Source organism: Variovorax sp. KBW07 (assembly GCF_003852515.1).
Classification (GTDB): Bacteria; Pseudomonadota; Gammaproteobacteria; order Burkholderiales; family Burkholderiaceae_C; genus Variovorax.
The window spans coordinates 1-51,245 of record NZ_QAJK01000135.1 but is presented as its reverse complement, the minus strand read 5'-3'; the positions used below and the strand labels follow the sequence as shown (position 1 = coordinate 51,245).

Here is a 51,245-nt window from a genome sequence, read left to right as displayed (position 1 = left end):
CGGCGTGGGCGCCGCCCTGAAGACAGCGCCCAAACGGCCACGGCGTGACGGCAAGAACTAACCGACCATCTTGCTGGTGCGAGCAGCGTCGAGTGCTTCCGGCTCCTGCGCCTCGACCCACGTTTCGTTGTCCAGACCGGCCTGCAACCGGTCCATGTCCAGCTCGTTCGTCCACTTGGCCACCACGATCGTCGCCACCCCGTTGCCGATCAGGTTCGTCAGCGCGCGGGCCTCGGACATGAAGCGGTCGATGCCCAGGATCAGCGCCAGCCCCGCCACCGGCACATGCCCCACCGCCGACAGCGTCGCCGCCAGCACGATGAAGCCGCTGCCCGTCACGCCCGCCGCGCCCTTCGACGTCAGCAGCAACACCGCCAGCAGCGTGATCTCCTGCACCAGCGTCATCGGCGTGTTGGTTGCCTGCGCAATGAACACCGCCGCCATCGTCAGGTAGATCGACGTGCCGTCCAGGTTGAACGAATAGCCGGTGGGAATGACAAGGCCCACGCAGGTCTTGTTTGCGCCCAGGTTCTCCATTTTTTCCATCATCCGCGGCAGCACCGATTCGCTCGACGACGTGCCCAGCACGATCAGCAGTTCTTCCTTGATGTACTTGATGAACTTCCAGATGCTGAAGCCGTGGAAGCGCGCGATGAGCCCCAGCACCACGAAGATGAACAGCAGGCAGGTCAGGTAGAACGTGCCCATCAGCTTGCCCAGCGAGAACAGGCTGCCCACGCCGTACTTGCCGATGGTGAAGGCCATGGCGCCGAACGCGCCGATGGGCGCCAGCTTCATGATGTAGTTGACGATGCCGAAGAGCACGTGCGAGCCCTTCTCGATCACGTCGAACACCAGCGTGCCGCGGCCGCCGAACCTGTGCAGCGCAAAGCCGAACAGCACCGCGATCAGCAGCACCTGCAGGATCTCGCCCTTGGCGAAGGCATCCACGAGGGTGTTGGGAATGATGTTCAGGATGAAGTCGACCGTGCCCGTCATCTTGCCGGGACCGGTGTACGCGGCGATGGACTTGGTGTCGAGCGTGGCCGGGTCGATGTTCATGCCCTCGCCGGGCTTGAGCACGTTGACCAGCACCAGGCCGACCACCAGCGCGATGGAGCTCACCACCTCGAAATAGAGCAGCGCCAGGCCACCGGTCTTGCCGACCTTCTTCATGTCTTCCATGCCGGCGATGCCGACCACCACCGTGCAGAAGATGATCGGCGCGATGATCATCTTGATGAGCTTGATGAAGCCGTCGCCGAGCGGCTTCATGGACTCGCCGACGGACGGATAGAAGTAGCCGAGCAGCACGCCGATGATCACCGCGGTGATCACCTGCACGTAAAGGGAGCGGTACAGGGGGAGCTTCTTGGCGGGTGTACTTGTTGTGTTTTCCATGGTGCCTCCAGAGGGTTCGGAACTGTAGGAGCGGTAGCGCGTACTTTCTATTCGTAGAAGCCACATCGCTTGAAATGAAAAAACCCGCCGAAGCGGGTTTCATGTTCAGGTGATGGTCAGCATGCTCAGTGCATGTGGAGGCCACCGTTGACCGAGAAGTCGGCCCCGGTGCTGTAGCCGCCTTCGTCCGTGGCAAGCCACGAGATGATGGAGGCAATTTCGCTGGGCTCGCCCAGGCGCTTGACCGGGATGGTCGCCACGATCTTGTCGAGCACTTCCTGGCGGATGGCCTTCACCATGTCGGTGCCGATGTAGCCGGGGCTCACGGTGTTGACCGTCACACCCTTGCTTGCGAGCTCCTGCGCCAGCGCCATCGTGAAGCCGTGCATGCCGGCCTTGGCCGCCGAATAGTTGGTCTGGCCCGCCTGGCCCTTGGCGCCGTTGACCGAGCTGATGTTGATGATGCGGCCCCAGCCCTTCTCGACCATGTCGCCCACCACCTGCTTGGTGACGTTGAACATGCTGTTCAGGTTGGTCTCGATGACCGCGCTCCAGTCCTCGGGCGTCATCTTGAGGAACATGCGGTCGCGCGTGATGCCGGCGTTGTTGACCAGCACGTCGATCGCGCCGTGCGCGGCCTTGGCGGCCGAGAAGGCCTCGACGGTGGATTGCCAGTCGCCGACGTTGCCGACGGAGGCGTGGAACTCGAAGCCTTCGGCTTTCTGTTCGGCCAGCCACTTGGCATGGTCGCGCGTAGGGCCGCAACCGGCGACCACGGTGAATCCGTCCTTGTGCAGACGTTGGCAGATGGCTGTTCCGATGCCACCCATGCCTCCGGTGACATATGCAACTTTCTTGCTCATGAAATTTCCTTGATGTGTGCTTAGCAAAAGCCTGAACGGCCGCCTTCACTCTAGCCATTTTCACGCCATCGAACTCTGAGGAAAACACTGAGCCAAGCTTGCAACCAGCTGTCACGAAGACGTGGCGTGGCGCACGCCTCTATGCTGCCGCCTGTACGCTCTTGCACGGCCTCTACCTTCAAGGAGTTCGAAAGTATGAATTTCGGGATCATCGTATTCCCCGACGTCGAAGAACTCGACTTCGTCGGCCCCTGGGAAATGCTCACCATGTGGAGCAAGCTGGCGGCGGGCCCCGCCCACTGCCTCATCGTCGCCGAGAAGCGCGAACCGGTGGCCTGCGCCAAGGGCTTGTCCATCAACCCGCACGTGTCTTTTGCCGACTGCCCGCCGCTGGACTGCCTGCTGGTGCCCGGCGGCATGGGCACGCGCCGCGAGGTCGACAACCCCGCGATGGTGCGCTTCCTGGCCGACCAGGCGCCCCGCTGCAAGGCACTGCTGTCGGTGTGCACCGGCGCCTTCGTGCTGCATGCGGCCGGCCTGCTGTCGGGCAGGACCGCAACCACGCACTGGGGTTCGCTAGACCGCCTGCGCGCATTGGGCGACGTGAAGGTGGTCGAGCAGCGCTTTGTGCAGGACGGCGACGTGTGGACCTCGGCCGGGGTATCGGCCGGTACCGACCTGATGCTGGCCTTTATTGCCCACACGGCGGGCGAGGAAGCCGCCGCCAAGGTGCAGCTGCAGGCGGAGTACTACCCGGCGGACACGGTGTACGGCAGCACGGCGAGCCACGAGCGCGCGCCGGCGTATGTGCGGCGGCCCGTCAAGCGGGCGGGGAACCCATGAATGCCATGACAGCCATCACCACGCACTCTTCCCTCGAACCGCTGGCCGTGCTCGCCGCACGCGTGGGCGCCACGCTGCGCGAACGGCGCCAGACGGTGGCGGTCGCCGAGTCGTCGGCCGGCGGGCTGGTGTCGGCCGCGCTGCTCGCCATACCGGGCGCGTCGGCCTTCTTTCTGGGCGGCGCGGTCGTCTATTCGCGCCGCGCCGGCAAGGCGCTGCTGGGGCTGGTGCCCGAGGACATGAACGGCATGCGCGCCGAGACCGAGCCCTATGCCCGCTTCATCGCGGCCCGGATACGCGACAGCCATCGCGCGACCTGGGGCATCTGCGAAAGCGGCGCGGCCGGGCCATCGGGCAGCCCGTACGGCGATGCGCCGGGGCATGTGTGCGTGGCCGTTGCTGGCTCAGGCTCCGGCCCTGGCGGTGGCATGGTCACGGCCAGCCGGACCGTCGAGACGGGCGACACCGACCGTCCGGCAAACATGGAAGTGTTCGCGCGGCAGCTGCTGCAGCTGTTCGACGAAACGCTGCGGGCACCCGAAGCGGGCGCCGGCGCGGGCATCAACCCGGTTTAGCGCGCGCCGTCTTCTTGCCGCTCTCGGCGCGTGGCGCATTCGCGCCCGCCGGAGCGGCGGCACCGCTGCTGTTCACCTGGTCGATCCACAGCAAGGTGTCGACATACGACATGAAGCGGTTCAGGTACTCCGGCGACAGGTCGCGCATGAGCGTGAGCGACCGGTGCACGAGGTGGTGCGAGTTGAGCGGGCCGGCGTTCTCCGGCACCTTGGCCAGCGACTGCGTCACGCGCCGCTCGGCACTGAGCCGCGACCACGTGTTGCGGAAATAGCGAAGTGTTTTCTCTTCACCGGAAGGCGTGAGGCTGGCCACCGCATCGCCGGGCGCCGGGCCGTCCCCGTGGGCCGACACGCGGCCGAGGTGCTCGACGAGTTCCGCGAGTGCCCCGCGCGGGGGCTGGCTTTGCTGCTGCTGCTGCGTGGCGATGGCAATGGCGACGGCTGCCGGCGGTGCCATGCTGTCAGCGGCCTGCTCCCCCGCGGCCACACGCTCGCCATACGCCGCGAGCAAACCGGCCAGCCTGTCTTCCAGCAGGCGCCGCGCGTCGCCTTGCTGGCCGGCCGTGCGCCGGGCCATCGCCTCGATGAAGCGAAAGCGCACCGGGTCGATGCGATCGGCGCCACGCGCGCGCCATGCGTCGAGCATCGCACCGCTCTGCGCCACGTCGTCGCCCGCGCTTTCTTTTTCTTCGCTACTCACGAGGCTTCCTGGCCGCGTTGGACGGCCGGGGCGTGGGCGCCATTTCGACGCGCCGGTTGCGCGAGCGTCCGTCGGCATCGGCATTCGACGCCACCGCCTGCTCGGCACCGAAGGCCGCGGCAAAGATCGACGACGAGGGAATGCCTTCTTCGATGAGCGTGCGCGTCACCGTCAGGGCGCGCTGGGCCGACAGCTCCCAGTTGTCGGCAAACTGCCGGCTGCCGCCGCGCACTTGCCGGTCGTCGGTGAAGCCGCTAACCATCAGGATCTCGTCGCGGGCCTGCAGGTACGCCGTGAGCGGACCGGCCAGGCTCTTCAGGAGTTGCCGGCCTTCGGGCTGCAACTCGGCCGAGCTCATGGCAAACAGCACGCTGCCGCTGATGCCGATGCGCCCGTTGTTCAGCGTCACTCGGCCCGCGGCCAGCGGGCCCGCCAGCGCCTGCTCGAGCGTCTGCAGCCGCTTGGCTTCGGCCTGGCGCTGCTTGACCTCGGTTTCGAGCTTGTTCGCCAGTTCCAGCTGCATGCCGATCACGCACACCAGGATCAGCACGAAGGCGCCCAGCAGCCCGGCCATCAGGTCGCCGAAGACGGCCCACACGGGCACCGTCGGCTCGACGCCGGCGTCGACGTCTTCGGTCATCACGCTTCGCTGCCCACGGCCACGCGCCGGCTGGCGATGTGCTGCAGGTCTTCGACGATCTGCTTCTGCGACATGATGCTCAGGTCGATGACTTCCCTCGCCTGTGCCACGTAGTAGGCCAGCTGCTCGTCGCTGCGCGCAATCGACTTGCCCAGCGCGCCTTCGATGCGCTGCAGGTGCGCGCCCAGCTTGTCGTTCGATTCGGTGAACAGCTGCACCGCGAAGCCGAAGGCCTCGCCCAGGCTCGCCACTTCGACGGCGCTGCCGGTGATCTGCGCGGCGACGTCGGCCATTTTTCCGGTTTCCGCGTCGACCTTGTCGGTGAAGCGCGTGCCCACGCGGTCGAGCAGTTCGGCCGATGCCGCAACCAGCGAATCGATGGCCGCGCGCTGCTCGGTCGACGCATGGTTCACCGCGTCGAGCAGGGTTTCCAGCGTGCCCAGGATGCGGCTGCGTTCTTCCAGCATGGTGTTGTCGCGCGCCATGCTGTCGGTCAGCTTCTGGCGCAGCTCGGCGATCACTTCGGCGGCGGCGCGTGGGGCTTCCGACGCGGCCTGCACCAGCTGGCCGATCTCGGCGATGGTGCTCTGCGCGTTCGCGTGGGTCTGGGCAGCAATGTCGCGCGCGGTTTCGGCCAGCGTCCTGCAGATTTCCTGCTGCTGGTTTTCGCTGCGCGTGCCGGCCTGTTGCCACTCCTGCTGCAGCGACCGGGCCATGGCTTCGAGCGACTGGGTCCAGGCCGCCAGGCGCTGCTGGTCGCGCGAGGCCATTTCGGCCTGCAGGTCGGTATGCGCCTGGTTCACCGTTTGCAGCAGCGACACCGAGTGCTGCTCGAAGCCGGCCTGCTTCTCGCGCAGTTCGGCAATCACTTCGGCGGCGGCGCGTGGCGCTTCCGACGCGGCCTGCACCAGCTGGCCGATTTCGGCGATGGTGCTCTTCGCGTGGGCTTCCGTCTGGGCGGAGATGTCGCGCGCGGTGTCGGCCAGCGTCTTGCAGATTTCCTGCTGCTGGTTTTCGTTGCGGGCGCCGGCCTGCTGCCATTCCTGCTTGAGCGACACGGCCATGGCTTCGAGCGACTGGGTCCAGGCGGCCAGGCGTTGCTGGTCGCGCGAGGCCATTTCGGTCTGCAGCTCGGTGTGCGCCTGGCCCACCGTGTTCAGCAGCGACGCCGAGTGCTGCGCGAAGGTGGCCGACGCGGCGGCCAGGGCACGCTGGGTGTCGCCCGACAAGGTTTCGCTGGCGCGCGCCTGCTGCGCCAGGGCATCGCGCCAGTTGTCGGACACGCTGCCGACCGTCGTTTCAAGCCGGGCCGCCACGCTGTCCACCAGCGAGGCCGAGCGCTGCTCGAAGGTTTCGGCGAACTGGCCGAGCGAGCCACGCAGGTCGTCGGACAGCGCCATGCTCGCGCGCTGGTGGCCGTCGAGGGCGCTTTTCCAGATCTCGGCCACGGTGGCGGTGCTGGCTTCGAAACGGGTCGAGAGCCCTTCGAGTTGCTGCTGCACGCTGTGCCCCACGGTGTCGTGCAGCGCGGCGGTTTCGCGCGCAATGCCCGCCATGGTGGCTTCGACGACCGGCTGGATGGTGGCGCCGGCAATGCGGGCGCCTTCGGTCAGGCTCTGCTTGAGCGAATGGTCGACCGAGGTGGCCAGGCTGGCGTAGGCGGCTTCGGCCTTGCCATGGAAGCTGTCCTGGCTGGAAATGAGGCGCTCGTTCAGCGCATGGTTCTGCTGCGCCATCGCTTCCATCAGCAGTTGCAGGCGGTCGACCAGCGCGGGCATTGCCTGGCCCTGGGCCTGCAGCAGCCTGAACGACTCTTCGCGCTGGTGCGCCAGCGAGAAGACGCGCAAGGTGGTGGCGATGCGCGTGTCGAGCAGTTGCGCGGCCTGCAGCCGGTCGCGCCGGCACAGGGCGGACACCAGGCCGAGCATCGCCGATGCGGCCACGCCGGCCAGCGAGGTGCCGAAGGCCACGCCCAGGCCCTTGACCGGCGCCGCCAGCGAGGCGCGCATGGCCTGCAGGTCGGTCGCGTGCTCCAGCGCCGAGCCGGTGCCGTTCAGCGTGACGACCATGCCCAGGAAGGTGCCCAGCATGCCGAGTAGCACCAACAGGCCCGCCAGGTAAGGCGTGAGGGCCGGGCCGGGCAGGCCGACGCGCTCGCCTTCGACGCGCAGGCGCACGGCGTTGCGCAGCGACGGATGCAGCTGGTCGAGCCACTGGCCCAGGCTCGCCGGGGCTTGGGGCATGTCAGTCATGTCCGTCACGGCGCGCGACAGCGTGGTGGTGGCCTGGTGAAAGCGGTGCAGTTCCAGCGCGCCCATCAGGTAGAACGCGCCGATCAGCAGGGTGATGGCCAGCGCCAGCGGGTTAGAGCCGATGTACCCGATACCGACCCAGCAGACGGCGGCCAGGCCCACGATGAAAGCGGCGTAATGAAGAAATCTGTTCATGGGAATCTGGTTGTCTGGCTGGCTAGCTCGTGCGAAGGGCGTCGAGCAGCCCTTCGACCGGTTGCAATCGAATGTCGAGTTCGGCGAGCAGCACGTCCTGCATGTGCCTGCAGAAAACGTTCAGCCACTCGGAAGATGGGGTGGCGGCGCCGGGTTCGCCCGGCGCCTGGGTGAGGTCAGTGGTGTCGTCGGGCACCGGCTGGGCGGCCTGGCGCAGGCGCTCGAAATGCTTTTCGAGCAGCACGGGCACGGTCGACAGCAGGCGGCGCTCCTGCGCGGCCAGGGCCTGTTCCATGACCACGTCGACGGCGGCGAGCCGCGCCATGTCGGGCGACCGGGTGGCCAGCGTGGCGCGCACGCGGGCGCGCAAGGGGGCGATGCGCGTCTCCATGGCCTGTTGCCGTGTGAGGTAGCGCCGACGGTACGGGGCGAAGGCGGCGGCGGTGTCCACGGGGGTGTCGCCGGCCGGCATGGCCGGCGCGGTTGGCTTGGCGGGCGTTGCAGGCGCCTGCGGGTGGTGTGGGTGAACCCGCTTTTTTGCCACCGCGGGCGCGCAGTCTTCGGCAATGGCCTGCGTCAACGCGGCCCGCACGCGGGTGCATTCGCTTTGCTCGGCATTGCCGGACGCGCGCGAACTGGACTGCGCGGCCGCCGGACTGCCGTCCAGCGCCGCGGACAGCGAGATGGCGTCGGTCCAGCCGAACCATTGGCTCAGACGGTCCGCAGTGCCTTGTCTGGATTCGCGGACGTCGATATCGGTCAGTCGAGAGAGCAGGCGTGCGAGCGTCGAGCCGTGAAAAACTGTGCGCTGTGAAGCTTGCGCCATACCGCCCGAACGAAAAACTCGGCAGTCTACACTGGCCAAACCCGGCCCGACCTCCCCTGCGCCCACCAGAGGTAACCTTGCGTGACATCCTCCCGGGGGCCGGCCGGCGCCCCCGTTTCGGATCGGCCCGTCAGTCGGCCTGCACCCCCGCCGCGCGGATCACCTTGCCCCACTTGTCGATCTCGGCCGCCAGGTGCGTGCGCAGGCTCTCGGGCGTGACCTTGTCCATCGGCGCGGCCTCGGTGCTCAGCTCCGCAAAGCGCTTCTTCACCATGTCGTCCTGCAGCGCGGCGCGCAGGGCCACGTTGAGCTTCTCGATCACGGCCGGCGGCGTGCCCTTGGGCGCGTACACGCCATGCCACACCTTCACGTCGAAGCCCTTCAGGCCCTGCTCGTCGAGCGTGGGAATGTTCGGCATGCTGGACAGCCGCTGGGGCGTGGTCACGCCGAACACCTTCACGCGGTTGCCGTCCTTGATGACCGGTGCGGTCTGCGTGGTCTGGTCGCACAGCAGGTCGACCTGCCCGCCCATGACGTCGTTCAGCGCCGGCCCGGCGCCCTTGTAGGGCACGGTCGTGAGCTGCACGCCGATCTGATGCATGAACAGCAGGCCGCACAGCTGCGACACCGCGCCCACCCCGGCATTGGCGAGCGTGACCTTGTCCTTGTTGGCCTTCACGTAGGCCAGCAGCTCGGGAAAGCTGTTGGCCGGAAAGTCCTTGCGCGAGAGCAGCGTCATCGGCACGTCCATCACCTGGCCGACGTATTCGAAGTCTTTCAGCGGGTCGTAGTTGAGCTTCTTGTAGAGCGCGGGCGCGGTGGCCATGCCCATGTGGTGGATCAGGATGGTGTAGCCGTTGGGCGCGGCCTTGGCCACGCGCGTGGGCGCGATGGTGCCGCCCGCGCCCACCGTGTTCTCGACGATCACCGTCTGCCCGAGCGACTTGCCCATGGGAATGGCAAGCATGCGCGCCACCACGTCGGTCGGGCCGCCGGCCGAGTACGGCACCACCATCACGATGGGCTTGTCGGGCCAGGCGGCCTGCGCGGCAGCGGGCGACTGGGCCGCCAGCAGGCACGCACCCAGCGAGGCCGCGAGCAGGCCACGGACTTTCCAGCTCTTTGCGTTCTTCTTCGTTGCAGTCATCACTTCGTTGTCTCCTGTGGTTATTCGGGGTCGCTATCTCTCTGTGTTTCTGTGTCTCTGTGCAGCCGTTCAGGGCGGCGCCTGCGCATCGAGCGCCAGCAGCCGCTGCGCCAGCCGCAGCACGGGCGCATCGACCATGCGGCCGTCGAGGCTGGCCACGCCGCCGCCCGCCGCGCCGACCGCCTCGGTCACGCGCCGGGCCCACGCCAGCTCTTCGGCACTGGGGCTGAGCGCGGCATGCACCGGCGCCACCTGGTCGGGGTGAATGCACAGCTTGGCGCCGAAGCCGCCGCGCCGGGCACGCGCCGCATCGGCGGCAAGGCGCTGGGCATTGCGCCAGTCGGGCGTCACGCCGTCGATGGGCGCGGGCAGGCCGGCGCGGCGCGAGGCCAGCAGCAGCGCCAGCCGCACGGGCACCAGCTCGGCTTCGTCCGCATCGCAGGCTAGGCCCAGGTCGGCCTGGAAATCGAGGTTGCCGAAGGCCAGGCGCAGCACCTGCGGGGCCGCCGCAATGCCGTCGACCGCCGCAAGGCCGGCCGCCGACTCGATCAGCGGCACCAGCACGCCTTCGGGCCCGAGGACTTTTGCCAGTTCAAGAAGGTCGGCCGCGCGCTCCGCCTTCGGCAGCATCACGCCGGCGATCAGGCCGCTCGCGAGCAGTTCGCCGGCGAGCACGCAATCGTCGCCATGCCACGGCGTGCCGCTGGCGTTGATCCGCACCAGCAGGCGTGATCTATCTCCTGCGGGCAGCGCGGCAAACGAAGCAGCCAGCCCCGCGCGGGCCGACGCCTTGCGCTCGGGGGCCACGGCATCTTCGAGGTCGACGATCACGCCGCCCGCGCCGGTCGCCAGCGCACGCGCATGGCGCTCGGGCCGGTCGGCCGGCACGAAAAGAAAGCTGCGCGCCAACGCCAGTGCCTGCACCGGCGGCGTGTTCGCAGCCCCGCTCACACCGCCCTCGCCTCGCGCAGCGCCGCGATGTCCGCCTCGCTGCGCCCGAGGCTGCGCAAGATCGCTTCGGTGTGCTCGCCCACGGCAGGCACCGGGTCCATGCGGTAGTCGAAGGCGCTCTGCCGCCCCGCCGGCAGCAGTGCTGGAATGTCGCCGGCCGGCGAGCCCACCTGCCGCCAGCGCTCACGCGCCTGCAATTGCGGGTGCGCCCAGAGGCCGGCCATGTCGTTCATGCGGGCGTTGGCAATCTGCGCCGCGTCGAGGCGCTCGAGCACCTGCGCGGTGCTCAGCGCGCCGAAGGTTTCGACGATGACCGCGCGCAAGGCCTCGCGGTTCTCGTTGCGGCGCGCATTGCTGTCGAAGCGCGCATCGGTCGCCAGAGCAGCCTGCAGCAACACCTTCTCGCAGAACGCGCGCCACTCGCGCTCGTTCTGCAGGCCCAGCATCACCGTGCCGCCGTCGCCCGCGGGGAACGGCCCGTAGGGATAGATGGTCGCGTGCGACGCGGCGCTGCGCGGTGGCGGCGGCGCGCCGTCGTAGGCGTAGTACATCGGGTAGCCCATCCACTCGGCGAGCGACTCCAGCATCGACACGTCGATGTGCGAGCCCTTGCCGGTCTTGCCGCGCTGGAGCAGCGCCGCCAGCACGCCGGTGTACGCATACATGCCGGCCGCAATGTCGGCGATGGAGTTGCCCGACTTGCACGGCTCGTCGGGCGTGCCCGTGACCGACAGGAAGCCCGCCTCGCTCTGGATCAGCAGGTCGTAGGCTTTCTTGTCGCGGTAAGGCCCGTCTTCGCCGTAGCCCGAGATGTCGCAGACGATGAGCTTCGGGTGCTTTTCCTGCAGCGCCTGCGCGCCGAGCCCCATGCGCGCCGCCGCGCCCGGCGCGAGGTTCTGCACCAGCACGTCGGCACCGGCCACCAGCTCTTGCAGCACCGCCAGCGCGGCGGGCTGCTTCAGGTCGAGCGCGATGCTTTCCTTCGAGCGGTTCACCCACACGAAGTGAGAGGCTTCGCCGAGCACGCGCCCGTCGTAGGCCCGCGCAAAATCGCCGTCGCCGGGCCGTTCCACCTTGATGACGCGGGCGCCGAGGTCGGCCAGTTGCCGGGTGCAGAAAGGCGCCGCGATCGCGTGTTCGAGCGACACCACGGTGATGCCGTCCAGGGGTCTTGTCATGTGTTCTTTCCTCTTTCAGGCCAGCACGGCGGTGGCCTGCATCGTGAGCCAGCCATCGGCGTCTTCGCCCCACAGGCTGAAGGTCTTGCCATCGGTGCTGCCTTCGGCCGGCTTGCCGTGCACGCGGAACGGCGCGATGTCGAAGGTCGGCCGCACGGCGCGGAATTCGAAGCGCGCCAGTTGCGCGCCCGGCACGTTGCGGCGCAGCAGGTCGACCAGCAAGGTGGCGATCAGCGGGCCGTGCACGATCAGGCCCGGATAGCCCTCGACCTGCGTCACGTAGCGGCGGTCGTAGTGGATGCGGTGGCCGTTGAAGGTCAGTGCCGAATAGCGGAACAGCAGCACGTCGTCGGGCACGATGTCGCGGCTGAAGGCGGCGTCTTTCGCGGCGGGTGTCGGCGGCGGCGCTTTCTCGCCGGATTCGCCGGGTTCGGCGGCGGCGCGGTACACGATGTCGTGCTCTTCGGTCAGCGCCAGGCCCCACACGTTGCGCACTTCATGCCGCACCAGCACGAACACCAGCTCGCCGCTGCGGCCGGCCTTGTGGGTCACCGACACGATGGTCGAGGTGCGCTCCACCGCTTCGCCGACCTTCAGCGGATTGTCCGCCTCCCAGTTCAGCCGCCCGCCGGCCCACATGCGGCGCGGCAGCGGCACGGGTGGCAGGAAGCCGCCGCGCTTTGCATGGCCGTCCTCGCCGATTTCGGACTGGCGGTGGTGCGGCAGGAAGTACAGCCAGTGCCACAGCGCGGGCAGCGGCGTGCCGGCCACGGGCAACGGATCGTCGCGGTCGAGCGTGGCCGAGAGCGCGCGCACGGGCGCGGCGGTGATGTCGTCGGCCAGCTTTTCGCCGCGGCCCTGCCAGGCCTGCAGCTTTGCCAGCGCGTCGCCGTCGATCAGCGGCACGGATTTTTCAGGGGTCGTGTTGCTCATCATGGATTCCTCAATCGACCGCTGCGCCGGAGGCCTTGACGATGCGCGCCCACTTGGCAAGGTCGTCCTGCAGCAGTTTCGAAAATTGATCGGGCGAGGTCTGCGGCGCGATCTCCACGCCCTGCTGGTCGAGCTTGTCGCGCAGGTCCTTCGCGGCCAGCGCCTTGCGCGTGGCTTCCTGCAAAGTGGCCAGCACGTCGGCGGGCACGCCCGCGGGCGCGAACAGGCCGATCCACAGCGTGCCGTTGTAGCCCGGCACCGCCTCGGCGATGGTTGGCACGTCGGGCAACACCGGCGAGCGCTTGTCGCCGCTCACGGCCAGCGCGCGCAGCTTGCCGGCCTTGATGTGCGACAGCGCCGAAGGCAGGCTCGCGAACACGATCGGCAACTGGCCGCCCAGCACGTCGTTGAGCGCGGGCGCCACGCCCTTGTAGGGCACGTGCTGCAGCGAAATGCCGGCCATGCTGTTGAGCATTTCACCGAGCAGGTGGTTCAGCGTGCCGTTGCCGGCCGAGGCGTACTGGTAGTTGGCGCCCTTCTGCCGCGCGAGCTTCAGGAACTCGTTGAAGTCCTTCGCCGGAAACGAGGGGTTGACCAGCAGCACGTTGGGCACCGCGCCGATCAGGCCCACCGGCCTGAAGTCTTTCACCGGGTCGAAGCCGGGGTTCTTGTAGAGCGCGGGGTTGATGGCCTGGCTGCTGCTGATGGTCATGAGCAGCGTGTAGCCGTCCTTCGGGCCCTTGCCAACCAGCTGCGTGCCGATGTTGCCGCCGGCGCCGGGCCGGTTGTCGACCACCACGCTCGCGTTCAGCACTTCGCCGAGCTTCTGGCCCACGAGGCGCCCGACGATGTCGTTGGTGCCGCCCGCCGCCTGCGGCACGACCAGCGTGACGGGGCGCGACGGGTAGGCCTCGGCATTCGCCGGGCCGGTGTGGGTCATCAAGGTGGCTGCGGCGGCAAAGGCCAGCAGCGCGAGCGCACGAAACCCTGTGCGGGCAGAAAAGCAACGGACTTTTAATCCGTTGGCCGTTGGTGTGTGTTGTGTCTCCATGCCCGCATGGTCGTGCGCCCTCCCCGCGCGCGCAATCTGCGATTTCAGAACCCAGGCTTCTGCAATTCCGAAGGCTTGGCTACCATCGCGCCATGCTTTTCGACCTGACCGACCTGCGGCTTTTCGTGGCCACCGCCGAGCTGGGCAACCTCACCCGCGCGGCCGAGCGCCAGCACCTGTCGCTGGCGGCGGCCAGCGCGCGCATCAAGGCGCTCGAAACGCAGGCCGGCCTGCAACTGCTGCAGCGCGAGGCACGCGGCGTGCGCCTGCTGCCGCCGGGAGAAGCCTTTCTGCACCACGCCCGGCTGGTGCTGCGCCAGACCGAGCAACTGCGCGCCGACCTGCTCGAATACGGCGGCGGCCTGCGCGGCCACCTGCGCGTGTTTGCCAACACCACGGCCGTGACCGACTTCCTGCCCGAGATATTGCCGGGCTTCCTGGCGCGCAACCCGCGCATCAACGTCGACCTTCAGGAAAAACCGAATGCTCAGATCCCGCGCGGCGTGCTCGACGGCCGCGCCGACATCGGCATCGTGGCCGGCCCCGTCGACACACTGGGGCTGGAAGCCATTCACTTCAGCACCGACCGGCTGGTGCTCGTGACCTCGGCCACGCACCGCTTCGCGAAACGCCAGAAGATTTCATTCGTGGAAACGCTCGACGAAGACGCCATCGGCATGCAGCAAGGCAGCACGCTGCAGGCCTTCCTGGCCCAAATTACCGACAACCTCGGCAAGCGGCAAAAGCTGCGCATCCAGCTCGGCAGCTTCGACGCCATGTGCCGGATGATCGGCGGCGGCGTGGGCATTGGCGTGGTGCCCGAATCGGCCGCGCGGCGAAACCAGCAAGGCATGCAGCTGGCGCTGATCGAACTCAGCGATGCGTGGTGCGTGCGGGAGCGCTACCTGCTGGTGCGCGACCGGGCGGCGCTGCCGATCTACGCGCAGGCGCTGGTCGAAACGCTGTGCCGGCACTATGCGGGCCAGCAGACCGAATCGGCCTGAAAACAGCGACTTGCGGCCGAATTGTGAACAATTCTGTGCCATCCCCATTTTCCGTGGACAACTTTGGGGGTAACTCAGGAGGAGCCTTGTAAAAGCAATCTAACTCGTTGTTTTACAAGGACTTTCCTTAGTATGCTCAAATTTTGAGCAGTGAACAAGATTGGCGGCCCCCAGGGTGCCGATGGGCCCCAAATGACCCGAAAGACGGGCCTGAATCGGTTTTTACGAACACAAAAGTTTCAATACGCCATCGCCCCGCTGGCAGACCCCTGGAAAGCGAGCGTCATCCCCATTTTCAGTGCACAACTTTGGGGATAACTCATGCAGAGCCTTGTAAATGGTTTGCAAGTTGTTGTTTTACAAAGGGAATAATCAGAATGCTCAAAATTTGAGCGGTGAACAAGATGGCCGGGCATCGACAAATCGGGTTCGCATTGCGGTCTATCGGTCGCTGCGGTACGTAGAGACGGCACGCTGCCGCGGCCCGGCGCGTAGACGGGCCCGAAGTCCAGGCTGGCGGCCTACAGTTTTTTCCAGGTCAGCCCATCCGTCGTGCGGTAGGTTCCGCCCGATGCGCAGCACCCGCCGGAGCCGAACGCCCTGCGCCCCAGCACGGCCGTCACTGCCGTGCCCATGCCGTTGGACAAGGGCGTGGCTGCCAGCGATTGCCGCTCGCAAAAGGCCAGGGGATAAGGCTCGGTGCGCAGCACGCGCGTCCATGCCATCTTTCCTTGCGGGTCGGCCGTGATCTGGAAGACCTCGCAATCCTCGACGACGAGGTGCATGGGCTGGCCAGCGAGCACGCCCTTGAAGACCCGCTCGGGCGGCGCGTCGCGCAAGGCGATGGCTTCAGGGCTGAGTTCTTCCTTCGGCTTCTGGAATTCGGGCGCGAGGTCGCAGGCGGTCAGGAGGCTGGCAAGCGCGAGCAGCAGGACGGCACCGCGATTGCAGCCCTCGCTCATTGCTGCGCTGGCGAATGCTGCGGATGCTGCTGGGGCTGCCGACGCGGCGCCGCGACACGCCGGATCTCCGACCAGTACGCGTCTCGGACATCTTCATCGACCACCGGCCGCGTGTGGGTGGCGTAGAGCGCGTCGTTTCCGTCTTTCCGCGGGCCTGAAATCCAGTAGTGCTCGCCCGTCTCGACCTCGTAGTAGTTGGACTTGAAGCCAACTCCCTTCAGGCTGCGAAACGCCTTCTGCCCGTAGTACAGCGTGGCGCCGGACTTGGAGAACGTGACACGGCCGATGCGGGCCGGCCCCGTGAGGCCGCCCGCTTTCGATTCGATGTACATGATCCGCTGCTTCATCTGCATCCCCTTCGCTTCAACCCTTCGACATGACGGCCGCGCCTGTCCGGCGCCGAGGTTGGTTCAGTAAGGCGGCGCCTTGCGCGCCCGCTGCGCACGCGCCGCTTCGGTCCACCACGCCAGATCGTCCGCGAACCGGCCGAACGACCGGTCCAGCGATTCGCCCGCGGGCCCGGTCGGCTTGCCGCTCGCATCCAGGGTCTGCGAGATGGGACCGACGGCCAGCGTGCTCGACACCACGACCATGCCCATCTCCGACAGGATCGAATGCCACACCGTGCCCGAACGCACGCCCGAGAAACGCCCCGCCGAATAGCTCGCAACGGCAGCCGGCCGCCAGAACCACTCTTCGAGAAAGTGATCGGTGAGGTTCTTCAAACCCGGCTGCGGGCCCCAGTTGTATTCCCCGGTCACGAAGACGAAGGCATCGGCACCGCGGATCTTCTGCGCCAGCGCTTCCATGGCCGCCGGTGCCGTGCCCTTGGGGTACTCCTTGTACATGCGGTCGAGCATCGGCAGGTCGACCGCCTTGGCATCGATCAGCTCGGCGTTGTCGCCGCGTGCGCGCAGCCCCATGACGATGTAGTCGGCCAGGCGTACGCCCATGCGGTCGGACCTGTACGAGCCGTAGAAGACCAGGATGTTGTCGTTCATCGGGTGCGTGGTCGTAATCAGGTGGGCGTGCCGAGCTTGTCTTGCGTGCGCGTATCGAAGTCGCCGGCGTCGTGGCGCTCGTGCAGCTGGTTGCCCGTCTGGCCCCAGGTGCGGTTGACCATGCGGCCGCGCTGCACCGCGGGGCGCTGCGCGATCTCGTCGGTCCAACGCAGCACGTTTTGGTATTCGCCTACCGAAAGGAATTCACCCGCTTCATAGAGCTGCCCCTTGGCCAGCGTGCCGTACCACGGCCACACGGCCATGTCGGCGATGGTGTAGTCGTTGCCGGCCAGGTAGCGGCTCTCGGCCAGGCGGCGGTCGAGCACGTCGAGCTGGCGCTTGGCTTCCATGGCGAAGCGGTCGATCGCGTATTCGATTTTGGTGGGCGCGTAGGCGTAGAAGTGGCCGAAGCCGCCGCCCAGGTAAGGGGCACTGCCCATCTGCCAGAACAGCCACGACAGACACTCGGCGCGGGCCGCGCGCTCGGTCGGCAGGAAGGCATTGCCGAACTTCTCGGCCAGGTACTGCAGGATGGCGCCCGATTCGAACACCCGCACCGGCGTGGCCTCGCCGCGGTCGAGCAGCGCGGGAATCTTGGAGTTGGGGTTCACGGCCACGAAGCCGCTGCCGAACTGGTCGCCCTCGTTGATGCGGATCAGCCAGGCGTCGTACTCGGCGCCGGTGTGGCCGAGCGCGAGCAATTCCTCGAGCATGACCGTCACTTTCACGCCGTTGGGCGTCGCCAGCGAATAGAGTTGCAACGGATGCTTTCCCACCGGCAAGTCCTTGTCGTGGGTGGCACCCGCGATCGGCCGATTGATGTTCGCGAAGCGTCCGCCGTTGTCCTTGTTCCAGGACCAGACGGTGGGCGGTGTGTAAGCGGTCGTGCCATTCATGCAATGCGTTCCCGGAGTTCGACAGACGATGATCATTCTCTACGACTGCGCCACCGCCCCGAGTCCGCGGCGCGCGCGCATCCTGCTCGCCGAAAAGGGCATTGCCCACGAGACCGTGCAGGTCGACCTCGCCCGTGGTGAGCAACTGGGCGCCGCCTACCGCGAGATCAATCCGCAATGCACCGTGCCCGCGCTGCGCACGGAAGAAGGCACGCTGCTGACCGACAACGCCGGCATTGCCGCCTGGCTGGAGGCAGCGCATCCGCACCCGCCGCTGATGGGCATCACGCCGCGGGAAAAGGCCGAGATTGCCAGCTGGAACTGGCGCGTGGAGTTCGAAGGACTGATGGCCATTGCCGAGACGCTGCGCAACGGCTCGCCGGCCATGGCCAACCGGGCGTTGCCCGGGCCGGTGAACTATGCGCAGATTCCCGAGCTGGCGCAGCGCGGGCTGGCGCGGGTGCAGCAGTTCTTCGAGACGTTGAACACGCGGCTGGCCGGCCGCGAGTTTCTCGCCACCGACCGGTTCAGCCTGGCCGACATCACCGCCGTGGTGGCGGTGGATTTCGCGCGCGTGGTGCGCGTCAAGCCGGGAGAGCAGCACCCCGAGCTCGCGCGCTGGCGCGCCGCAATGGCGCAGCGGCCGTCGATGTCGCGCTGAGCGGCGACACCGCAGCACCGACGGTGCGCCAAGCACCGCCGAAGCGATCAGCGCTCGATGGTGAGCGCCACGCCCATGCCGCCGCCGATGCACAGCGAGGCAATGCCCTTCTTGGCGTTCTGGCGTTGCATTTCGTGCAGCAGCGTCACCAGGATGCGGCAGCCCGACGCGCCGATGGGGTGGCCGATGGCAATGGCGCCGCCGTTCACGTTCACCTTGTTGATGTCCCAGCCCATTTCCTTGTTCACGGCGCAGGCCTGCGCGGCAAAGGCTTCGTTGATCTCGAGCAGGTCGAGGTCGGCGGCCTTCCAGCCGGCGCGCTGCAGCGCCTTGGTCGATGCGGGCACCGGGCCCATGCCCATGATGGCGGGGTCGAGGCCGGCGGTGGCGTAGCTGGCGATGCGGCCCAGCGGCTTCAGGCCCAGGGCGGCGGCCTTCTTGGCGGTCATGACCATCACGGCGGCGGCGCCGTCGTTCAGGCCCGAGGCATTGCCCGCGGTCACGCCGCCGGCCTTGTCGAACGCGGGGCGCAGGCCGGCCAGGCCTTCGGCGCTGGTCTTGCGGTTGATGAACTCGTCCTGGTTGAAGACGATGGGGTCGCCCTTCTTCTGCGGAATGCTCACGCCGACGATTTCGTCCTTGAACTTGCCGGCGTCCTGCGCGGCCGCGGCCTTGGTCTGGCTGCCCAGCGCCAGTTCGTCTTGCGCGGCGCGGTCGATGCCGTACTTCTTGGCCACGTTCTCGGCGGTGATGCCCATGTGGTATTGGTTGTAGACGTCCCAGAGGCCGTCGACGATCATGGTGTCGACCAGCTTCCAGTCGCCCATGCGCTGGCCGTTGCGCGAGTTGGGCAGCACGTGCGGCGCGGCGCTCATGTTTTCCTGGCCGCCGGCAATGACGATCTCGCTGTCGCCCGTGGCCACGGCCTGGGCCGCCAGCATCACGGCCTTCAGGCCCGAGCCGCACACGGCGTTGATGGTGAGCGCCGGCGTTTCCTTGGTGCCGCCGCCCTTCAGCCATGCCTGGCGCGCGGGGTTCTGGCCGGCACCGGCCGCCAGCACCTGGCCCATGATCGCCTCACCCACCTGGTCGGCCGTGAGGTTGGCGCGCGCAATCACTTCCTTGATGACGATGGCGCCCAGCTCCGTGGCCGAAATGCCCGCGAGCGAGCCGCCGAATTTGCCGACCGCCGTGCGTGCGGCCGAAACGATGACGATGTCTTCCATGAGGTTCTCCGTTGAGGTGATTTGAAATCTGATGAAGCTGCGGTGGTGCCGGCGAAGGTCAGGCTCGGGCCTTCACGTAGCGGCCCGGTGCCGGCTCGATGGCCTTGTAGGCCTTGCCGTTGCCGTAGCCCTTGGGCGCGGCGACCTGCTTGCCCGCGTGGCCCTTGAGCCATTGTGCCCAGTCGGTCCACCAGCTGCCGGGATGCTCCTGCGCGCCGGCCAGCCATTCGGCCTGGGCCTTGGGAAACTTGCCGTCTTCGCGGATCCAGTGGCTGCGTTTTTTCTTGACCGGCGGGTTGATCACGCCGGCAATGTGGCCCGACGCGCCCATGACGAAACGCTTCTTGCCCGGCAGCAGTTGCGTCGATGCGTAGGCACCGCCGATGGGCACGATGTGGTCTTCGCGCGAGCCGTAGATGTAGACCGGAATGTCGATCTTGCCCAGGTCGATTTTTTGGCCGCAGACCGTGAGCGCATTCGGCTTGGCCAGCTTGTTCTCGTGGTACGTGTTGCGCAGGTACCAGGCGTAGAACGGGCCCGGCAGGTTGGTGGCGTCGCTGTTCCAGTACAGCAGGTCGAAGGGCGGCGGGGTCTCGCCCTTCAGGTAGTTGCCGACCACGTAGTTCCACACCAGGTCGTTGGGCCGCAGGAAGCTGAAGGTCGAGGCCAGGTCGCCACCCGGCAGCAGCCCGCCCTTGCCGAGCTGCATTTCGCGGTACGCCACCATGGTCTCGTCCACGAAGATGTCGAGGATGCCGGTGTCGCTGAAATCCAGGAAGGTGGTGAGCAGCGTGGCCGACGCGGCCGGCTTTTCGCCGCGCGCCGCGAGCACGGCCAGCGCGGTGCTCAGGATGGTGCCGCCCACGCAGAAGCCCAGCGTGTTGATCTGCTTGCTCCCGCTGATTTCCTGCACCGTGTGGATCGCCTTGATGGCGGCGTTCTCGATGTAGTCGTCCCAGGTGGCGTGGGCCAGCGACTCGTCGGGGTTGCGCCAGCTCACCACGAACACGCGATGGCCCTGCTCGTTCGCATAGCGAATGAGCGAGTTCTCGGGCTGCAGGTCGAGGATGTAGAACTTGTTGATGCACGGCGGCACCAGCAAAAACGGCCGCTCGTACACCTTGGCCGTGAGCGGCTTGTATTCGAGCAGCTGGAACAGCTCGTTCTCGAACACCACGGCGCCCTCGGTGGTGGCCACGTTGCGCCCCACTTCGAAGGCGCTCTCGTCGGTCATGCTCAAGTGGCCCTGCTTGACGTCGTTCAGCAGGTTCTGGATGCCCTTGGCAATGCTCTCGCCCTGGCTGTCGATGGCTTTTTTCTGCGCTTCGGCATTGAAGGCCAGCGAGTTGCTGGGCGACGAGGCGGCCATCCATTGCTCGACGGCGAAGCGCATGCGCGCCTTGGTTTTTTCGTCGGCATCGATGGACTCGGCCATGCTGAGCATGGTGCGGCCGTTAAGCAGGTACACGGCGGCCGAGAAAGCCGCGAGCGGGTTGCTGCCCCAGGCTTCGCCGGCAAAGCGCTTGTCGCCTTCGGGCCGGGCGTTGAAACCGCTGCGCCAGAGTTCGGTGGCGTCGGCCAGGTACTGCTGCTGGATGGCCTGCAGTTTTTCGGGGGCAATGGAGAACTTGGGCAGCTCGGGCAACCTGGCCGCCTGCGGCATGTGTGGCATCTGCGGCATCTGCCACAGCGGACTGCCGCCGACATCGAAGGCCTGGCCTCCCTGCGCGGCGGTCTGCTGGAAAGACTCCAGCGCCTTGGTCCATCCCTCGGAAAGTGCCTTCTGGAAGGGCGCAAATGCATCCGCCCCCGTCGCTTGTTGCTTCATCATGTCTCCTGGTCCTCGCCTGAATCGAATCCGGATGGGTGCGTGTTTTGAGTATCCTGCATTCGCACGACACCGACAACGCCGCTCTTTCCTCTTACCGACTGAAACTTCTTGTGTTCATCCATCTGATCGTCATCGGCTGGCTCTACGTGGTCGTGATGATGGCGGTGGCCGAAGCCACCAACACCACGGGCACCGTGCTGGGCGCCATCTTCACATTTCTTTTGTACGGTTTGGCGCCGGTGGCACTGGTGGTTTACCTGATGGGCACCCCGGCCCGCCGCCGCGCGATCAAGCAGCGCGAGGCCGACGCGCAGGAAGCGGCACGGCGTGCCGCCGCAGCCAAGGCCGATGCAGCCACGGAAGCCGCGCCCTCCCCGGCAACGGCGTCAGACCTTCCAGACCAGGGCGGCAAAGCGCCCGCTGGTGCCGTCGCGCCGGTGCGAAAAGAAACGTGACGGGTTGGCGACGGTGCACCAGCTGTCGCTGCCATCGTTGCCGTAAACCTCATCAACACCCGCGGCGTGCAGCCGCTGGCGTGCCAGCGCGGGCAGGTCGGCCAGCCATTTGCCGGACGACGGCGCGGGCTGGAAGCAGGCCGAGGCCTCGGGCGCATGCGCCTCGAAGGCGGCCTTGACCTCGGGGCCGACCTCGAAGGCCTTCGGGCCGATGCACGGTCCCAGCCACGCTATGACTTTGCTAGCGCCGTGCGCGGGGCCGGCTTCAGGCTCGGGCGCAAAGCACCGGGCCGCCTGTTCGAGCACGCCGCCGGCAAGGCCGCGCCAGCCCGCGTGGGCAGCGGCCACGCGCTGGCCCGATCCGTCGGTGAAAAGCACGGGCAGGCAGTCGGCAACCATGATCGTGCAGGCCAGTCCGATGGCGGTGGCGGTGCAGGCGTCGGCCGGCGTGCCGTCGCGCACGATGTCCGGGCCGGCATCGAGCGTCACGACGCCGGTGCCATGCACCTGCTGCAGGAAGACCGGCCGCGCGGCGATGGCCTGCGCGAGGCGGTGGCGGTTCTCGGCCACGTCGGAGGCCAGGTCGCCCACGTGGTCGCCGAGGTTCAGGCTTTCGTAGCGCGCCTGCGGCCCCACCGAAACGCCGCCGTGCCGCGTGGTGCACACGGCCCGCACGTTCGGCGGCGCCGGCCAGTCCGGCACCAGCCAGTGCGGGTCCATGAGGGCGGCGCCCAAATCAGGCTTCCGCGTCGGGCGCCTGCGAGGGCTGCGCGCGCTGGAATGCGTCGAGCTCCATGCAGGCCTCGAAGGCGGCCATGGTGCGCGGCAGGCCGCTGAAGTCGCAGTCGAAACGGCGGCCGTTGAAGACCTGCGGCACCAGGCAGCAATCGGCCATGGTGGGCGTGTTGCCGTAGCAGAAGGTGCCGGCGGGGTACTGCTCGAGCTGGCGCTCGAAGGCCAGCATGCCGTCGCGCACCCAGTGGCGGTACCAGGCGTTCTTGGCGTCGTCGTCGAGCTTCAGGTCCTTCACGAGGTACTTGAGCACGCGCAGGTTGTTCAGCGGGTGGATCTCGCAGGCAATGGATTGCGCCAGGGCGCGCACGTGGGCGCGGCCCACCGGGTCGCTCGGCAGCAGCGGCGGCTCGGGGTGCGTTTCGTCCAGGTATTCGATGATGGACATCGACTGCGAGAAGCGTTCGCCCTCGTCTTCGAGCAGCGGCACCAGCTTGTCGGCCGAGAGCGCGGCGTAGGGGCCGGTGCGGTGGTCGCCACGTGCGATGTGCACGGGAACGTAGTCGAAATCGAGGCCCTTCAGGTTCAGGGCGATGCGCACGCGGAACGAGGCGGAGGAACGGAAATAGTTATGCAGCTTCATGGTTTCCAAGCATAGCGCCGGTCACGAGCGGGCAACAGCCGGCAGCACGCAGCGCAGGTCGTGCAACCCGGCTTTCGGCGCCGTGCCGTCGCGCCATTCTTCAAGGATGCGCCGGGCCGCCGCTTCCTCGCGCGAGGCGATGCCGATGCGCCACGGGCCGGAGGCACCGGGGGCATCGGGCGCCTCCCCGGGCGGGTGGTCGTGTCCCTCGCCGTACGGACGGCCTTCGGAGCAGGCCTTGCACAGCACCTGCATGCTGGTGCTCCAGTTCTCCGCGCTGCCGCCGGCCGCCTCGAAGCGCTTGATGAGCAGGTCGATGTCTTCCTTCGTCGCATCTTCGACCGAGACCTCGTAGGTCGAGAAAGCCGAGGGCGCGATGAGTTCCAGCGCATCGAACACCGGCACCTCGCGCTCGCCGCGCAGGCGGTAGCCGTTGGCGGCACCGTCGTGCAGCACCAGGTCGCCGTAGCGGTGGCCGCAGGCGGGCGTCGGCACGTTGCGCAAGATGGCGCGCGCGGGGTCGATGCGGTCCGACCAGACCACCTCGCTGGCTTCGTCGCCGTGCACGCGGATCGGCGTGAGGCCGACGAAAAAATCGACCGGGCCGTCACCGTCGGGCACGCCGATGCCGTAGCGCTGCCAGGCGCGCCGCGCCGTGGGCCAGTCGCCCAGCGCGGTGGCGGCAATGCCCAGGTTCCACAGCGCGCCCTCGTTGCCAGGGTCGCGGCGCACCGCTTCCGCATTGGCGGCCAGCGAGGCGGCCCAATCGCCGCGGTACTTGTGAATGAGGCCGGCATTGAACCAGGGCACCGCCCATTGCGGATGCGCCTTGCCGGCCTGCTCATAGGCCTGCAGCGCCCCGTCCTGGTCGCCCTCATCGTCGCGCTGGCGGCCGAGTTCGTTGAGGGCGGTGGCTTTTCCGGCTTTGCCGAGTCGAAGAGGCATGGTGAAAACTGAAGAGGGAACGAAGGGTGGCGCGGGGCGTCTATTGTGGGCCGCCCGCCACCCCCTGGCACCCCGCCGCGCAGCCCCTCGCCGCCTCTGGCACACTGCCGGTCTCCCATAGGTTTCGCTGACAAAGGACACGTCGCAATGGCTTCCGAGTTTGTTTTCGCCCCGCCCGCCACGGTTTCGATTCCGGTGGTCGGCCAGCCGGCCCGTTTTCCGGTTCACCGCATCTACTGCGTGGGCCGCAACTACGAAGATCACGCCAAGGAAATGGGCTTTACCGGCCGCGAACCGCCCTTCTTCTTCATGAAGCCCGCCGACGCGGTGGTGGTGGTCGATGCGGGCCAGACCGGCACCATGGCCTACCCCACGCTCACCAAGAACCTGCACCACGAGATCGAACTCGTGGTGGCCATCGGCACCGGCGGCAAGAACATCTTGGCGGCGGATGCGCACAAGCACATCTACGGCTACGCCGTCGGCCTGGACATGACGCGCCGCGACCTGCAGGGCGAAATGAAAAAGCAGGGCCGCCCCTGGGACATCGGCAAGAGCTTCGAGCAGAGCGCGCCCATCGGCCCGATCGTGCCTGTGGCACAGGCCGGCGACGCCGAAAATGCGGAAATCTCGGTGCAGGTGAACGGCACCGACCGCCAGCGCAGCAACGTGGGCAAGCTGATCTGGAACGTGGCCGAAACCATCGAGCACCTGTCGGCCGCCTGGGAGCTGCAACCCGGCGACCTGATCTTCACGGGCACGCCCGAAGGCGTGGCGGCCGTGGTGGCCGGCGACACCCTGGTGGGTGAAGTCGCGGGCCTGCCCACGCTGACCGTCAAGATCGCCTGAAGAAGCCCTCAACCAGGACAACCAGGACAAAGACGGCCACATGCTTTTGCGCGTCCCCATCAAGCATTGCAAGAACTGCGGCACGGCGGTGGTCTACCGCCTTCCGGACGACGGCGACACCAAGCAGCGCGCCATCTGCCCGGCCTGCCACACGGTGCATTACGAGAACCCGCTGAACGTGGTCGGCACCATCCCCGTGCTGGGCGACAAGGTGCTGCTGTGCAAGCGCAACATCGAGCCGCGCTGGGGCAAGTGGACGCTGCCCGCGGGCTTCATGGAGCTCGAGGAAACCACCGCCCAGGGCGCCGCCCGCGAGACCGACGAGGAGGCCGGAGCCAACTTCGAGCTCGAAGGCCTGTTCTCGGTGATCAGCGTGGTGCGCGTGGGGCAGGTGCACCTGTTCTACCGCGCCCGGCTGCTGGACGACAAGTTCGATCCCGGCCACGAAACCATCGAGGCGAAGCTCTTCACCGAGGAAGAAATTCCGTGGGAAGAAATCGCCTTTCGCACCGTGCGCGAAACCCTCGAGCACTACTTCGCGGACCGGCGGCGCGGCAGCTTCGACCGCGTGCACGAGCTCAGCATCGTTTGACGAACCACCTGAACCCACACCTCTTCATGATCAAGACCCTTCGCGCCACCCTCCTCTGCGGCGCCAGCCTCGGCTTTGCACTCGCGGCCGCGGCGGCCAAGGCGGACACGGTGGGCGAAGTCGACACCGCCTTCAAGCTTATCGGCCCCGACCACAAGATCGTGATCGAAGCCTACGACGACCCCAAGGTCAACGGCGTGACCTGCTATGTCTCGCGCGCCAAGACCGGCGGCATTGCCGGTGCGTTCGGCGTGGCCGAGGACAAGGCCGAAGCCTCCATTGCCTGCCGCCAGGTCGGCCCGGTGAGCATCACGCAGCCGCTGCCCAAGCGCGAAGAGGTCTATACCGAGCGGCTGTCGGTGCTGTTCAAGCGACTGCGCGTGGTGCGCATGGTCGACGCCAAGCGCAACACGCTGGTCTACCTGACCTACTCCGACCTGCTGATCGACGGCTCGCCCAAGAACAGCGTGACGGCGGTGCCCATCGATCGCGGCACGCCCATTCCACTGAAGTAGCACGGCCAGGGCGCGGGGCGGCCAACGCCTGGCCGCACGAAGGTCTGGTCGCCCAATGGCCCAATGGCCCTTGCGCGCGGTTGTCCTGCAGGCACGCGCTTGCGAGTTTGCTAGCATCCATCGCACGGCCCGCCCGGCGTGCCAGACCGCGGGAACCCTCCTTCACGAATCCGTTCCAACACAGCGCCATGCATCTTCAGACTTTTGTTTTCCGTTCCGCCGCCGCCGCGCTGGTTGCCCTGAGCCTTGCAGCCTGCACCACGGTCGATCTCACGCCGCAGCGCCCCGGCCCCGTGGTCACGCAGCCGGCACCGCGCCAGGCCCTGTTCGTGCGGCCCGCGGGCGGCAGCGTCATTTCGCGCTTCGACGGCGTGAGCAACAAGGGCATCGACATCGCCGGCAACCTGGGCGACCCGGTCGTGGCCTCGGCCGATGGCCGCGTGGTGTACGTGGGTGGCGAACTGCCTGCCTACGGCAACATGATCATCGTCAAGCACAACGAGACCTTCCTCACCGCCTACGCCCACCTGAGCACCATCCTCGTGAAGGAAAACGCCGTGGTGCGCCAGGGCGAGAAGATCGCCGAAATGGGCCGCAGCAACGCCGACCGCGTCAAGCTGCGCTTCGAGATCCGCAAGAACGGCAACGCCGTCAATCCCGAGCCCTACCTCAACGGCCTGCTACAGCAATAACCGCCACTGCGGTTATCGGCCTTGCCGCTGCGCCTGCTGATACATCAGGTTGCGCGGCAATTAATCACACCTTCAGCTTCTTCATCCGATGCGGCACTAAGCTGCTTGCCATCGGGTAGGGGCACCTTTTGCAGCCTCTCCCTTGAAACGGAGAAGAACTTTGCGGCTGCTTGTACTGGGCTTGGGTGGAATGTTGACGTTGTTGAGCCTTGCGGGTTGCGAGACCACCCGCCACGGACGGCACTACGACAATGACTACTACAGCGGCCCGCCGGCACGCCCCTACTACGGTCCCGCCCCCGATTGGGAGGCACCGCAAGAGCGCGACAAGCCCCGGCTGAGCGACATGCAGAAGCGCGCCTTCGACAACTGCATCGTGCTGCCCACGCACCTCGACCGCGCCCGCTGCCGCGCGACGGTCATGTCGACCGTTCGATGAATCCGGGCGGGATGCCGCCCACCCGATAGCGCGTCAAGCGCAGCCGCAACGCGAGGCCGGGCGCGCAGCGCCGATGACTTGACGCAGCCCCTCAGGATGGTGCAAATGCACCATGGTGCGCGCCTGCCCATGCCACGAGACTGAAGGTCCAAGGGAACTACCCGGGGATCACAGGAGCAATGGCATGTCGATGAAATTCAAGAGAACAGGCATTTCGGTAGCCTGCGTCGGTCTGATGGCGCTGGCAGGTTGCGGTGGGGGCGGAGGCGGTGGAGGCGGCGGAGGACTCTTCATTCCGTCCGTGGCGAACGTGCCGCCGTCCAGCGGCGAAAGCACTCCCCTCGATCCGGTCACGGTGACCGGCGTGCTGACCGCCATCGGCACCGTCAGCAACGCGGTCGTGTGCGTCGACCGCAACAACAACGACGCCTGCGACGAAGGCGAACCTGTTTCCGCCAAGACCGACGCAGACGGCGTCTACACGTTCAGCTTCACGCCCGCCAACGCGGCCGCGGCCACCGAACTGACCGCTGCGCCACTGGTGGCGCAGCTCTCGCCCGCGAGCATCGTCGGCGGCGCCATCGTCAGCGACGGCGCCTCGTTCGACTCCGCGAACGCGCTGACACCCATCACTTTCAGCGAGCTGAACCTGAGCGCGCCCGCCGCCAAGCGCGGGCATGTCAACCCGCTCACCACGCTGGTCCAGGTGGGCGTTTCGTCCGGCCTTGCGCTGGACCGCGCCGAAGTGGCAGTGGGCTTGCAGTTGGGAATTCCGGCGGCCGACATCTACAGCTACCAGGGGCAGAACGCCACCTTCGGGATCTTCGGCGACAACGCGCAGACCATGGCGATGGTGACGCTGTTCGCCATCGGCAACGGCGCGGCGCTCAAGGTGATCGATCCGGCCGCCGCGAACACCGCAACGCCGACGGACCAGTTGCCCACGCTGACCTTCGCGGGAGTGAACGACTATTCCGTCAAGACCTACCCGTCCGACGGCGTGATCGATCCGGCCACCGGCACCCAGACCCTGACCGACGTGCGCTACGGCAAGGCCGGCGGCGCCGCGATTGCCGAGAACGTGCTCTACAACCGCGCCATCCTGGGCCCCACCGGCTGGGTCCGCTGCAATGCGTCCTCCGCCTTCACCTCGACCGTCGGCGTTCCCAGCCGAAGCAGCTACTGCGCCGGCGGCTCGCAGGCGGTGGGTTACTCGATGCCCACGGACATCAGCGGCCAGACGATGGAGAGCGTGACCGCCGAAATCCAGGGCGGCCCGGGCAGTTCTATCAGCGGCATCAACCCGGCCATCGCCTTCCCGCCCGGCTCGGTGTTTCCCGCCGGCTCGGTGCGCACCTTCCGCAACAACCTCGACCTGGTCCAGTCGTACTTCATCAACAGCACGTCGCCGGGCAGCTCCGACAAGACGGCCTTCGCGCAGCTGGAATTTCTGCAGAATGCGCGCCAGGCCAGCGCGGTCAACCTGGCGGCCGGCACGGGCACGGCGGGGCTGGGGCTCTACGACAACACGCACCTGCTGCGATTCGCCTTCATGAACACGGCCGGCAACGGCGACGGCGTGCAGTACTACAGCTGCGTCTCGACGCCGCCGGCCTACCTCGACGTCGGGGCCTGCACCCTGCTGGGCACAGGCACCGCCACCATCAACACCATCCACGGCGCACGGGTGCTGGAGCTTTCGAACCAGCCGAACGTCACGAGCCCGCAGACGCGCGCGTACACCGAGTACGACGACGGCGGCGGCACCCGCGTGTGGCAGGTGCGCCGCGTCAAGCCCGACCTGGGGAACAACCTGTCGCAGTCGAACCGGCTGAACGGCCCGGCCTACAAGGCCCTGCTCGACGCCCTGGGCGTCGTGCCGCCGATCTGACGTACGCGCGCGCCCGGCCGGCCTGTCTCGGCTTACAGCAGGCTCTCGGGCACCAGCGGGGCCATCAGCTCCAGTTTCCATCGCGCCCAGAAATGCGTTTCAGGCTCGGTGTGCAGGATGGTGTCGGCCCCGTCGCCCGACGAAGCCGGGCTCACCCACTCGATGGCGCCCTTCGGCCCCAGCTGCAGCTGGTAGGCGCCATCCAGCCGGATGAAGCCGATCAGGCTGGTGAGCTGCTGCGCAATCTGCGGACTGAAGATGAAGATGCCGATCTCGGTGTTGTGCAGCATCGAGCGCGGATCGAAGTTCATCGAGCCGACGAACACGATCTTGCGGTCGATCACCGCCGACTTGCCATGCAGCCGCCCGCTGGCCGAGCCGTACATGCCGAAGCGCTTTGTTTCTTCCACCCGCTTGGGGCTCAGCTCGTACAGCTCCACGCCCAGCCGCAGCATCTGCGCGCGGTAGCGCCGGTAGCCGATGTGCACCAGCGATTCGTCGGTGGCGGCCAGCGAATTGGTCACGATGCTGTAGCTCACGCCGTTGCCCCGGATGATGCGGATCGACTCCATGCCGCCGCGCCCCGGGATCAGGTAGGGCGTGGTCTGCATGATCTCGTTCTCGGCGCCGCGCAGGTAGCGCTGCACGTTGAAGAGCACGCTGTCGCTGGCCTCGTCGGCCGGCAGGCCGCGCGCTTCCGGCGTGGGCGCCAGCGCCTTGGCCGGCGGGTCGGCGTAGGCCTCGGCGCGCGCCCACACCAGCTTGAGCGCGCCCGCGTCCAGGTCCTTGGCCAGCGGGTTGTTGCCCAGCAGGTCGGTGGAGTCCGGCTCTTCGGCATGCAGCTCCGCCGGCCCCGTGGTCAGCCGGTCGAACAGCGCGCGCAACTGCTGCGGCGTTTCGCTGCCGCGTGCCACCAACGATTCGATCGGGTAGACGTACGGGCTGTTCCAGTACATGTCGAACAGCGACGACAGCCGGGGCACCACCGCGCCGGCCACCAGCGTGTCGATGTCGATGAAGTTCGATCCACCGTCGCGCAGGAAATACTCGTTGGCGATGTTGCGCCCGCCCATGACCGCCATCGTGTTGTCCACCACGTACAGCTTGTTGTGCATGCGGCGGTGCACGCGGTCGAAGTCCAGGATCGACGAGGCCCAGCGCGTGCCGAAGCGGTCGCGTCCGGCCGGGAACGGATTGAACAGCCGCACCTCGACATTCGGGTGCGAAGCGAAGCTGGTGAAGAGCGGATCGGCACCGGCGGTATAGAGGTCGTCCACCAGCAGCCGCACGCGCACGCCCCGGTCGGCCGCGTCGCGCAACGCGCGCAACAGGTAGCGCCCGGTCTCGTCGTTCTGCACCAGGTAGTACTGCACGTCGATGGAGCGCTGCGCGCGGCGCGCCAGCTCGATGCGCGCATGCAGCGAGAACTGCGCCATCGGCAACAGCCGGAAGCCGCTCAACGGTTCGCCGGGCGGCGCCGCGGCCTTGACGAGGCGGCCGAGCGTGGTGTCGCCGCCGTCCGCAATGGCCATCGACGGCTTGCGCTGCACGTCGGTGGGCAGGCCGGCGCAACCGGTGAGGAACAGCGCGACGATGCCGGCGAGCAGCCATGCCAGCCATCGGACATGCGATTTTTCAGCCCGGTCCTGGAGGTGCGGCATGGAGGCGATGGCGGTGCAGTGCAAGAGGAAGAAAAACTGGCGTGGCGGTTTCTACCATGGACCCGCCGGGTTCACGTTCAGCCGCGGGCACTGTCCTGCGCCGCGCTGCCGGCCTCTTCGTCCACCAGCGACAGCACCGTGTCTTCCAGGTAGTACTGCAGCGAATCCGCATTCGCCACGGCGAGGTCGGGCCGCAAGCGCGCCAGCCTCTGGCAGCACTCGACGCCGTAGTCGTGGTCGTCGGTGCCGCTGTAGCCATGCGACAGCTCGTGCGCGAGCGTGCCCGCGCGGGAGTCCTTGCCGGACTCGCCTTCCGCGAAATAGGGCGGGCACAGCGCCATCAGGTCGTAGCGGCCGGGCGTATCGGACTTCTGGAAGAACGCGATGGTGTCGGGCTTGGGCCCTTGCGCCACAACGTAGATCACGAAGCGCTTGCACACCGCCTGCCCCTGGATGCCGCCGATGGCATGGCGCACCCGCGTCGCAAGCTCCGGCGTGTAGGCACCGAACCACCGCCGGTAGGTTGCATCGTCCTTCACGTCCAGCGGGGGACGCCCGGGACCGACCGTGCGCTGGAACAGCCGCTCGATGGCCGCCCGCACGATCGCCTGTTGCGCGGGCGTCGCTTTTTCGACCCTGGCCTGCGCATACACCGCCTTGCCCATCACGCAGACCACCGGTTCCTCGTAGTAGCCGTTGTCCATGCAAAGCGGCACCTGGCAATGCGGCGGAATGAAGGGCTCCACCGGTGCGGCCGGAGGCAGCAGGTGGTGGTTGTCGACGGCCGTGAGGCGGTGCCTGCCCGGCCGCTGCGCAACCGAGAGCCCCTTGAACTTGCAAGGCGCCAGGTCCGCCGGGAGTTCCCCGACGATGCCGCGGATCGCGTCTTCGCGCAGTCGCACCTCGTACGTGCCGTCCGCCGCAAGCATGTAGTTTTCCGACACGTTGACGATGGCGCGCACCGTCGCGCCCGGCGCCAGCGTGACAAGGCTCACGCGCGGGTCGAAGCGGTACTTGGCACGCGGGCCGCGGTAGCTGGCGGCATCGCGGCCGTCCGCTTCAAGAACCAGCCCGGCCGGACAGACCGGATCGAACACCGTCTTCCAGTACAGGAAGTGAACCGGTTGCTGCCCCGTGTTGGTCAGCGAAAAGGCAAGGCTTGTGGAAAGACCGGCTTCGGCCGTGTCTGCGTGGAATTCCAGCATCGAGAACACCCTCGTTGTTGTTCTGCCCCATGGCGCGGCGCGCCGGCGGCGTGCGGATTACACCAGCGTCACAGGTGGCGATGACTGGGTTATGTCTGGATGCGGGAAGCAGGAAGCAGGAAGCAGCAAGGGCCTCGATGGCGCCAGCGGACGCTCAGCCTCGCGGCGGGCTTCGTTCCCGCGCGAACTGGCCGGCGCAGAGCTTCACGCGCGCAATGGCGGCGTCCATCGAGGGCTGCGGCATGATCACCAGGCTTCCGCTCGGCAGGCCGCGAAGAAAGATCGCGGCAACGCCCGCATAGCGACCGCTCAGCGTTTCCTTGAAGTGAAACGAGCACGACCAGCCGTTGTGGAGATCGACCGCGATCTGCGCGGGCGCGGTCAGGGGTGTGGTTGCTGCTGCCGGAGCGGCTGCCAGTGCGGGTGCTGCGTTCATGGGTGCGGCGAGCCTATCGGCGGTGCACATGACGAGCGAGGAACTAAGTCCTCGAAACCCCTGCTTTCGCAGCCGGACGGCCTGGGCATTCAATGCCCCCTCGCCGGCGTCCACTGCCGCACGAAATGGTCCGCCCGCAGCGTGGCGCGCTCGACCGCCGCGTCCCACGACAGCTGCTGGGTGATCACCAGCGCGCAGCGCGGAATGCCGCTCAGGCTCAGTTCCGCAATGCCGGCATAGGTACCGCTCGGCGTGCGCGTCAGCGCGATCCAGCACCGCCAGCCAGCGGGCACTGCGATGTCGAGCCTTGCGGTGTCCATGATGGGATCACCGTAAACCTTTTATCCTCAAATATCAAGAATCTGAAACTCAAGTATTACTTTCAGCCGACTCATATTTCACGCCGCCACCTGCCGGCCCACTGGCAGGTGCCGCAAAGCCTGGCGCAGCGTGGTGTCCACCCGCCGCAGCGACAGGCCGTGCCGCACCGCCACTTCGTGGCGCGTCAGCTCGTGCACGCGCAAGGCAACCAGAATGTCCTGGTGCCGGTTCGGCAGGCCCTGCATCGCGCGCTCCACCGCCTTCAGGTCGGAGCGCGCCTCGGCGATCAGCTCCGGGCCCGGCGAATGGTCGGCCAGGTGCGCCAGCGTGTCTTCCGCATCGCCCGCGTACTGCCAGGGCCGGTCGGCGCGCACGCGGTCGGTTGCCGCATTGCAGGCCACGCGATAGATGTAGGCCAGCGGGCTCTGCACAGTGCCCGTGAAGGCGGCCGTGTCGGCCAGCCGCAGCCAGGCATCGTGCAGGCCCTCGGTGGCCGCGTCGGCGCAGCCCAGGTACCGCGCGAGCCGCTGGTGCAGCGCCGCGTAGTTGGCGGTCAGCAGCGCCTGGAAATCCGGCGGCGCGGCAGCAGGGAGCCGTCCCGCGGCATCGCCGCGGGGCCCACAAGGCAAGGACATCATGGCGGTGGCGTCGTCGTCTTCGGCTAGCGCCCGCGCGGCAGCCCGCGGCGTTCGTTCTCGCTCAGCCGCGCGATCTGCGCGTCGGTCAGCGCGCCGTGGCCCACCATCTGGATGAAGCCCGACGGGTCGTAGCTCGCCTGCTCGGCCGGCTTGCGCCGCACCTCGCCCGCGCCCTGCCCGCCGCCCGCCGGCTCGTCGCCGAAGCCCAGCACGCGCACCGTGAACACCGACGGCAAGGCCTGCCGCTGCGCCGCGCGTTCGCGCTGCATCGCGTCCTGCGCCGCCGCCGTGGCCTGCGAAGCCGCCGCGCTGGCGTTGGTCAGCGCACCGACGTTCACCGACGCCATCACCGGCAGCCCGGCGCTCTTGCCCTGCACCTGCACGTTGGCCGCGTTCACGATCTGCAGCGCCGCCAGGTTGACGTTGCCCGACACGCGAATGCCCGCCTCGCCCGCGTCGATGGTGCCCAGCGGCGCGATCAGGTCGATGTCGCCGGCCGGCACTTCCGGAATCGGATTCAGCGTGGCAATGCCCGCGCCCGTGCTCGGTACGTCCGACGACAGCACCACGTTGCCCCACTGGTCGTACACGCGCTTGGGCGGCGTGTAGACCACCGTGGTCTTGGAGCCCCGGCCGGCGTTGATGTCGCCCTCGGCCGACCAGCCCAGCACGTTGCCGCCGAAGGTGGTCATGATCCGGCTCTGGCCCAGCAGGATGCTGCCCAGCGCGTACAGCGAGATGTCGCCGGCGCCCTGCGTGATGACGCCCGGAATCACGCCACCCATGGCCTTCGGCGCCTCGCCCTCGATGCCGAACACCTGGCGCCCGCCCGGCGTGAGCATCGCGATGTCGCCGCCGAACAGCGTGTTGACGCCCGACGCGCCGAACATGGTGATGTCGCCCTTGTAGCTGACGGGCCTGGCCTGCGCGTCGGTGCCCGGGAACAGCGCCGCGATGGTGTTGCGCCCGCGCAGGTAGCTGCCGTAGCGCACGCCGCTTTCGTCGTTGTATTCGCGGCCGCCTTCCTTCAGCTCGGCGAAGTACACGCCGCGCAGATAGCTGCGCTGCTGCTCGGGCGGCAGCGCGTTGAAGAACGCGAGCGCATCCTGCGCATTGCCCGCGGCGCCGCTGCCGTAGCCCTGCGAGGCTTCGAGCCAGTTCACCAGGTACAGCTGGCTGGCCTGCCGGTAGTCGTTGGCCAGCACGCGGCGCGGCTTGCCTGTTTCTGCATCGAGGCTGGCCTGGCGCTGCGCCATCCAGGCCGCGGCGCCCTGCTCATCGCCGCTGTAGCCGAACTCGGCTCGCAACCAGTCGCCCAGCGTGAGTTTGCGGTTGTAGGTCTTCACCACCTTGCCGGCCTGGTCCGCCAGCGGCTGGCCGCTTTGCATCAGGTTGGCCGGGTCGAGGTAGCGCTGCGCAAAGCCCGCGTAGTCGGGCCCACTGGCGCCCACGCCGGCCAGCATGGCGATGCTGGCGCCCGGGCGGTTGTCGCCCGGCACCACCGCGCCCAGGCTGCGGACCGAGGCCTTGTTGTCCATGCGGATGTCGCGGCCCGCCGTGATCTCCAGCGTGCCGGGGCCAGCCACGTTGAAAGTGCTGAACAGGATGTCGCGCCCCGCCGAAACCACCGAGATGTCGCCCGGCTTCTGGTGCACGAACAGGTTGCCGCGGCTCGCGAAGTAGGTCTGCGCAAGGCCGCCCGAATCCTCGGCCTGCCCGATGGGCGTGCCGCTCGCCACGATGTCCCGCCCGGCCATCATCCGCACCGGCTGCGCGCCCTCGTACCAGGTCTGGCCGGCACGCGTCGCATCGTCAGGCCCGAAGCGCAGGATGCGCCCGCTGCTCACGCCGACCAGGTCGCCGTGCACGGCGTAGAAGCGCGCCGGCTGCGTGCCCACCGCTTCACCCGACACCGTGTTGGGGCCGAAGGCGAACAGCGGACGCACGCCGCCGCCGTCCAGGTTGTTGCCGCCCGACAGGTTGCCGATCACCGTGCCGTTGCTGGCGGTGCCCTGGAACGCCGGGCGCAGCGGCGTCGCCAGCGCCAAGGCGGCCGCGCCCGACTGGCTCACGGTGTTGCCCCCCGCATAGATCGAGTCGCTGGCCAGGAACTCCAGCATGCCGTGGGCCGAGGGCGCCAGCACCAGCGGCGTGCCCGTGCCGGTGTTGTCGAAGGTCGCCGCATCGCCATAGAACAGGCTGCCACTGGCGGCCACCGCACTCAGGATCGAGGGGTACACGAAGGCCGAGTCGGTCACGGGCATGCCCGCGCCACCCGTTACCGGCACCAGGTTGCCGCCTGCGCCGAAGAGGCGGATGGCGGTGTGCGGCGTCCACAGGGTGAACCAGCTCTGGCCTTGTCCCGCCAGGCCGTTGGCGCTGAACGGCGTGGCATTGGCGAGGTCCACGCGCGTCGGATCGATCACGCCCTTGACCACGAGGTCGCCGCGCGTGGCGAGCGTGTAGTTCGCATCGCCCGGGGCCAACACGATGCCGCCTTGCGCCATGCCGCGGGTTGCCGTGTAGAGGTCGTAGGCGCGGGTCTCGCGGGGCGACTGCGCCCGCTCGGAGAGCCCATAGACCCGGGGCAGGCTGCCGAGGGTGCCTGCCTGCAGCTGCACGTCGCCCCGAAGGTTGACGATGGCCCCGTTGAGCCCGGCGTCGGAGTCGCCGCCGGCCCCCTCGACGTAGGGCGTGTGGAGCGGATTGAAGGCGCCTCCCACGCGCACGAGCACGTCGCCACCGCCCGTGAGGCTCAGGCTGCCGTCGGCCAGCACACGGCCGGTGCCGCCCACCGCCAGCACCAGGCCCTGGCTGCGCCGGCTGTCGGTGGACGAATCTGTCCTGGCGCCGCGCCGTGCCAGCAGCCCCGCGTTGCCGCCCACGTCAACGCGCAGGTCGCCGCCGCCCAGCGTGCCGAAGCCGGTGAAGCCGAGCAACTTGTCGGCCGCCCCGGTCGTGCCGACATACGAGCCGAAGTTGATCCACCACGCCGTGGGCTGGTCCTGCCCGCCGCCGAAGCTGTCGCCCGTGCCTTGGCGCCACAGCCAGTTGCCGATGGCGCCGCTGTTGAAGCCCTTGTCGGCAGGATTCGGCCGCCCATAGCCGCTGCCGTCGGCGGTCAGCGTCATGTCGCCGGTCAGGTCGCCGCCGGCCTGGAGCGTCAGGTTGCCGCCGGAGGCCGGGTACCAGGCGCGTGCCAGGTTCTGTGCGCCGCCATCGACGAACTTCTCGTAGCCACCGCTCGCGTCGTTGAGCACCGTGCCCTTCGAGCCCACCGCGCGCGGCAGGTTGTAGGGGTCGCCGGCCCGCGTGGCCTGCGACGAGGCGCCGGCGGTGTACACGCCGAACAGCGAATCCATGCGCAGGTTGCCGGCGGCCAGCAGGTCGAGATCGGCCGCGCCGGTGCGCACCACGCTGAAGCGCGTGCTGCCCGGCAGGTAGCTGTACTCCGGGGCGGTGATGACGCAATAGCTGGGAAGGTCCACGCAAAGCTCCGGGTACTGGATGTCCGCGAAATCGATGGGCTTGCCAGCCATGCTCTCGTCGCCCACGAAGTTGATGGACCCTTCCACGCTCCACAACGCGCCGCCGGGCTTCAGCTTGCCGAACATCCCGTAGTGGCTGTCCGCCAGCCGCAGGTTGCCCCGGCCCGCCGCCGGATGCACCTGCACGATGCGGTTGTCCGCCGCGTTCAGGTCCGCACCCGCGGCCAGCCGCACCGACCACGACTGCGAACCTTCGGGCAGCATCGCCGCCACGGCCCACAGCCTGCCGGCGCCGTCCGGGCGCAGGTTCACCGAAGTCACCCCGCTGGGCAGCTTGATGTTGGTCGCAGCCGGGAGCAGCGCGCCCAGCGGCAGCGTGAGGGCGCCGTTGAGCACGAACTTCTTGCCGTCGCCGGGCAGCGGCACGCCCTTGGGCCACACCACGCCCGACAGCGTGGCTGCCGACGGCAGGCGCATGCCGGCCCCCAGGCGCGTGCCCACCGGCAGCGTCACGTTGGCGCCGCTGACGATGCTCCCCGCCGCGAACAGCAGCGCGCCCGAGGCGCTGCGCACGTCTGCACCCAGCACCGTGCCCACCTTCAGTTCGAGCGCCTTGGCCAGCACGCTGGCCACCGGCATCAGTTGCCCGGCCACGAAGAGCGTCGACTTGATTGGCAGGTCGTAGTTGAGCGTGCCGGCGCCCCCCTCGAAGGTCGTGCCGTCGGCCAGCACCACGCCGCCCCGCGGCACCACGGTGTCGCCGCGCAGCAGGTTGACGCCCGGCAGCAGCAGCCAGCCGCCGTCGTCCTGCGTGGCGGGCGGCGGCGCAAAGCCGTCGTTGATGCTGCCGAAGATGTCGAGGTTGCCGCCCGCGCGCAGGGCCAGCGCACCCACCTCGCCCGAGCCGTACACGCCGGTCTTTTGCGTGTGCGGATTGGCGCTGGCGTAGCGGTAGCCCGACAGGTCGATGTCGCCCTGCACCACCATGTCGCCGTCGGGCGTCTTGCTGACGATCTGCACGCCGGGGCGCAGGTGGAAGGCATCGGCATAGCGCGCGTTGTTCAGGCCCGCGAGCTTGCCGTTCATCAGCGCGCCGTTGGCCAGCGCGTTGTCGATGAAGACGGTGCTCTGCAGGTGCTTGGCGTCGAGGTACGCCTGGTCGATGACTTGGTAGGGCCTGCCGGTGGCCGCGGCGTCGGTGCCGAAGCGTGCATCGTCGTAGCGCCACATGCCGTTCACCGCGATGGAACGCGCGCCGTCGATGGCGATGTTGCCGCTGGCGTCGATGCGGATGTCGCCTGCCGTCTCGCCGGTGCGGCCCGCGTTGAGCTCCAGCGTGCCGCGTGCGCGGCCGTCGTTCTGGCCCGGTTCAGCGCCCACCTTGGCGTCGGTGCCGTGGCGCAGGTCGATGCGCGAACCCGAGGCCAGCGTGAGCTGTCCGTCGTTCGACGTGAGCTCCACCATCGCGCGGTTCGGCGAATCGATGATCTGGCCTTGGCTGTCCACGCGCAGCGTGCGGCCATGCGCGTCGAGCACCGCACTGCCGGCCAGCGTGAGGTTGTTCTTCGCGGCCAGGCTGATGCGGCCCACGCGCTCGCCGCTGGCGTCGATGGTGCCGGTCACGGTGAGGCTGCCGTTGTCGAGCGACACGTTCACTTCGTTGGCCTTCAGGCCATTGCCGATGGCGAGGTCGCCCTGGCGCAGCTGGAAGCTGCGCGCGCCGAACACGCCGCCGTCGTTCAGGCGCTGGTTGAGCGCCGCGAACTCGGCGTCGCCAAGTTGCCGCGCGCGCACGTCCACGCTGCCCGCCGCGAACGGCACCAGCGTGCCGCCCGCGTCGTAGCGGCCGCTGCTCGCGCCGAGGATGCGGCCCTGCAGATCGACCGTGCCCGCCGCGCCGGCCGCATCGTCGAGCGCCATCGCCTTCAGCGTGCCGGCGCGGTTGTTCTGCGCCGAGATATCGATCACCGAGCCGGCCGCCTGCCGCAGGTTGCCGTGCAGGCTTTCGAGCACCACGTCGCCGCCGGCGCTGTATTTGCTCACGTCGTTGAACACCACCTTGCGCCCCGACAGGTCGAGCACCGCGCGGTCGCTCAGCGTGAGGTCGCGTTCGGCGCCCAGCGTGAGCTTGCCGCTGGGCAGCGCCACGGCGGTGTCGAGCGTCACGTCGCGTCCGCGCAGGCTCAGCTCGGCGCCCAGCGCCGCATCGCCGGTGGCCGCCGCCAGCGCACCGGCCGGTGCGGCCACGCGCAGCGTGCCGCCCGCCGTGATGCGGTTCACCGAGCCCGCCTCGCCCGTCAACAGCGGCGCCACGATATTCAGGTTGCCGCCGCTGTACGCGTAGCCCTTGCCCGCTTCGTACGCGCCCTGCGACTGGTAGACCGAGAGGCTGCCCTTGCCGTTGGCGCTCACGCGGTCGGAGGCCCTGAGGTTCACGTCGGCAAAGCCCAGCACCAGGCGGGCCGCATCGTCCAGGCCGTTCGGCTGGCTGTTGGGACCGTAGCCGAACTCGATGTGCTCGGCCTCGATGTTCAGCGTGCCGCTGCCCGTGCCCGCGCCACCGCGCACCACGGCGGAAGGCGCAATGGTCGCGCCCTGCCACACCAGGCGACCGGTGCGGATGGTCGCCACGTCGCCCGCGCCTCCCTGGCCGTAGATGGCGGGGGTGGCCAGCACCAGCTGCGCCATCTTCGCCTTGCCGGTTGCGGGGTCGATGGTGTCCAGCGTCGCGGTGCCGAAGAAGTTGACACCGCCGCTGGCGCTCAACTCCAGCGTTTCGAGCGCGGGTGCGCCGTACTGCCGGTCGCCGCGCAGCAGGCGGTCGAGCAGGGCCTGGCTCATGGCCAGTCCCTGCGGCAGCGTGTGGTTCTGCGCGGCGGCGGCCAGCGCGCTGCTGTCGCCCACGTTGATGCCGCGCACCGCCAGCGTGAGGTGGCGTGTGCCGTAGCGCACCGCCTCGTTCATCTCGAAGCGGTCGGGCGTCACCATGGCGATGGTGCCTTCGGAATACAGCTCGGTCTGCCCGCTGCACGACGCGCTGGCACACACGCCGATCTGAAGGCTGCGGTTGTCCGACGCGGCCTGGGTCTGCGGCACCGGCAGCGTGCTCACCCGGCCGTTGGAAACCATCACCATCTGGCCGGTCGCGGCGTAGACGAAGCCGTCGCCGGCGTCGTAGGCCGCCTTGCCGCGGCCGAGGGTGTTGATGCGCGCGCCCTGCTCGATCACCACGCTGAGCGGCGTGCCCTCGGTCACTGCCACCGCGGCCAGGAACACTTCGGGCGCGGACAGCACCGCCCCCTGGCGCAGCACCACGCTGTTCCCGCCGTCGCCGGTCTGGATGACGTTGCCGCTCTGCCCGTAGTCGGCGCCCTGCAAGCCGCCGATGACCAGGCGCGACGCGCCCATGCCGCTGAGCACGCCGGCGTCGAGCGTGACCCCCTGGAAGCCCGCCGTCGCCGACGCGCCGGCCGCGACGATCTCGAGGCCCAATTGCTCGTCGCTGGTCGTGGCCACCACGGAGCCGCCCCGGCCGCCCGCGCCCACAAGGAAGCGTGCCGCGCCGTCGAAGCCGAAGGCATCGGCGCCCGCGCCGGGCGCGAGCTTCAGGTGCAGGTTGCGCGCGTCCGCCGGCAGCATGGCGCGCGGCACGCCCAGGCGCTGCGCATCGGCGCGCACGAAGTCGGCATAGCCCATCTCGTTGTATTGCGAATAGCTGCGCAGCACCTCGCCCGAGGTCACTATGGCCTGGCGGAACAGCGTGTCGCCGATGCCGGTGCGGCCCACGCCCAGTTGCGCGGCCGTGAGCCACGAGCCGTTGCGCATCGCCAGCGTGCCGGTGGGCGCGCCCAGGCCGGCTGCGCCGTTCAGCTCCACGCGGAAGGCCCCCTTCTGCAGCGCGTAGGTCGAGGGCATCAGCGTGTAGGTGCCCGCGGGCAGGCCCGGCACGCCGGCGCCGATGGTGATGTGCTGGCCGACCAGCGGATCGACCGCACCCTTCTCGGCACCGGTGGGCGCCACCGCCGGCTGCACGCCGGGCACGATGGCATACACCGGGTTGGTCGCAAGCCCCGGCAGCGTGAAGCCGCCGCTGGCGCCGACCTGCATCAGCGGACTGAAGCGCGCGTCGGTCGAGCCGCCGCGCCCGCTCACGAAGCCCGCGCCCGTGAGGTTGCCGCCGCCCGACAGGTCGAGCACGGCGCCTTGCTGGCCCAGCACGCTGGCCCCCATGAACGTGAGGCCGATCGTCTGGTTGCGCTTGTAGCCGTCGCCGGCGCCCACGCCGGTGAGCTTGACCTGCTTGCCGTCGTACAGGTAGTTGATGCCGTCGACCGTGCCGCCATAGGGCATGTTCAGCCCCTCGCCGCTCACCGATGTGAGGCTGCCTGGCAGCAGCCTGACCTGCGTGGTGAGCGCATCGCCGAGCGTCAGCTGGCCGAGCGGCACCCGCACCGTGCCGGCCTGCTCGATGACGCCGGCACGCAGCGACAGGTCGCCGAAGGCCGAGTACGGCACCTCCGGGGTCGCGCCCGTGCCCTCGATGCGCAGCACCGTGTCGGGCCGGTAGGTGCCGTCCGGCGTCATGCCCGCGGACACGAGCGCCACCACGCCCGTTGCCGGGTAGATCTGCGCGGCGCGCAGGGTCAGGCTTCCGGGCACCTCCAGGCTCGTGGAAACGCCCACGTCTTGCCGGCCTTGCAGAAAGCGCATGTCGCCGGTGCTGGCCAGCGTGACGTGACCGAAGGCGGCCAGGTCGACCGTGGGCGACTCGCTCGCGCTGTCGAGCACGGGGACCTTGCCGTTGACGCCGAAGCCCATGCCGTCGCGAATCTCGATCAGGTCGCCCGCCACATCGAGGCGGGTGCCGGACGGCACGCGCACCACGCCGCCTTCGGCGACGGGGGCCTTCAAGACTTCCCGCGAGAACGAAGGCATTGCGCCGGCCAGCCGCACATGCGCGGCCGACAGGGCCACGTGCGCGTCGTCGGGCGCGTCCTTGCCGAGCGCGAGGCCGCCGGCATAAATCTGCAGGCCCTGCCGCATGCGCAGGTCGACGCCGTCTTCGAACGCGAGCGTGGAGCCGGCAAACAGAGAGAGGTTGTCGAAGCCGCCGCGCCGGACCGTGTCCGTGCCCAGCCGGGCCTGGCCGTATGCGAGGGCGCCGTCGTCGACGCCGGCCTGCAGGGTGTCGGGCGCGAGCGGTGCCCCCTGCTCAACGCCCAGCACCAGCACGCGGTGCCGGCGCACGCGGTCTTCCGCCTGCTGCAGCGGGTCCAGGTGCAGGCGCAGGCCCGGCGTGCCCAGCACCACGGCCAATGTGCCGCCGGCCGCGCGCTCGCCGCCCGCGACGGCACGCAAAGTGCCGTCCAGCTGCAGCCCGTTGTACGACGCGAGCGAAATGCCGCCGCCGTTGCTCGCCACGTCGGTGGCGCCCATGCCCGGCACGTCGAGCACCGCATGCGTGCCCGATGCATCGAGCAGCGCGCCCGGCCGCACGACAACGAAATTCTGTGATGCGGTGGCCTTGCCGAGCAGCGGATCGATCTCGCCGCCGATCACGATGCTGCCGCCGTCGCGCACCAGGCCATAGCGCTTGCCGTTGACGTCGGTGGCGGTGGCCGCATGCGCCGACGCATCGAGCACCGCCTGCCCGCCGATCCAGATCGAGCGGGCATGGGCCTGTGCATTGGCTATGTCGGCCTCGAGATCGGTGATGTCCACCGTCTTCAGCACGATGCGCCCGCTGTTCGCGCGCAGCGTGCCGTCCACCGTAAGCTGGCCGGCGCTGCGCAGCTCGATGGCCTGGCCCGGGTCCACACCGATCACCGCGCCCTTGCCCACCACGGCCTGCACCGTCAGCAGTTCCTTGGCCAGCGTGGTCGGCGTGCCGGCCTGCAGCGACAGGCTCGCGCCCTTGCGCTGCGTGAGCGCGGCCCTGGTGGCGTCTTCCTGGTAGAGCGGTGGCGTCCACACGTCGAGCGCATCGGCCGGCTTGCCGCCCGTGGCCATGTCTTGCGCGTTGGCACCGAAGCGGTACACCGGCATCGTCACGTCGACCTGCGCGCCATCGGCCACGGCAAGGCCGTGGTTGCCGATGAGCGCGTAGCGGCTGAAGCCCTTGTCGAAGAAGTCCGCGCCGAGCATCAGCGTGTCGGGCTTTGCCGCACCCGACGTGTCGCCGATGGCGATGCGCATCGTCTGCACCGTGAGCGTGCCGCCGCCGTCCACGCCCTGGCCGCGCAGCGCCGCGCCTTCGAGCGCCACATGGCCGCTGCCGGTGTTGAAGCCATCGGCTTCGAGCGTGACACTGCCGCCCTTGCCGCCCTGCTGTCTGGCCTTCGACAACAGCGCTGCGCCTGACGACACATCGACCACACTGCCCTTGCCCAGCACCACGTCGCCGGTGCTGCGCACGGACACGCTGCCGCCGTTGCGGTACGCCACGCCGCCCGCCTCGGCCGGGTTCTTCAGCACGTTGGTCCAGAGGCCGCTGGTGTCGAGCCCGGCACCGCCCGCGAGCACCACGCTGGCGGTGCCGCCGGCCGGTGCGTCGAGAGCGGTCGTGTCCTTCAGGTAATTCAGGCTGACCTGTTCGAGCACGTTGCCCAACTGGATGCCGCCGCCGTGCGCAACGAGGTCGGCATTGACCTTCACGCTCGGGCTGTACAGCGTGATGTTGCCGCCGTCGCCTGCCTGCAGTGCCTTGTCGACCACGATGCCGTCGGTGGCCGCGATGCGCACCGCGCCCAGGCGGAAGCCACTGAGCTGCGCCGCGTCGAGGAACAACGTGTCGCGGCGTTCCGCCGGCAACGCCGTCGCGAGGTCGAGCCCCGCGGCAATGCTTTCGGCCGTGTCGCCCAGCACCACGTTCCGGATGCCCGCGGTTTCTAGCCGCCGGTGCAATGCACCGGCCGTCTTGTCGTAGTAGGCGTCGTAGTTGCCCACGACGAGCTGCCCGCGCTGCGCCACCGCGCTGGTCGACTGCCTGTAGCCGTCGAGCCCGGCCTGCCGCGCCTGCGTCTGCCGCTCGCCCTGGAACGTTTCACCGACGATCTCGCCTTCGAGCACCGCGCCCTTGGTGCCGACGACCAGCAGGCCGGCGTCGCGGCCCACGGTGTAGCCGTTTTCCAGCCGCGTCTGCGGCCCGATCAACGGGTTGTAGAAGAAGCCCGTGGTGCTCTTGCCCCAGCGCGCGTGCTCGTCTTCGAAGCCCTTGTAGACGCCCGTGTAGCGCAGGTCGCCCGGCGCCTTGTTGACTTCGTAGAGGCGCCCGTCCGCGCCCTTGAGCCAGCTCTGGTTGATCTTGCCCGTGAGCACGTCGAGCGTGCCGCCCGACAGATTGATGCTGGAGCCGCGCTGCGTGACCACGTCGCCGCCGGTGAAGCTCACCGCGCCGCCCTGCGCCATCCACTCGCCCACCGTGTGGCCCTGCGTGCTGAGGTAGCCGCCCACCTCGAGCAGGCCGCCGCCCGTGTACCAGCGATCGCCCTGGTAGCCGTTGGTGCCGCCCGGCACCAGCACCAGCGTGCGCCGGTCGATCCAGAGATCGGTGTTGTTCAGCTTCTTGCCGTCGCGGTTGACCGGAGCATCGCGCTGCTCGTTGCCCTGCACGTTGATCTTGACGTTGTTCGACTCCATGGTGAGCTTCACGCCCACCGCGCCCGACACGTCGATGCGCGCACCCTCGCGCACCAGGCTGCGCTGCTTCGCATCGACCGCCACCTGGCCGCCGGTGGCCAGCGTGAGCGAGTCTTTCTGGAACTCGACCGTGCCGCCGCTCGCCACCTCGACGCGCGACAGGTCGCGGCGGTCGTTGCCCGCCAGCTGAATGCCGCTGGTGCTGTCGACCGGCACCGCCGGCGCCATCAGGCCCGCGCGCTGGCTGTCGAGCGCCGTGGCGCCGCTGGTGTCGAGCACGATGGCCGTGGTGCTGCCTTCGCCGAGCGTGACCTTGCCCGCGGCACCGGTCGCGTTCAGGTGCACCGTGCCGCGGCCGTTCACCGACGTGCTGGACAAAACGACACCGCCCTGCACCACTTCGCGCCCCGCCAGCGTGACGTCGCCAGTGAGCGCCTGGATCAGGCCGGTGTTGCGCACCGTGCCCGCCGTGCTGTTCGCGTTCAGCGAAACCGCCACTTCGTTGCCGCGCGTGGTCGAGGCCTGGTTGCCATCGGTGCCCACGCCCTTGCGGATGACGAAGCTGTCGCCCGCCGCCAGCATGGCCTGCCCGCCCGGCGTGGCGATCTCGCCGGCGTTGTGCACCTCGCTGCCCAGCAACAGCACATAGCCGCCGCCTTGGGTAGCCGATGTCGGCGCGGGTGTGGAAAGCCTTGCGCCGGCCTGCACCTCGACGCGCCCTTGCGCGTTCTTGAAGTTGGGCATGTTGCCGCTGGCGTACACGCCGTTGGCCTGGAACTGCGCGTCGTCGATCTGCGTGGCCGCGGCCACGAGGTTGCGCGTGTCGACCTGGCTGCTGCCGCTGAACACGATGCCGTTGCGGTTGGCGATCATCACCGTGCCGTCGGCCTGGATGCGGCCCTGGATCTGGCTCGGCCGCGCCTGCGGGTCGTTCACCTTGTTGAGTACCGCCCAGTCTTTCTGCTGCGCGAAGGCCACCGTGGTGTTGCGCCCGACGTTGAAGGTTTCCCAGTTCAGGATGGCGCGGTCGGCCGTCTGCTCGACGGTGACGACCGTGCGGCCATCGGCATTCTTCTTTTGCGAATCACCGTCGAGCGGGCGCGCATTGAGCCAGCCGGCGGTCAGCGAATGGGTGTCGACCTTCAGGCCGCCATCGGCCAGGCCATCGGGCACCGAGGGATCGTTCTGCGCGGCACGCCGCGCGGCCTCTTGCGCGGCCTGCTGCGCCGCGATGCCGCGCGCCGCGAGGTTCAGGTTGCCCAGCGATTGCTGGAGCTGCACGTTGGCGCGCTGCTGCTGCGCCAGCGGGCTCACGAGGCTGGACGCGGGCTGCCCGTTGGGCAGCAGGCCGGTTGCCGCGGCCGTGGCCTGCGCCGCGCCCTTGGCGTTGAACCACGTCGGGCTGAAGGCACGCTGCTGCGCGTGTGCCGGCACCGTGGCCGCGCCGGCCGCCAATGCCAGCGCCATCGCTTGCGCCAGCGGCGAAATCCGGAAGCTCCTCGCATGCACAACGACAGCGCCCTGCTTGCGGCTGTTGTTGTTGCCATGTCCCACGTGTGTGTTCATCTGACGCCCAGTAAAGAATGAAATGCACCGGCACAGAACCTGTGCCCCTTACTGGACAGACCGGGGGACGCAAACAAAACCGCTAATTCTTTTGAGCATTCCTGACCGCGCATCGGGGCCAATCAAGCTGTCACATTCATCAGCTAAGCAGCAGCACGCCACCCGGCAACGAACGCGCATCGAGGTCGTACGAACGCTGGATCTGCACCAGCACCGTGTCGAGCGCGGCAATCGCAAAACGGCCGCTCACCTCGCGGTCGTTCAGCCGCTTGGCCAGCAGCACCACGCGGCCCGGCCGGTAGCGGTTGATTTCTTCCACCACGCGCGCCAGCGGCGTCTGCCGGAACACCAGCACGCCGGTGCGCCACGCCGACACGTCGGCCGGCTGCACGACCGCCACCTTGCCGAGCGAAGCCGCGTCGTAGCTCAGCTGCTGCCCCGCTTCGAGCATGCGTGCGCCCATGGCATGCGCCACGCGCACGCGGCCTTCGATGCAGGTCACGCAGGCGTTGCCATCGAGGTAGCGCACCTCGAAGCGTCCCGCCTCGGCCTCGCTGCGGCCCGCTCCCGCGACCACGCCGAAGGCCTGCCGCGTGGAAGAAGCCATGTCGACCGCCGCCTCGCCCGCGAGCAGGTCGATGCCCACCGTGCGGCCTTCGGCCACCTGGCGCTGCACGCGGGTCTGCGTGTTCAACGTCAGGTCGATGCCGTCGGCCAGCGCCACCGAACGCTGCTCGCCGGTGGCCGTGCGGAAGTCGGCATTCCATTCACCGACCGGCGCCCACAGGCCGAGCGGCGGGTAGACCGCGGCAATGCCGGCCACGCCCGCGGCACTGGCGGCCGCACCGAGAAAGGCGCGGCGCGCGAGCACGGGACGGCGCCCCGCCTGCCGGTGGCTGGCCAGCAGCGCCGGGTTGGCCGCCATCATCTGGCCGATGGCCGGGTCCAGCGCCTTCCACAGGCGCTTCGCTTCCATGAAGGCCTGCGCGTGCAGCGGGCTGCCGTCCTGCCAGCGGCGAAAGCCCTCGACGTCGCGCTGCGTGGCCTCGCCGGACGTGAGCCGGCGCAGCCAGGCCTGCGCTTCGCGCCGGACCTGATCCGCGTTGTCGGGCTCGCCGGTGTGTGTCATATCCATGAGACGGTTCTGGCGGCGGGGAACCGCACTTTATTTTTGCTGTTCGTCATGCGGAGGGGACGTTGGCGGGGGTGTGGACGAAGCGGGCGCGGCGAGCGGACGGCCCATGCGGGCGGCGCAGTAGTCGTGCGCGTCCTTCAGTTCTTTCTCGACCGTGCGCAGCGAAATGCCGAGCCGCGCCGCCACTTCGCGCTGCGGCAGGTGTTCCCAGCGCACCATCACCAGGATCTGCCGGCGCCGCGGCGGCATGCGTTCGATCAGCGCGGCCAGCGCAGCCATCTCGGAGCGGTCTTCCGCGATCTGCGCCGGGCCCGGCGCGGGGTCGTGCGCTTCTTCGAGCAGCGCCTCGATTTCTTCGGACGTCGCCAGCCGGCCCTGCCGGCCCAGCTGGTCGTAGGCCAGGTTGACGGCCACGCGCAGCAGGTACGAAGCCGGGTCGCGCACGCCGTCGATGTCGTCGCGGCTCTCCAGGCGCAGCCAGGTGTCTTGCAGCGCGTCGCCGGCCTGGTCGGCATTGCCGAGCCGGCGCGCGAGCCGCTGCTTCAGTTCGTCGTAGCGCGCGACCAGGAAGTTGCGCAGCGCCGGCAGCGCGTTCTCGGGCATGGCGTGGGGCGGCCGGCTCAGTGCCGCGGCGCCGTCGGGCATTCGAGCCCCGGCGTCTGCGAGCGCGGAAGAATCAGCATCGTGAGCGGCTGCACCATGTCGGGCGGCGGCGGCTGGTCGATGCGGATCTGCCGCAGGGTATCGAGAATCGCGCCGTCGCGCGCACGGTCGCCGCTGGTGTGCAGCAGGAAGGCGTTGGCGATGCGGCCGGTGCCGTCGATCACGAAGCGCATCGCGGTGCGGTAGCCGCCGGGCGCGGTGCGCGGATTGCCGCAGAAGGCTTCCCAGATGCGGGTCTGGACAAGGCCGTCGTAGTTGCGGTGCACGGGCGGCGTGGCAGCCGCCTCGGGCACCACGCCATCGGCCGTTGCGGGCAAGGCCGCGTCGCCCGGTGCGGGCTTGAGCACGAAAGCGGCGGTCGAGCCGGTGCCGGTGTAGTCGGCGACGAGGCCCGTGCCTTGAAGAAGAACGCGCAACGCCTCGGTTGGCGTTGCAGCGGAATGCACGGCCGTTGCGGTTCGGCCTGCTACCAGGCCCGCGTCGAAGAACACCGGCAGGCCCGTCGCTAGGCCGTATTGCTCCAAGGCCGACGTCAGGGGCTGGCGTGCGATGTCGAAGCGGATGCGGTCGCCTTGCGGTGGCGGCGGCGCTGATTCGGTTTGCGCGTGGGCGTTCACGGACGCGAGTGTCATGCAGCAGGCGGTCAAGGCCAGTGTCAGCGTGAACGTCATCGCGATGGCGTGCGCGGGGAAGCTGCGAGCCAGCGTGGTGAAAGTGAAAGGGAGTTCATGCCGCATGAGATCGTCGATACGCCCGGCGAAGGCCGCCGCCCGGCGCGGGCATGTTGCAGCGAATGCTAGTGAGGGTTCGTGACGGTCGAATGACTTTGGGGCGTTCGGGGGCCGATGCAGGTCATTCGTGGCGCGTGTATTCAGGGCGAGTGCGACTGACACCGGGTACTCCCCTCCGCGAATGTCCCCCGCTTCGCTCCTCCTTTATTTCGCTGCGGGGAGCACCCGGTGCCAGTCGCACAGTTCACGCTCTGCGCTTGCGGCTGATAAACCAGTGCTCTTGTCGAGATTCACAGGGTGTGGAACTTGCATCCTCTACGAGTCAACCACCTACGCGCCGATCAATCATTCAGGACGGAATCGGTGTTTCGCTAAAGATGGAATTCTTCGAGTTTTGTCTCACTCGCTTTGGAATTTAGCGGCTAGATTGCGATGTCAACGCTGGCTTGTGCCGGCCATTGTGGCGGCGCACCGAAGACTGCCATCGGCCGCAACTTGACATTCAATCGTATTTCTCCAGCTCCTCACATCCACATGCCGCACCGCGACTATTCCGAAGATGACGACTTCTACACGCAGGACTTCGAAAGCCCTGGCAAAGTGTCGATCTGGCTGGGCTACTCGCAAGATGCCGATCAATTGATCGACGTGCTGCAGGATCTTTGTGGCGTCGGCTACTACAGCTTGGACGATCAAGAAGCAAACTGCTTTTCGTTCGAGCTGACAAAAGTGGAGCGGTTACTGGAGGAGATTTCATACTCCGGCAGTTTCGCCGCCACTGCCGTGAAAGTAGCAGAACGCCGAAAACTCTCAGAAGCTCGCTGGGTAACTGTTCAGTTCGATTTTGCGTATGCGCCAGAGAAGGTGAAAAGGCCCATCGCCGATGACCCCATATTTTTGGGTGTGTTCCGCTACTCCAAGGAGTAGTGGACGTCCGGCGACGTCCGCTTTCAAGAAGGCCGAAAGGCCGCAATGGGCCCACTGTGGTCTTCCGAGATTGTCCAAAGCTGCCAGCCGTCGCGCCAAAGCCAAGAGACACCTCCTTCCACGCATTGTTTGGCCAGGCACGCTGAATAAAATTCAGCCATGTCCGCCGCTTTGGTCCCCCGCCCCCAGTGCACCGCTTGCCTGCGCCCGCTCAGCGCCTGCATTTGCCGCTGGGTCGCGCCCACCGCCCACGCGGTGGAGGTACTGGTGCTGCAGCACCCGCTGGAGGTACACCAGGCCAAAGGCAGTGCTCGCCTGCTGCACCTCAGCTTGGCGCACTGCCGCTTGGTGGTGGGTGAGGCATTTGCCGCGCCGGTCTGGCCGGTGGATGGCAAGCACACGCTGCTGCTGTACCCGGACAGTCTGCAAGATACCGCCCCGGACCTGCGGGCCCCACCCCCACTACCGACCGAGTGGCCGCAAGCCCAGTCGCGCCTGCGGCTGGTCGTGCTGGACGGCACTTGGCGCAAAAGCCGAAAGATGCTCTACCAAAGCCCGCCACTGCAACAGTTGCCCCGCTTGGCCCTGCGCAACCTGCCGCCTTCGCACTACCGTATCCGCAAAGCCCATGGGCCCGACCAGCTGTCCACGCTGGAGGCGACCTGCTACGCCTTGTGCCAACTGGAAGGCGATGCGGCGCGGTTCCAGCCCTTGTTGAATGCCTTCGACGGGTTTGTAGAGTACTTGGAGCAGGCTGGCGGGCAGCGAAACGCGCAAACCGACAAGTCCTGCCCTCGACCAAGGGCGACGGGGTTCATTTAAGTGACCAGCAAAATGGCTGGTTTTGGCCGGCTGCAGTCGAGGCGCTATCCACGTCGCGGGCCAAGAGCGCCTTGTTCGCCATGCCGGTCAGCCGTCCTGACCGGGGACGAGAAGGCTCGCCCATTGGCGATGTTCCAACGCCGGAACGAGGTCCTTCAGTGACTGGAAGTTGGCCAAGTAGGGACGAGCATGGATCTGCAGTGCCGGCACAGCTGCCCGCGAGAGCGCGACGTCCAGAACTTTGCTATCTCTGCAGGGAAAACGAGACGCACCGCCGCCCACCCCGAGCTTCGCATTGAGGCCTGCGGCCTGACCCGTTGGAACGCCCACGAAGTCTGGGAAGCGAGCCCACTGTTCGGGCCCGAGCAAAGGCGTCCCGGGAAAGACCCATACCTCAAACTCAATACCGCTCGACCGCTGCGAAAAGTGAATGAAGTGGAACAGGTCATCGTGCACCTGCCGATGGAAAGTGCAGCCACGCCCGTCACCAGTCGTAAAACCCCAGGCTGCTACGACCGGCTCAACGATGCGTCTCACAGATTTGTCGAAATGACGCTCAAGCATTCATGCCCCAAGTTCTTGGCTTCGCAGCGCGTGTCACCTTGGCGGCGCGCCAGTAACCGCAAATGCCCCGTTGTGTCGGCACGCCGAATGACCGGTAGTGGCCGCGTGCAGACCGCCGTCAGACGGCACCTAAGGCCTAACGTTGGAGTCAACCGACAAATAACTGCGCAGCGGCTATTTGTCTGGCTGAACGATTTGTTAGCCCTTGCTCAAACTTCATACGCATAGATGCAACTGAGTTCAGCCCCTTTCAGATCGGATTTAAAGGGTTCAGGCGCATTCTTGAGGGTGGCGCCAAAGCTGGCGTTGAGTTTGCCACCACCCATGCTGCCTTTGTACTTGATGCTCTTGGGCTTGGCTTGAAGCTGAAGCCTGTTTGAACCGGATAGCGCAGCCTCTAACCTGAAGATGCCATGACGAAAATCAGTGGACTCAGAGGTTTCTGCCTCTGGTGAAACCAAGCGTATGGTTTGCCCGCGATAGGAGAGTTTTAGATCGACCTCAACAATGGAGGCGGGAACGTCACCCACCAAGGTGAGTACCTGCCCCGCGTGACTCCCT

The 51,245-nt window shown here is 68.1% G+C and carries 44 protein-coding genes; 13 read left to right on the top strand and 31 right to left on the bottom strand.

What is annotated here, in order from left to right; all coding sequences use genetic code 11:
- Positions 1-57: 57 nt before the first annotated feature.
- On the bottom strand, positions 58-1,401 hold the full coding sequence (locus tag DBV14_RS25320; RefSeq protein ID WP_124463302.1) for a dicarboxylate/amino acid:cation symporter: 1,344 nt from the start codon (positions 1,399-1,401) through the stop codon (positions 58-60).
- Between the two features lie 125 nt (positions 1,402-1,526).
- Positions 1,527-2,264, bottom strand: coding sequence for an acetoacetyl-CoA reductase (gene phbB / locus DBV14_RS25315; RefSeq protein WP_124463300.1), 738 nt, complete (start codon positions 2,262-2,264; stop codon positions 1,527-1,529).
- 195 nt (positions 2,265-2,459) lie between these two features.
- On the opposite strand from phbB, the gene DBV14_RS25310 reads away from it, so the two are divergent.
- Both DBV14_RS25310 and DBV14_RS25305 read left to right on the top strand, forming a co-directional pair.
- A complete protein-coding gene (locus DBV14_RS25310) occupies positions 2,460-3,107 on the top strand; it encodes a DJ-1/PfpI family protein (protein ID WP_124463298.1) in 648 nt (215 codons plus the stop codon).
- A gap of 5 nt (positions 3,108-3,112) precedes the next feature.
- Positions 3,113-3,682 (top strand): CinA family protein, encoded by a 570-nt coding sequence (locus DBV14_RS25305; RefSeq protein ID WP_124463296.1) that lies wholly within the window; start codon positions 3,113-3,115, stop codon positions 3,680-3,682.
- Here DBV14_RS25305 and DBV14_RS25300 read toward each other — a convergent pair.
- The 9 genes from DBV14_RS25300 to DBV14_RS25260 form a co-directional block, all read right to left on the bottom strand.
- A complete protein-coding gene (locus DBV14_RS25300) occupies positions 3,669-4,382 on the bottom strand; it encodes a DUF2894 domain-containing protein (protein WP_311732863.1) in 714 nt (237 codons plus the stop codon). The two genes, DBV14_RS25305 and DBV14_RS25300, sit on opposite strands and share 14 nt — an antisense overlap.
- Positions 4,375-5,022 carry an OmpA family protein gene (locus DBV14_RS25295; RefSeq protein ID WP_124463294.1) on the bottom strand — a complete coding sequence of 216 codons (648 nt, stop codon included), beginning with the start codon at positions 5,020-5,022 and terminating at the stop codon, positions 4,375-4,377. The genes DBV14_RS25300 and DBV14_RS25295 overlap by 8 nt, the downstream gene beginning before the upstream one ends.
- Entirely contained in the window at positions 5,022-7,469 is a 2,448-nt protein-coding gene (locus DBV14_RS25290) for a DUF802 domain-containing protein (RefSeq protein WP_124463291.1), read from the bottom strand. The genes DBV14_RS25295 and DBV14_RS25290 overlap by 1 nt, the downstream gene beginning before the upstream one ends.
- A 22-nt stretch (positions 7,470-7,491) precedes the next feature.
- Positions 7,492-8,295 (bottom strand): DUF3348 domain-containing protein, encoded by an 804-nt coding sequence (locus tag DBV14_RS25285; protein ID WP_124463285.1) that lies wholly within the window; start codon positions 8,293-8,295, stop codon positions 7,492-7,494.
- A gap of 130 nt (positions 8,296-8,425) precedes the next feature.
- Positions 8,426-9,442 carry a tripartite tricarboxylate transporter substrate-binding protein gene (locus DBV14_RS25280; RefSeq protein WP_124463315.1) on the bottom strand — a complete coding sequence of 339 codons (1,017 nt, stop codon included), beginning with the start codon at positions 9,440-9,442 and terminating at the stop codon, positions 8,426-8,428.
- A gap of 69 nt (positions 9,443-9,511) precedes the next feature.
- A complete protein-coding gene (locus DBV14_RS25275) occupies positions 9,512-10,393 on the bottom strand; it encodes a CoA ester lyase (RefSeq protein ID WP_260397224.1) in 882 nt (293 codons plus the stop codon).
- Entirely contained in the window at positions 10,390-11,571 is a 1,182-nt protein-coding gene (locus DBV14_RS25270; protein ID WP_124463283.1) for a CaiB/BaiF CoA-transferase family protein, read from the bottom strand. The genes DBV14_RS25275 and DBV14_RS25270 overlap by 4 nt, the downstream gene beginning before the upstream one ends.
- Positions 11,572-11,586: 15 nt before the next feature.
- Positions 11,587-12,504, bottom strand: a complete 918-nt coding sequence (locus tag DBV14_RS25265; protein ID WP_124463281.1) for a MaoC family dehydratase N-terminal domain-containing protein — start codon at positions 12,502-12,504, stop codon at positions 11,587-11,589.
- A gap of 10 nt (positions 12,505-12,514) precedes the next feature.
- A complete protein-coding gene (locus tag DBV14_RS25260) occupies positions 12,515-13,444 on the bottom strand; it encodes a tripartite tricarboxylate transporter substrate binding protein (protein WP_124463279.1) in 930 nt (309 codons plus the stop codon).
- A 203-nt stretch (positions 13,445-13,647) separates the two neighbouring features.
- On the opposite strand from DBV14_RS25260, the gene DBV14_RS25255 reads away from it, so the two are divergent.
- A complete protein-coding gene (locus DBV14_RS25255; protein WP_124463277.1) occupies positions 13,648-14,559 on the top strand; it encodes a LysR substrate-binding domain-containing protein in 912 nt (303 codons plus the stop codon).
- 521 nt (positions 14,560-15,080) lie between these two features.
- On the opposite strand, the gene DBV14_RS25250 is transcribed toward DBV14_RS25255, so the two are convergent.
- The 4 genes from DBV14_RS25250 to yghU all read right to left on the bottom strand — a co-directional run bounded on the left by DBV14_RS25250 (position 15,081) and on the right by yghU (position 17,418).
- Positions 15,081-15,521, bottom strand: coding sequence for a hypothetical protein (locus DBV14_RS25250; RefSeq protein WP_124463275.1), 441 nt, complete (start codon positions 15,519-15,521; stop codon positions 15,081-15,083).
- Positions 15,518-15,868 carry a 1-deoxy-D-xylulose-5-phosphate synthase gene (locus tag DBV14_RS25245; RefSeq protein WP_221621918.1) on the bottom strand — a complete coding sequence of 117 codons (351 nt, stop codon included), beginning with the start codon at positions 15,866-15,868 and terminating at the stop codon, positions 15,518-15,520. Before DBV14_RS25245 ends, DBV14_RS25250 begins: the two co-directional genes overlap by 4 nt.
- A 63-nt stretch (positions 15,869-15,931) precedes the next feature.
- Positions 15,932-16,522: an NADPH-dependent FMN reductase gene (locus DBV14_RS25240; RefSeq protein WP_124463273.1), complete on the bottom strand. Its 591-nt coding sequence runs from the start codon at positions 16,520-16,522 to the stop codon at positions 15,932-15,934.
- A 17-nt stretch (positions 16,523-16,539) separates the two neighbouring features.
- Complete coding sequence (gene yghU, locus DBV14_RS25235) at positions 16,540-17,418, bottom strand: glutathione-dependent disulfide-bond oxidoreductase (RefSeq protein ID WP_124463271.1); 879 nt, start codon at positions 17,416-17,418, stop codon at positions 16,540-16,542.
- Between the two features lie 28 nt (positions 17,419-17,446).
- Here yghU and DBV14_RS25230 point away from each other — a divergent pair, with 28 nt between their 5' ends.
- Entirely contained in the window at positions 17,447-18,079 is a 633-nt protein-coding gene (locus DBV14_RS25230; protein WP_124463269.1) for a glutathione S-transferase family protein, read from the top strand.
- 47 nt (positions 18,080-18,126) lie between these two features.
- On the opposite strand, the gene DBV14_RS25225 is transcribed toward DBV14_RS25230, so the two are convergent.
- Together DBV14_RS25225 and phaC are read right to left on the bottom strand one after the other, a co-directional pair.
- Positions 18,127-19,305: an acetyl-CoA C-acetyltransferase gene (locus DBV14_RS25225; protein ID WP_124463267.1), complete on the bottom strand. Its 1,179-nt coding sequence runs from the start codon at positions 19,303-19,305 to the stop codon at positions 18,127-18,129.
- Between the two features lie 58 nt (positions 19,306-19,363).
- Positions 19,364-21,133 (bottom strand): class I poly(R)-hydroxyalkanoic acid synthase, encoded by a 1,770-nt coding sequence (gene phaC / locus DBV14_RS25220; RefSeq protein ID WP_124463265.1) that lies wholly within the window; start codon positions 21,131-21,133, stop codon positions 19,364-19,366.
- 119 nt (positions 21,134-21,252) lie between these two features.
- Here phaC and DBV14_RS25215 point away from each other — a divergent pair, with 119 nt between their 5' ends.
- The gene (locus tag DBV14_RS25215; RefSeq protein ID WP_185546122.1) at positions 21,253-21,591 is read left to right on the top strand and encodes a hypothetical protein; all 339 of its coding nucleotides are present in this window, start codon (positions 21,253-21,255) and stop codon (positions 21,589-21,591) included.
- Here DBV14_RS25215 and pgeF read toward each other — a convergent pair.
- Genes pgeF through DBV14_RS25200 form a run of 3 tightly spaced genes read right to left on the bottom strand, consistent with a single transcriptional unit; the run spans position 21,523 to position 23,911 of the window.
- Positions 21,523-22,311 (bottom strand): peptidoglycan editing factor PgeF, encoded by a 789-nt coding sequence (pgeF, locus tag DBV14_RS25210; RefSeq protein ID WP_124463261.1) that lies wholly within the window; start codon positions 22,309-22,311, stop codon positions 21,523-21,525. The two genes, DBV14_RS25215 and pgeF, sit on opposite strands and share 69 nt — an antisense overlap.
- Positions 22,312-22,327: 16 nt before the next feature.
- Positions 22,328-22,966 carry a maleylacetoacetate isomerase gene (gene maiA, locus DBV14_RS25205; protein ID WP_124463259.1) on the bottom strand — a complete coding sequence of 213 codons (639 nt, stop codon included), beginning with the start codon at positions 22,964-22,966 and terminating at the stop codon, positions 22,328-22,330.
- Positions 22,967-22,987: 21 nt separating this feature from the next.
- Complete coding sequence (locus DBV14_RS25200; protein WP_124463257.1) at positions 22,988-23,911, bottom strand: tetratricopeptide repeat protein; 924 nt, start codon at positions 23,909-23,911, stop codon at positions 22,988-22,990.
- 147 nt (positions 23,912-24,058) lie between these two features.
- Here DBV14_RS25200 and DBV14_RS25195 point away from each other — a divergent pair, with 147 nt between their 5' ends.
- From DBV14_RS25195 to DBV14_RS25170, 6 genes are all read left to right on the top strand, one after another.
- A complete protein-coding gene (locus DBV14_RS25195; protein WP_124463255.1) occupies positions 24,059-24,760 on the top strand; it encodes a fumarylacetoacetate hydrolase family protein in 702 nt (233 codons plus the stop codon).
- Positions 24,761-24,800: 40 nt separating this feature from the next.
- Positions 24,801-25,352, top strand: coding sequence for an NUDIX hydrolase (locus tag DBV14_RS25190; RefSeq protein ID WP_124463253.1), 552 nt, complete (start codon positions 24,801-24,803; stop codon positions 25,350-25,352).
- A 26-nt stretch (positions 25,353-25,378) separates the two neighbouring features.
- Complete coding sequence (locus tag DBV14_RS25185) at positions 25,379-25,867, top strand: CreA family protein (RefSeq protein ID WP_124463251.1); 489 nt, start codon at positions 25,379-25,381, stop codon at positions 25,865-25,867.
- Between the two features lie 188 nt (positions 25,868-26,055).
- Positions 26,056-26,559, top strand: a complete 504-nt coding sequence (locus DBV14_RS25180; RefSeq protein WP_124463249.1) for a murein hydrolase activator EnvC — start codon at positions 26,056-26,058, stop codon at positions 26,557-26,559.
- A gap of 190 nt (positions 26,560-26,749) precedes the next feature.
- Positions 26,750-26,998, top strand: a complete 249-nt coding sequence (locus DBV14_RS25175; RefSeq protein ID WP_124463247.1) for a hypothetical protein — start codon at positions 26,750-26,752, stop codon at positions 26,996-26,998.
- A 184-nt stretch (positions 26,999-27,182) separates the two neighbouring features.
- Positions 27,183-28,889, top strand: coding sequence for a hypothetical protein (locus tag DBV14_RS25170; RefSeq protein WP_124463245.1), 1,707 nt, complete (start codon positions 27,183-27,185; stop codon positions 28,887-28,889).
- 32 nt (positions 28,890-28,921) lie between these two features.
- Here DBV14_RS25170 and DBV14_RS25165 read toward each other — a convergent pair whose 3' ends face one another.
- The 9 genes from DBV14_RS25165 to DBV14_RS25125 form a co-directional block, all read right to left on the bottom strand.
- On the bottom strand, positions 28,922-30,550 hold the full coding sequence (locus DBV14_RS25165) for a phospholipase D family protein (RefSeq protein WP_124463243.1): 1,629 nt from the start codon (positions 30,548-30,550) through the stop codon (positions 28,922-28,924).
- Between the two features lie 77 nt (positions 30,551-30,627).
- Positions 30,628-31,755, bottom strand: coding sequence for a M35 family metallo-endopeptidase (locus tag DBV14_RS25160; protein ID WP_124463241.1), 1,128 nt, complete (start codon positions 31,753-31,755; stop codon positions 30,628-30,630).
- 154 nt (positions 31,756-31,909) lie between these two features.
- On the bottom strand, positions 31,910-32,191 hold the full coding sequence (locus DBV14_RS25155; protein WP_124463239.1) for a hypothetical protein: 282 nt from the start codon (positions 32,189-32,191) through the stop codon (positions 31,910-31,912).
- Between the two features lie 89 nt (positions 32,192-32,280).
- Positions 32,281-32,511: a hypothetical protein gene (locus DBV14_RS25150; protein WP_124463237.1), complete on the bottom strand. Its 231-nt coding sequence runs from the start codon at positions 32,509-32,511 to the stop codon at positions 32,281-32,283.
- 78 nt (positions 32,512-32,589) lie between these two features.
- Positions 32,590-33,150 carry a sigma-70 family RNA polymerase sigma factor gene (locus DBV14_RS25145; RefSeq protein ID WP_124463235.1) on the bottom strand — a complete coding sequence of 187 codons (561 nt, stop codon included), beginning with the start codon at positions 33,148-33,150 and terminating at the stop codon, positions 32,590-32,592.
- Between the two features lie 23 nt (positions 33,151-33,173).
- Positions 33,174-45,842: a filamentous haemagglutinin family protein gene (locus tag DBV14_RS25140; RefSeq protein ID WP_124463233.1), complete on the bottom strand. Its 12,669-nt coding sequence runs from the start codon at positions 45,840-45,842 to the stop codon at positions 33,174-33,176.
- 139 nt (positions 45,843-45,981) lie between these two features.
- Positions 45,982-46,977 (bottom strand): FecR domain-containing protein, encoded by a 996-nt coding sequence (locus DBV14_RS25135; protein WP_124463231.1) that lies wholly within the window; start codon positions 46,975-46,977, stop codon positions 45,982-45,984.
- A gap of 30 nt (positions 46,978-47,007) precedes the next feature.
- Positions 47,008-47,622, bottom strand: coding sequence for an RNA polymerase sigma factor (locus tag DBV14_RS25130; RefSeq protein ID WP_260397223.1), 615 nt, complete (start codon positions 47,620-47,622; stop codon positions 47,008-47,010).
- Entirely contained in the window at positions 47,598-48,377 is a 780-nt protein-coding gene (locus DBV14_RS25125) for a secretin and TonB N-terminal domain-containing protein (protein WP_124463229.1), read from the bottom strand. The genes DBV14_RS25130 and DBV14_RS25125 overlap by 25 nt, the downstream gene beginning before the upstream one ends.
- Before the next feature lie 426 nt (positions 48,378-48,803).
- Between DBV14_RS25125 and DBV14_RS25120 the strand changes: the two genes are divergently transcribed.
- Together DBV14_RS25120 and DBV14_RS25115 are read left to right on the top strand one after the other, a co-directional pair.
- Positions 48,804-49,298, top strand: coding sequence for an immunity 22 family protein (locus DBV14_RS25120; RefSeq protein ID WP_260397222.1), 495 nt, complete (start codon positions 48,804-48,806; stop codon positions 49,296-49,298).
- 159 nt (positions 49,299-49,457) lie between these two features.
- A complete protein-coding gene (locus DBV14_RS25115; protein ID WP_124463227.1) occupies positions 49,458-50,120 on the top strand; it encodes a tRNA-uridine aminocarboxypropyltransferase in 663 nt (220 codons plus the stop codon).
- An 87-nt stretch (positions 50,121-50,207) separates the two neighbouring features.
- Here the strand turns inward: DBV14_RS25115 and DBV14_RS25110 are convergent, their stop codons facing one another.
- Positions 50,208-50,684: a hypothetical protein gene (locus DBV14_RS25110; protein WP_124463225.1), complete on the bottom strand. Its 477-nt coding sequence runs from the start codon at positions 50,682-50,684 to the stop codon at positions 50,208-50,210.
- Positions 50,685-50,893: 209 nt separating this feature from the next.
- On the bottom strand, positions 50,894-51,245 hold a 352-nt coding region (locus DBV14_RS25105; RefSeq protein ID WP_221621917.1), incomplete at its 5' end, for a hypothetical protein.

What these genes read in the sequence shown, in the direction of transcription:
- DBV14_RS25130 (WP_260397223.1), bottom strand. Translation starts at nt 47,622, where the DNA reads ATGCCCGACGGCGCCGCGGCACTGAGCCGGCCGCCCCACGCCATGCCC.
- DBV14_RS25225 (WP_124463267.1), bottom strand. Translation starts at nt 19,305, where the DNA reads ATGGAAGACATCGTCATCGTTTCGGCCGCACGCACGGCGGTCGGCAAA.
- DBV14_RS25265 (WP_124463281.1), bottom strand. Translation starts at nt 12,504, where the DNA reads ATGAGCAACACGACCCCTGAAAAATCCGTGCCGCTGATCGACGGCGAC.
- pgeF (WP_124463261.1), bottom strand. Translation starts at nt 22,311, where the DNA reads ATGGACCCGCACTGGCTGGTGCCGGACTGGCCGGCGCCGCCGAACGTG.
- DBV14_RS25195 (WP_124463255.1), top strand. Translation starts at nt 24,059, where the DNA reads ATGGCTTCCGAGTTTGTTTTCGCCCCGCCCGCCACGGTTTCGATTCCG.
- DBV14_RS25165 (WP_124463243.1), bottom strand. Translation starts at nt 30,550, where the DNA reads ATGCCGCACCTCCAGGACCGGGCTGAAAAATCGCATGTCCGATGGCTG.
- DBV14_RS25150 (WP_124463237.1), bottom strand. Translation starts at nt 32,511, where the DNA reads ATGGACACCGCAAGGCTCGACATCGCAGTGCCCGCTGGCTGGCGGTGC.
- maiA (WP_124463259.1), bottom strand. Translation starts at nt 22,966, where the DNA reads ATGAAGCTGCATAACTATTTCCGTTCCTCCGCCTCGTTCCGCGTGCGC.
- DBV14_RS25115 (WP_124463227.1), top strand. Translation starts at nt 49,458, where the DNA reads ATGTCCGCCGCTTTGGTCCCCCGCCCCCAGTGCACCGCTTGCCTGCGC.
- DBV14_RS25320 (WP_124463302.1), bottom strand. Translation starts at nt 1,401, where the DNA reads ATGGAAAACACAACAAGTACACCCGCCAAGAAGCTCCCCCTGTACCGC.
- DBV14_RS25135 (WP_124463231.1), bottom strand. Translation starts at nt 46,977, where the DNA reads ATGGATATGACACACACCGGCGAGCCCGACAACGCGGATCAGGTCCGG.
- DBV14_RS25155 (WP_124463239.1), bottom strand. Translation starts at nt 32,191, where the DNA reads ATGAACGCAGCACCCGCACTGGCAGCCGCTCCGGCAGCAGCAACCACA.
- DBV14_RS25120 (WP_260397222.1), top strand. Translation starts at nt 48,804, where the DNA reads ATGTCAACGCTGGCTTGTGCCGGCCATTGTGGCGGCGCACCGAAGACT.
- DBV14_RS25170 (WP_124463245.1), top strand. Translation starts at nt 27,183, where the DNA reads ATGTCGATGAAATTCAAGAGAACAGGCATTTCGGTAGCCTGCGTCGGT.
- DBV14_RS25250 (WP_124463275.1), bottom strand. Translation starts at nt 15,521, where the DNA reads ATGAGCGAGGGCTGCAATCGCGGTGCCGTCCTGCTGCTCGCGCTTGCC.
- DBV14_RS25255 (WP_124463277.1), top strand. Translation starts at nt 13,648, where the DNA reads ATGCTTTTCGACCTGACCGACCTGCGGCTTTTCGTGGCCACCGCCGAG.
- DBV14_RS25185 (WP_124463251.1), top strand. Translation starts at nt 25,379, where the DNA reads ATGATCAAGACCCTTCGCGCCACCCTCCTCTGCGGCGCCAGCCTCGGC.
- DBV14_RS25190 (WP_124463253.1), top strand. Translation starts at nt 24,801, where the DNA reads ATGCTTTTGCGCGTCCCCATCAAGCATTGCAAGAACTGCGGCACGGCG.
- DBV14_RS25160 (WP_124463241.1), bottom strand. Translation starts at nt 31,755, where the DNA reads ATGCTGGAATTCCACGCAGACACGGCCGAAGCCGGTCTTTCCACAAGC.
- DBV14_RS25310 (WP_124463298.1), top strand. Translation starts at nt 2,460, where the DNA reads ATGAATTTCGGGATCATCGTATTCCCCGACGTCGAAGAACTCGACTTC.
- phaC (WP_124463265.1), bottom strand. Translation starts at nt 21,133, where the DNA reads ATGAAGCAACAAGCGACGGGGGCGGATGCATTTGCGCCCTTCCAGAAG.
- DBV14_RS25145 (WP_124463235.1), bottom strand. Translation starts at nt 33,150, where the DNA reads ATGATGTCCTTGCCTTGTGGGCCCCGCGGCGATGCCGCGGGACGGCTC.
- DBV14_RS25305 (WP_124463296.1), top strand. Translation starts at nt 3,113, where the DNA reads ATGACAGCCATCACCACGCACTCTTCCCTCGAACCGCTGGCCGTGCTC.
- DBV14_RS25110 (WP_124463225.1), bottom strand. Translation starts at nt 50,684, where the DNA reads ATGCTTGAGCGTCATTTCGACAAATCTGTGAGACGCATCGTTGAGCCG.
- DBV14_RS25200 (WP_124463257.1), bottom strand. Translation starts at nt 23,911, where the DNA reads ATGCCTCTTCGACTCGGCAAAGCCGGAAAAGCCACCGCCCTCAACGAA.
- phbB (WP_124463300.1), bottom strand. Translation starts at nt 2,264, where the DNA reads ATGAGCAAGAAAGTTGCATATGTCACCGGAGGCATGGGTGGCATCGGA.
- DBV14_RS25125 (WP_124463229.1), bottom strand. Translation starts at nt 48,377, where the DNA reads ATGCGGCATGAACTCCCTTTCACTTTCACCACGCTGGCTCGCAGCTTC.
- DBV14_RS25290 (WP_124463291.1), bottom strand. Translation starts at nt 7,469, where the DNA reads ATGAACAGATTTCTTCATTACGCCGCTTTCATCGTGGGCCTGGCCGCC.
- DBV14_RS25230 (WP_124463269.1), top strand. Translation starts at nt 17,447, where the DNA reads ATGATCATTCTCTACGACTGCGCCACCGCCCCGAGTCCGCGGCGCGCG.
- DBV14_RS25270 (WP_124463283.1), bottom strand. Translation starts at nt 11,571, where the DNA reads ATGACAAGACCCCTGGACGGCATCACCGTGGTGTCGCTCGAACACGCG.
- DBV14_RS25175 (WP_124463247.1), top strand. Translation starts at nt 26,750, where the DNA reads ATGTTGACGTTGTTGAGCCTTGCGGGTTGCGAGACCACCCGCCACGGA.
- DBV14_RS25285 (WP_124463285.1), bottom strand. Translation starts at nt 8,295, where the DNA reads ATGGCGCAAGCTTCACAGCGCACAGTTTTTCACGGCTCGACGCTCGCA.
- DBV14_RS25280 (WP_124463315.1), bottom strand. Translation starts at nt 9,442, where the DNA reads ATGACTGCAACGAAGAAGAACGCAAAGAGCTGGAAAGTCCGTGGCCTG.
- DBV14_RS25140 (WP_124463233.1), bottom strand. Translation starts at nt 45,842, where the DNA reads ATGAACACACACGTGGGACATGGCAACAACAACAGCCGCAAGCAGGGC.
- DBV14_RS25180 (WP_124463249.1), top strand. Translation starts at nt 26,056, where the DNA reads ATGCATCTTCAGACTTTTGTTTTCCGTTCCGCCGCCGCCGCGCTGGTT.
- DBV14_RS25240 (WP_124463273.1), bottom strand. Translation starts at nt 16,522, where the DNA reads ATGAACGACAACATCCTGGTCTTCTACGGCTCGTACAGGTCCGACCGC.
- yghU (WP_124463271.1), bottom strand. Translation starts at nt 17,418, where the DNA reads ATGAATGGCACGACCGCTTACACACCGCCCACCGTCTGGTCCTGGAAC.
- DBV14_RS25260 (WP_124463279.1), bottom strand. Translation starts at nt 13,444, where the DNA reads ATGACCCACACCGGCCCGGCGAATGCCGAGGCCTACCCGTCGCGCCCC.
- DBV14_RS25295 (WP_124463294.1), bottom strand. Translation starts at nt 5,022, where the DNA reads ATGACCGAAGACGTCGACGCCGGCGTCGAGCCGACGGTGCCCGTGTGG.
- DBV14_RS25245 (WP_221621918.1), bottom strand. Translation starts at nt 15,868, where the DNA reads ATGAAGCAGCGGATCATGTACATCGAATCGAAAGCGGGCGGCCTCACG.